Origin of the sequence: Streptomyces sp. NPDC059917 (genome assembly GCF_042730635.1) — a bacterium.
Lineage (GTDB): Bacteria > Actinomycetota > Actinomycetes > Streptomycetales > Streptomycetaceae > Streptomyces.
This window is the reverse complement of sequence record NZ_JBHWLC010000010.1, coordinates 56228-112644: the sequence shown is the minus strand read 5'-3', so window position 1 is coordinate 112644 and position 56417 is coordinate 56228. Positions and strand designations below refer to the sequence as shown.

The 56417-nt window shown below is 72.6% G+C and carries 48 protein-coding genes, 1 tRNA gene and 1 riboswitch (1 of these 50 cut by a window edge); of the genes, 17 read left to right on the top strand and 32 right to left on the bottom strand.

Features of this window, described 5'->3' with window-relative positions; genetic code table 11:
• The first annotated feature begins 25 nt into the window (after positions 1-25).
• Complete coding sequence (locus tag ACFWAR_RS08930) at positions 26-1543, top strand: peptide MFS transporter (RefSeq protein WP_385774599.1); 1518 nt, start codon at positions 26-28, stop codon at positions 1541-1543.
• Between the two features lie 86 nt (positions 1544-1629).
• On the opposite strand, the gene ACFWAR_RS08925 is transcribed toward ACFWAR_RS08930, so the two are convergent.
• From ACFWAR_RS08925 to hutU, 8 genes are all read right to left on the bottom strand, one after another.
• Complete coding sequence (locus ACFWAR_RS08925; RefSeq protein WP_385774697.1) at positions 1630-2949, bottom strand: hypothetical protein; 1320 nt, start codon at positions 2947-2949, stop codon at positions 1630-1632.
• Between the two features lie 14 nt (positions 2950-2963).
• Entirely contained in the window at positions 2964-4160 is a 1197-nt protein-coding gene (locus ACFWAR_RS08920; RefSeq protein WP_385774596.1) for a neocarzinostatin apoprotein domain-containing protein, read from the bottom strand.
• A complete protein-coding gene (locus tag ACFWAR_RS08915; RefSeq protein ID WP_385774594.1) occupies positions 4157-5176 on the bottom strand; it encodes a hypothetical protein in 1020 nt (339 codons plus the stop codon). Before ACFWAR_RS08915 ends, ACFWAR_RS08920 begins: the two co-directional genes overlap by 4 nt.
• A gap of 17 nt (positions 5177-5193) precedes the next feature.
• Positions 5194-5868, bottom strand: a complete 675-nt coding sequence (locus ACFWAR_RS08910) for an LPXTG cell wall anchor domain-containing protein (protein WP_385774592.1) — start codon at positions 5866-5868, stop codon at positions 5194-5196.
• A 125-nt stretch (positions 5869-5993) separates the two neighbouring features.
• Positions 5994-7172 carry an imidazolonepropionase gene (hutI, locus tag ACFWAR_RS08905; RefSeq protein WP_385774590.1) on the bottom strand — a complete coding sequence of 393 codons (1179 nt, stop codon included), beginning with the start codon at positions 7170-7172 and terminating at the stop codon, positions 5994-5996.
• Between the two features lie 41 nt (positions 7173-7213).
• A complete protein-coding gene (locus ACFWAR_RS08900; protein ID WP_385774588.1) occupies positions 7214-8578 on the bottom strand; it encodes a formimidoylglutamate deiminase in 1365 nt (454 codons plus the stop codon).
• Positions 8569-9759 (bottom strand): allantoate amidohydrolase, encoded by a 1191-nt coding sequence (locus ACFWAR_RS08895; protein WP_385774695.1) that lies wholly within the window; start codon positions 9757-9759, stop codon positions 8569-8571. The genes ACFWAR_RS08900 and ACFWAR_RS08895 overlap by 10 nt, the downstream gene beginning before the upstream one ends.
• A gap of 35 nt (positions 9760-9794) precedes the next feature.
• Complete coding sequence (gene hutU, locus ACFWAR_RS08890) at positions 9795-11459, bottom strand: urocanate hydratase (protein WP_385774586.1); 1665 nt, start codon at positions 11457-11459, stop codon at positions 9795-9797.
• A 104-nt stretch (positions 11460-11563) separates the two neighbouring features.
• Here hutU and ACFWAR_RS08885 point away from each other — a divergent pair, with 104 nt between their 5' ends.
• Entirely contained in the window at positions 11564-12907 is a 1344-nt protein-coding gene (locus ACFWAR_RS08885) for a diaminopimelate decarboxylase (RefSeq protein WP_385774585.1), read from the top strand.
• 16 nt (positions 12908-12923) lie between these two features.
• On the opposite strand, the gene ACFWAR_RS08880 is transcribed toward ACFWAR_RS08885, so the two are convergent.
• Positions 12924-13766 carry a MurR/RpiR family transcriptional regulator gene (locus tag ACFWAR_RS08880; protein ID WP_385774583.1) on the bottom strand — a complete coding sequence of 281 codons (843 nt, stop codon included), beginning with the start codon at positions 13764-13766 and terminating at the stop codon, positions 12924-12926.
• 142 nt (positions 13767-13908) lie between these two features.
• Here ACFWAR_RS08880 and ACFWAR_RS08875 point away from each other — a divergent pair, with 142 nt between their 5' ends.
• Positions 13909-14286, top strand: a complete 378-nt coding sequence (locus tag ACFWAR_RS08875) for a hypothetical protein (protein WP_385774581.1) — start codon at positions 13909-13911, stop codon at positions 14284-14286.
• Positions 14287-14832: 546 nt separating this feature from the next.
• On the opposite strand, the gene ACFWAR_RS08870 is transcribed toward ACFWAR_RS08875, so the two are convergent.
• On the bottom strand, positions 14833-16215 hold the full coding sequence (locus tag ACFWAR_RS08870) for a cystathionine beta-synthase (protein ID WP_385774693.1): 1383 nt from the start codon (positions 16213-16215) through the stop codon (positions 14833-14835).
• A gap of 124 nt (positions 16216-16339) precedes the next feature.
• Between ACFWAR_RS08870 and ACFWAR_RS08865 the strand changes: the two genes are divergently transcribed.
• The 3 genes from ACFWAR_RS08865 (at position 16340) to ACFWAR_RS08855 (ending at position 19926) form a co-directional block, all read left to right on the top strand.
• Positions 16340-17374 carry an SGNH/GDSL hydrolase family protein gene (locus tag ACFWAR_RS08865; RefSeq protein ID WP_385774578.1) on the top strand — a complete coding sequence of 345 codons (1035 nt, stop codon included), beginning with the start codon at positions 16340-16342 and terminating at the stop codon, positions 17372-17374.
• 131 nt (positions 17375-17505) lie between these two features.
• Positions 17506-18723, top strand: coding sequence for an acetyl-CoA C-acetyltransferase (locus tag ACFWAR_RS08860; protein WP_385774576.1), 1218 nt, complete (start codon positions 17506-17508; stop codon positions 18721-18723).
• A 393-nt stretch (positions 18724-19116) separates the two neighbouring features.
• Positions 19117-19926 carry a hypothetical protein gene (locus ACFWAR_RS08855; RefSeq protein ID WP_385774691.1) on the top strand — a complete coding sequence of 270 codons (810 nt, stop codon included), beginning with the start codon at positions 19117-19119 and terminating at the stop codon, positions 19924-19926.
• On the opposite strand, the gene ACFWAR_RS08850 is transcribed toward ACFWAR_RS08855, so the two are convergent.
• A complete protein-coding gene (locus ACFWAR_RS08850; protein WP_385774574.1) occupies positions 19910-20260 on the bottom strand; it encodes a hypothetical protein in 351 nt (116 codons plus the stop codon). The genes ACFWAR_RS08855 and ACFWAR_RS08850 overlap by 17 nt on opposite strands.
• A gap of 102 nt (positions 20261-20362) precedes the next feature.
• Here ACFWAR_RS08850 and ACFWAR_RS08845 point away from each other — a divergent pair, with 102 nt between their 5' ends.
• Positions 20363-20593 (top strand): DUF4287 domain-containing protein, encoded by a 231-nt coding sequence (locus tag ACFWAR_RS08845; RefSeq protein WP_354382940.1) that lies wholly within the window; start codon positions 20363-20365, stop codon positions 20591-20593.
• Between the two features lie 138 nt (positions 20594-20731).
• Here the strand turns inward: ACFWAR_RS08845 and ACFWAR_RS08840 are convergent, their stop codons facing one another.
• Positions 20732-21577 (bottom strand): Bax inhibitor-1/YccA family protein, encoded by an 846-nt coding sequence (locus ACFWAR_RS08840; protein ID WP_385774572.1) that lies wholly within the window; start codon positions 21575-21577, stop codon positions 20732-20734.
• Between the two features lie 182 nt (positions 21578-21759).
• Positions 21760-21840: transfer RNA gene (locus ACFWAR_RS08835), tRNA-Leu, on the bottom strand.
• Positions 21841-22372: 532 nt separating this feature from the next.
• Here ACFWAR_RS08835 and ACFWAR_RS08830 point away from each other — a divergent pair.
• A complete protein-coding gene (locus ACFWAR_RS08830) occupies positions 22373-23137 on the top strand; it encodes an ABC transporter ATP-binding protein (RefSeq protein ID WP_385774689.1) in 765 nt (254 codons plus the stop codon).
• 70 nt (positions 23138-23207) lie between these two features.
• Positions 23208-25760, top strand: a complete 2553-nt coding sequence (locus tag ACFWAR_RS08825) for an ABC transporter permease (protein WP_385774570.1) — start codon at positions 23208-23210, stop codon at positions 25758-25760.
• An 83-nt stretch (positions 25761-25843) separates the two neighbouring features.
• On the opposite strand, the gene ACFWAR_RS08820 is transcribed toward ACFWAR_RS08825, so the two are convergent.
• The 9 genes from ACFWAR_RS08820 to ACFWAR_RS08780 form a co-directional block, all read right to left on the bottom strand.
• Positions 25844-27208: a class I SAM-dependent methyltransferase gene (locus tag ACFWAR_RS08820; protein ID WP_385774568.1), complete on the bottom strand. Its 1365-nt coding sequence runs from the start codon at positions 27206-27208 to the stop codon at positions 25844-25846.
• Between the two features lie 172 nt (positions 27209-27380).
• Positions 27381-28769 (bottom strand): NAD(P)/FAD-dependent oxidoreductase, encoded by a 1389-nt coding sequence (locus tag ACFWAR_RS08815; RefSeq protein WP_385774565.1) that lies wholly within the window; start codon positions 28767-28769, stop codon positions 27381-27383.
• Positions 28770-29223: 454 nt separating this feature from the next.
• Complete coding sequence (locus ACFWAR_RS08810) at positions 29224-30177, bottom strand: exopolyphosphatase (protein WP_385774563.1); 954 nt, start codon at positions 30175-30177, stop codon at positions 29224-29226.
• Positions 30174-30707 carry a DUF501 domain-containing protein gene (locus ACFWAR_RS08805; protein ID WP_385774560.1) on the bottom strand — a complete coding sequence of 178 codons (534 nt, stop codon included), beginning with the start codon at positions 30705-30707 and terminating at the stop codon, positions 30174-30176. The genes ACFWAR_RS08810 and ACFWAR_RS08805 overlap by 4 nt, the downstream gene beginning before the upstream one ends.
• Before the next feature lie 42 nt (positions 30708-30749).
• Positions 30750-31232 (bottom strand): septum formation initiator family protein, encoded by a 483-nt coding sequence (locus tag ACFWAR_RS08800; RefSeq protein WP_385774558.1) that lies wholly within the window; start codon positions 31230-31232, stop codon positions 30750-30752.
• 153 nt (positions 31233-31385) lie between these two features.
• Positions 31386-32672, bottom strand: coding sequence for a phosphopyruvate hydratase (gene eno / locus ACFWAR_RS08795; protein WP_354382948.1), 1287 nt, complete (start codon positions 32670-32672; stop codon positions 31386-31388).
• A 310-nt stretch (positions 32673-32982) separates the two neighbouring features.
• The gene (locus ACFWAR_RS08790; RefSeq protein WP_385774556.1) at positions 32983-33699 is read right to left on the bottom strand and encodes a transglycosylase family protein; all 717 of its coding nucleotides are present in this window, start codon (positions 33697-33699) and stop codon (positions 32983-32985) included.
• 2 nt (positions 33700-33701) lie between these two features.
• Positions 33702-33874, bottom strand: a riboswitch (cyclic di-AMP (ydaO/yuaA leader).
• A gap of 273 nt (positions 33875-34147) precedes the next feature.
• Positions 34148-35191 (bottom strand): transglycosylase family protein, encoded by a 1044-nt coding sequence (locus ACFWAR_RS08785; RefSeq protein ID WP_385774555.1) that lies wholly within the window; start codon positions 35189-35191, stop codon positions 34148-34150.
• A 137-nt stretch (positions 35192-35328) separates the two neighbouring features.
• Positions 35329-36651 (bottom strand): cytochrome P450, encoded by a 1323-nt coding sequence (locus ACFWAR_RS08780; RefSeq protein WP_385774554.1) that lies wholly within the window; start codon positions 36649-36651, stop codon positions 35329-35331.
• A 121-nt stretch (positions 36652-36772) separates the two neighbouring features.
• Between ACFWAR_RS08780 and ACFWAR_RS08775 the strand changes: the two genes are divergently transcribed.
• The gene (locus ACFWAR_RS08775; RefSeq protein WP_385774553.1) at positions 36773-37981 is read left to right on the top strand and encodes a globin domain-containing protein; all 1209 of its coding nucleotides are present in this window, start codon (positions 36773-36775) and stop codon (positions 37979-37981) included.
• 4 nt (positions 37982-37985) lie between these two features.
• On the opposite strand, the gene ACFWAR_RS08770 is transcribed toward ACFWAR_RS08775, so the two are convergent.
• From ACFWAR_RS08770 to ACFWAR_RS08760, 3 genes are read right to left on the bottom strand one after another with little or no spacing between them, the layout of a single operon-like run.
• A complete protein-coding gene (locus ACFWAR_RS08770) occupies positions 37986-38771 on the bottom strand; it encodes a hypothetical protein (RefSeq protein WP_385774551.1) in 786 nt (261 codons plus the stop codon).
• A 53-nt stretch (positions 38772-38824) separates the two neighbouring features.
• Positions 38825-39820, bottom strand: a complete 996-nt coding sequence (locus ACFWAR_RS08765) for a nucleoside triphosphate pyrophosphohydrolase (RefSeq protein ID WP_385774549.1) — start codon at positions 39818-39820, stop codon at positions 38825-38827.
• 26 nt (positions 39821-39846) lie between these two features.
• Positions 39847-40473: a SurA N-terminal domain-containing protein gene (locus ACFWAR_RS08760; RefSeq protein ID WP_385774547.1), complete on the bottom strand. Its 627-nt coding sequence runs from the start codon at positions 40471-40473 to the stop codon at positions 39847-39849.
• A 179-nt stretch (positions 40474-40652) separates the two neighbouring features.
• On the opposite strand from ACFWAR_RS08760, the gene ACFWAR_RS08755 reads away from it, so the two are divergent.
• The gene (locus ACFWAR_RS08755) at positions 40653-43022 is read left to right on the top strand and encodes a YfhO family protein (RefSeq protein WP_385774545.1); all 2370 of its coding nucleotides are present in this window, start codon (positions 40653-40655) and stop codon (positions 43020-43022) included.
• An 11-nt stretch (positions 43023-43033) separates the two neighbouring features.
• On the opposite strand, the gene ACFWAR_RS08750 is transcribed toward ACFWAR_RS08755, so the two are convergent.
• From ACFWAR_RS08750 to ACFWAR_RS08740, 3 genes are all read right to left on the bottom strand, one after another.
• Positions 43034-44536, bottom strand: a complete 1503-nt coding sequence (locus ACFWAR_RS08750) for a serine/threonine-protein kinase (protein WP_385774543.1) — start codon at positions 44534-44536, stop codon at positions 43034-43036.
• Complete coding sequence (locus ACFWAR_RS08745) at positions 44533-45135, bottom strand: hypothetical protein (RefSeq protein WP_385774540.1); 603 nt, start codon at positions 45133-45135, stop codon at positions 44533-44535. The genes ACFWAR_RS08750 and ACFWAR_RS08745 overlap by 4 nt, the downstream gene beginning before the upstream one ends.
• A 100-nt stretch (positions 45136-45235) precedes the next feature.
• A complete protein-coding gene (locus ACFWAR_RS08740; protein ID WP_385774538.1) occupies positions 45236-47281 on the bottom strand; it encodes an N-6 DNA methylase in 2046 nt (681 codons plus the stop codon).
• Between the two features lie 163 nt (positions 47282-47444).
• On the opposite strand from ACFWAR_RS08740, the gene ACFWAR_RS08735 reads away from it, so the two are divergent.
• The 3 genes from ACFWAR_RS08735 to ACFWAR_RS08725 all read left to right on the top strand — a co-directional run bounded on the left by ACFWAR_RS08735 (position 47445) and on the right by ACFWAR_RS08725 (position 49226).
• Entirely contained in the window at positions 47445-48152 is a 708-nt protein-coding gene (locus ACFWAR_RS08735; RefSeq protein WP_385774536.1) for a hypothetical protein, read from the top strand.
• Positions 48153-48205: 53 nt separating this feature from the next.
• Entirely contained in the window at positions 48206-48931 is a 726-nt protein-coding gene (locus ACFWAR_RS08730) for a hypothetical protein (RefSeq protein ID WP_385774534.1), read from the top strand.
• Positions 48932-49052: 121 nt separating this feature from the next.
• The gene (locus tag ACFWAR_RS08725) at positions 49053-49226 is read left to right on the top strand and encodes an Rv0909 family putative TA system antitoxin (protein ID WP_354382961.1); all 174 of its coding nucleotides are present in this window, start codon (positions 49053-49055) and stop codon (positions 49224-49226) included.
• Between the two features lie 53 nt (positions 49227-49279).
• Here ACFWAR_RS08725 and ACFWAR_RS08720 read toward each other — a convergent pair whose 3' ends face one another.
• Positions 49280-49525, bottom strand: coding sequence for a DUF397 domain-containing protein (locus tag ACFWAR_RS08720; RefSeq protein WP_385774532.1), 246 nt, complete (start codon positions 49523-49525; stop codon positions 49280-49282).
• Positions 49522-50391 carry a Scr1 family TA system antitoxin-like transcriptional regulator gene (locus ACFWAR_RS08715; RefSeq protein WP_385774530.1) on the bottom strand — a complete coding sequence of 290 codons (870 nt, stop codon included), beginning with the start codon at positions 50389-50391 and terminating at the stop codon, positions 49522-49524. Before ACFWAR_RS08715 ends, ACFWAR_RS08720 begins: the two co-directional genes overlap by 4 nt.
• Before the next feature lie 118 nt (positions 50392-50509).
• Here ACFWAR_RS08715 and ACFWAR_RS08710 point away from each other — a divergent pair, with 118 nt between their 5' ends.
• Entirely contained in the window at positions 50510-50935 is a 426-nt protein-coding gene (locus tag ACFWAR_RS08710) for an ATP-binding protein (RefSeq protein ID WP_385774528.1), read from the top strand.
• A 119-nt stretch (positions 50936-51054) separates the two neighbouring features.
• Positions 51055-51969, top strand: a complete 915-nt coding sequence (locus ACFWAR_RS08705) for a phosphatidylinositol-specific phospholipase C (RefSeq protein WP_385774526.1) — start codon at positions 51055-51057, stop codon at positions 51967-51969.
• Here the strand turns inward: ACFWAR_RS08705 and ACFWAR_RS08700 are convergent.
• Positions 51966-52598 (bottom strand): NAD(P)-dependent oxidoreductase, encoded by a 633-nt coding sequence (locus tag ACFWAR_RS08700; RefSeq protein ID WP_385774524.1) that lies wholly within the window; start codon positions 52596-52598, stop codon positions 51966-51968. The genes ACFWAR_RS08705 and ACFWAR_RS08700 overlap by 4 nt on opposite strands.
• A gap of 59 nt (positions 52599-52657) precedes the next feature.
• Here ACFWAR_RS08700 and ACFWAR_RS08695 point away from each other — a divergent pair, with 59 nt between their 5' ends.
• Positions 52658-53044, top strand: a complete 387-nt coding sequence (locus ACFWAR_RS08695) for a winged helix-turn-helix transcriptional regulator (RefSeq protein ID WP_385774522.1) — start codon at positions 52658-52660, stop codon at positions 53042-53044.
• A 38-nt stretch (positions 53045-53082) separates the two neighbouring features.
• Here the strand turns inward: ACFWAR_RS08695 and mfd are convergent, their stop codons facing one another.
• Positions 53083-56417: the 3' portion of a transcription-repair coupling factor gene (mfd, locus tag ACFWAR_RS08690; RefSeq protein WP_385774520.1), read on the bottom strand. It continues 205 nt past the right edge of the window; only the last 3335 of its 3540 coding nucleotides appear in the window; its start codon lies off the right edge, out of view — the gene reads right to left on this strand; it ends in the stop codon at positions 53083-53085.

The window sequence follows — 56417 nt, the reverse complement described above, 5'->3', positions numbered from 1 at the left end:
CGTCCCGATCAAGCAAGGATCGACCATGGCTTCCAGCCTGACGGAGGGTTCGGCGGACTCGTCCACCGAAAAGACCTTCTTCGGCCACCCCCGTGGCCTGGCCACTCTGTTCATGACCGAGATGTGGGAGCGCTTCTCCTACTACGGCATGCGCGCACTCCTCGTCCTGTACTTGGTCTCGGGAGGGACCGAGGCCGCGACCGGCAGCCAGGGTGGCGGCCTCGCCTTCACGATGGCCACGGCCACGGCGATCTACTCGGTCTACGTGGCGATGGTCTACCTGATGGCCATGCCGGGCGGCTGGTTCGGTGACCGCGTCTGGGGCGCACGCAAGACCGTCGCCATCGCCGGTGGCGTGATCATGGCCGGCCACATCTCGCTGGCCATCCCCGGCCAGGCGATGTTCTTCCTCGGCCTGGTCCTGGTCGCGGCCGGTTCCGGCCTGCTGAAGGCCAACATCTCGACGATGGTCGGTCACCTCTACGACGGTCCGGACGACCCGCGCCGTGACGGTGGCTTCACGATCTTCTACATCGGCATCAACCTCGGTGCCTTCGTCGCGCCCTTCGTCGTCGGCACCGTCGGCGAGAAGGTCAACTGGCACTTCGGCTTCCTGCTCGCCGCCGTCGGCATGGGCCTGGGCCTGGTCCAGTTCCTCCTGGGCACCAAGCACCTGGACGCCCGCAGCAGCATCGTCCCGAACCCGCTGTCCGCGGACGAGCGCAAGAACGTCATCGTCAAGGTCGTCGGCGTGGCCGTCGTGGCCGCCGTGTTCTACGGCGTCGTCGCCGCCCTGGGCATGTACACCCTGAACTGGGCGCTGGTCCCGATCACCCTGGCCGGTCTGGTCATCCCGGTGGCCGTCCTGGTCCGCATCAAGCGCGACAAGGACCTGTCGGGCACCGAGCAGTCGAAGATGACCGCTTACATCTGGTTCTTCGTGGCCGCCGCCGTCTTCTGGATGATCTACGACCAGGGTGGTTCGACCCTGTCGCTGTTCGCCGACGGCAAGACCGCAGACAAGGTCTTCGGGCTCGGCTTCCCGGCCACCTGGTACCAGTCGCTGAACCCGCTGTTCGTGATGGCCCTGGCGCCGGTCTTCGCCTGGCTGTGGCTGTGGCTGGCCCGCAAGAACCAGGAACCGAACACCATCGTGAAGTTCTCGATGGGTCTGGTGCTGGTCGGCGCGTCCTTCTTCGTCTTCATCGTCCCGATGAACATGGCCGGCGACGGCACCAAGGTCTCGCCGATGTGGCTGGTCTCGATCTACATGATCCAGACCATCGGTGAGCTGTGCCTCTCCCCGGTCGGCCTCTCGGTCACCACGAAGATGGCCCCGCAGAAGTACGCCTCCCAGATGATGGGCGTCTGGTTCCTCGCGGTCACCGCGGGTGACTGCACCACCGGTCTGCTCTCCATCGCGGGCGTCGACCTCAACGGAACCTCGGTGATCGCCTTCGAGGCGGCGGCCGCGGTCCTCGCGGGCTTCGCGATCTACTCGTACCGCAAGAAGGTCCAGTCCCTGATGGGCACCGTGCACTGACGCACGCCCCCCCTCGCGCACGGACGCACGCGACGGCCCGGCACACCCCACGGTGTGCCGGGCCGTCGCGCGTGTGCGTGCGGTGCCTACCTCGTGCCGCGCAGCCGGCGCCACGGGGTGAAGGTGAAGACCGCGCCGCCGAGCAGCACGACGGTCCCGGCCACCAGGGCCAGGGCCTTGATGCCGCCGTCGTCGGAGGCGCCGGTCTCGGCCAGGCCGCCCGCGGCCGACGTGCCCGCGTTCGTACCGGCGGTGGTGGTACCGGGGTTACCGGAGCCGCCCGGCTGGGCGGCCGTGTCCAGCTCCAGGGAGACCCCGCTGGTGGTCGCCTTGCAGGGCACCGTGATGGGTGTGGCGCCGGGGGCCAGCGTGACGTCGATGGTCAGCTGGTCGGGGCTGAGCGTCACCTTGCCGGTCTTGCCGGGCGTGTAGGTGCCGCTCATGTCGCTCAGGCTGACCGGGGCCTTGTCCGGGATGGGCTCCGCGTTGGCCGGGCCCGTGACCTTGACCGTGCCGCTGTCGGCCCCGCCGAGCTTGATGTTCATCGAGGGCTTGAGGGCGCCCGCCGGCAGGGCCATCGGGCTGGCCATGGCTCCCTTGGCGGTCTTGACGGTCAGGGCGTAGGCGCCGCCGTTCTTCTTGGCGCTGATCGTGACCGGGGTCTTGATGCCGCCGGGGACCGTCGGTCCGCAGTCGTAGGCGACCTCCACGGCCTTGCCCGGGAAGTCGGTCTGCCCGCCGCTGCCGCCGGTGGTGGCCCCACCCGTGGTCGTGGCCCCGCCCGTGGTGGTGGCCCCACCGGTGGTCGTGGCCCCGCCCGTGGTGGTCGCCCCGCCCGTGGTGGCACCGCCCGTGGTGGCACCGCCGGTCGTCGACCCGCCGCCCTCGACCTTGATGGTCGCCCCGGCCTTCACCGTCTCCTTCGGCGAGCACTTGGTCTCGGTGGTCATGATCTGGTTGACGTTGATCGTGTACTTGTCGGGCGTGAGCGTGATGTCGCCCGCCTTCTCGATCTTGAGCTTGCCCTTCATCTCCGACAGCACCATCTGGCTGTTCTTGGGGATCGGCGGGTTCTGGCGCGGGCCCTGGACCGCCACGGTGCCGCTCTGGGCCCCGCCGACGGTGATGTTGCCGCTGGGCTGGACGACGTCCTTGTTCAGGTCCAGCACGTCCGGGTTCTTCGACGCCGCCTTGACCGTCTTCCAGCTGATGTCGACGGTGTCACCGACCTTGGCGGTCGCCGGCGCGGTGATCGACACCGTCGTCTCGCCCTGGATCGGGGGGAGATTGCTGATGGCGGGCGGGATGCACTCGGTCTTGAAGGTGATCTCGGCGGCCTGGGCGGGGGTCGCCGCCAGCAGGATCCCCGCCCCGCCGAGCATCAGCGCGACCCCGGCCGCGCTCATCCTCCGTTGGGTCTTCACGACTGTCCCTTCGTTGTCGGATGGTCTTCTGACGGTGCGGATGTCTGTACGGGTGGTGCTCCCGGAGCGTCGGCGCCGTCCGGGGTGAACCACGGCAGTACGGCCGTGGCGGTCTGGGGGGACGGCGCCGGGGGGCGCCGCGGGGGGCCGCCCGGGCGCCGTACGGCGCCGGGGACGCGCGGCAGCCGCGCGGTGACGACGTTCGCCGGATCGCGCGGGGCGCCGACGGGCGCGCTGCCGCGGTGGCGGCCGGAGCCGGGGGCGCGGGGGCGGACCTTGTCGACGACGGCCATGCCGACCCGGAAGAGCGCGGCGGGGATCACCAGGCACAGCAGGACCCAGAAGAGGAGGACGCCGTAGGGCCGGTCCACCCCCCAGGGCTGGGTGGCCAGGACCTTCTCGCCGTACTTGAGCGAGAGCGTGTAGTCGCCGTACGCGCCCGCGCCCAGCTCGACGTCGATCGCGACCCGGGCCTTCTGCCCGGGCGGGATCGTGCCCTTCCACCGGTGTTCCTCCCAGGTCGGCGCGAACACCCCGTGGGCGGTGCCGATCTGGAAGACGGGGTCGGTGACCGGGGCCGAGCCGAGGTTGCCGACCGTGACCACGAACCGGCGGCTCGGCGGGGCGCCGAACCAGGTCAGCACGCCGTCGTCGCCCTCCAGTTGGACCCCGGTCAAGAGGGCGAGGCGGGCCGTGCCGGACTCCGCCGGCAGCTCGGCCACCGGATGGTCCGTGATCTTCACCGGGACGGCGACGGTGGACTGGTCCCCGTTGACGGAGGCCACGTTGACCACGCAGGGACAGGGCTTGGGCGGTCCCACCACTGGCAGCCCGGCTGCGAAGTGCCCGGCCTCGTCGACGGCGACGGCGGCGCCGTCCGCGTTGGCGCAGCTGTTGGTGCCGCCGATCATGTTCTGCCCGCAGACCAGCAGCATCACCATGGTCTTGGGCCGCCAGCCGGTTCCGGTGACGGTGACCTCGGTGCCCTTGGCGACCTCCTGGAGGGAGAGCGTCGCGGCGGGTTTGCCGTCGGCGGCCGGAGCGGCCCCGGCGGCGGCCGCCGCCAGCGCGAGGAGGGCGCCCGCCAGCGCGACCACCAGGACCGTCGCCGTCCTGCGGCCCGGTCCGCGCCGACGCGCGGCCGGGCGGGCGCGGCCGGCCGCCGGGAGCGGGGCAACGTAGCGCGTGCTCACCTGGGAGCTCCCGTCAACTCGTGTTCTGGCAGGTGGGGTTCGGCGTCCGCGTCGGGCCCGTCCGGGCGCCCGCCCGCGCCGGCGGGCGACGCCGCACGGGACGCCCGACGGGTGCGTGCGAGCAGGTGCGCGACCAGGGCCACGGCGCCGAGGCCGAGCAGCCCCGCGCAGGTCAGGCCGACCAGGCCCCAGGGCACGAACCACGCGGAGGTGGTGGTCGTGGCCCGCGCGCCGCCCGGGGCGGTGACGGTGAGGGTGAGCCGGACGTCGTCGAAGACCGGCGCCCCGGGCCAGGGCTCGCTCAGCTCGACCCGCTGGCCGGGCAGCAGTTCCACGGGCAGGCCGCGCACGGTGCGGCCCGCCACCTCGCCGAACAGTCCCTCGGCGCGCACCGACAGCTCGGGCGCGAGGGCCACGTTCCCGCGGTTGACCAGGGTGTAGTGCAGGACGGCGGCCGCGCCCTTGCCGCCGACCGAGGCGCGCTCGACGGTGAGGGCGGCCAGGACCGGACCGCTGACGCGCAGGTGGACCCGTACGGCCGCCTCGTGACCGGCTTCGGTCGCGACGACGGCGACGGGGTGGTCGCCCGGCACCGCGGCGGGGGGCACGGTGACGGTGAAGGGGACCACGGCGCGGGTGCGGGGCGGGATCGTGACGGTGCGGGCCGCGCCGAAGCCGATCCAGGACCCGGCCCCGGTGGACCGCGCCGCCGGGCGCACCGCGAGGGCCCCGGCCCCGGTGTTGTAGGCGTCCGCTCCGCGCAGGGTCACGGTGTGTTCCCGGTCCGTGGGGTTGGCCAGCGCGAGCCGGTCCTCCAGCACCGTGCCGGGGGTTCCCTCCAGGTAGAAGTACGGGCGGGCGCCGCCGGGGCGGGCCGTCGACCCGGCGGCCGGCTCGGCGCTCCAGCCGGGGTCGGCCGCGCGCGCCGGGGCGGCGAAGCACAGGGCGATCGCGCAGATCAGCCCGGACAGCCCGGCCGACGCGAGGCGGGTGTGGTGGCGGCGGAGCACGGGCATGGCCGGGTCCGCTCCGTTCAGGACCGGGCCCGTTGGCCGCGCCGGGTCAGCCAGAGCACCCCGGCGGCGCCGGAGAGCAGCACGGTGGCGCCCAGGGTGCCCAGGGCCAGGGCGGAGTCGGCGGGGCCGGTCTGCGGGAGGGTGTCCTCGGAGCCGGAGGAGGCGGACTTCGCCGCCCCGGCGGCCGCCGTCACCTCCATCTCCAGGGACGGCTTGGGGCTGTTGCCGGTCTTGCAGGTGGTCGTGGTGCCCATGGCCTTGATGGTGAGCACGCCCGCGGTGAAGGTGACCTTGCCGCTCTTCTTCGGGGTGTAGGTGCCCGAGAGGTCGGAGATCTTGATGGGCGCGTTGGCGGGCGCGGCGGCCGCGTTGGGCGGGCCCGCGACCGGGACGCTGGCCGTCTCGTCCCCGGCCACCATGATGACGGCGCTGGGCGACATCGCGCCGGGGCCGAGTTCGATGGGGCTGGAGGAGACGCCCTTCTGGAAGGACATCGTGAGCTTGTAGCCGTCGCCCTCCTTGACGGCCTTGATGTCGATGGGCGACACGGCCGACTTCGGGCCGATCGGGGTTTCGCAGTCGTACTTGACGTCGACCACATCGGCCTGCGCGGCCGGGGCGGCCAGCAGGACCGCCGATCCGGCCAGCGCGGTGGCGAGCGCGAGCGCGGTGGAGCGTTTCCGGTTGGACACCTTCGTCTTCCCCTCGGGCCTCGGAACCACGTGTCACTGATGGCAAGTTACTGACGGCACATCAGATTTGGTGGCTCAAAGTACGCCGAGGGGCCTACGGAAGGAAGAGACAGGACACCCCGGTATCAGGAGGCCCGGACACCCCGCTGCCACACGGCCGAAACGAGCGGGACGCCCGGCCGGTAGGCCAGGTGGACGTGGCTCGGGGCGTCCAGCAGGGCCAGGTCCGCCCGCGCACCGGGCGTGAGCGCGCCGATGTCGGTGCGCCGCAGGGCGCGGGCGCCGCCCGCGGTGGCGGACCACAGGGCCTCGTCGGGGGTCATGCCCATGTCCCGGACGGCGAGGGCGATGCAGAAGGGCATCGAACTCGTGTAGGAGGAGCCGGGGTTGCAGTCGGTCGACAGGGCGACGGTGGCGCCTGCGGCGAGCAGCCGACGGGCGTCCGGCCACTGGGCGCGGGTGGAGAACTCCGCGCCGGGCAGCAGGGTGGCCACCGTGGTCGCGGCGGCCTGGCCGAGCGCGTCGACGTCGGCGTCGGTCAGGTGGGTGCAGTGGTCGGCGGAGGCCGCCTCCAGTTCCACGGCGAGCTGGACGCCGGGGCCGTGGGAGAGCTGGTTGGCGTGGATGCGCGGGATCAGGCCCGCGGCCGCGCCCGCGGTGAGGATGGCGCGGGCCTGGTCCCCGTCGAAGGCCCCCTTCTCGCAGAAGACGTCCACCCAGCGGGCGTACGGGGCGCAGGCCGCCAGCATCTCGCCGGTGACCAGGTCCACGTAGGCCGCCGGGTCCGCGGCGAAGTCGGGCGAGACGATGTGCGCGCCGAGGTAGGTGACCTCCTCGGTGTGGGCGGCGGCGATGCGCAGGGCGCGGGCCTCGTCCTCGACGGTCAGGCCGTAGCCGGACTTGGTCTCGAAGGTGGTGGTGCCCTGGCGGCGGGCCTCGTCGAGGTGGCGGACCAGATTGGCCTCCAGCTCGGCGTCGGTGGCGGCGCGGGTGGCGGCGACCGTGGTCCGGATCCCACCGGCGGAGTAGCTGCGGCCCGACATCCGGGCGTTGAACTCGGCGGTGCGGTCGCCCGCGAAGACCAGGTGCGAGTGGGAGTCGACGAAGCCGGGGATCACGGCGCGGCCGTGCGCGTCGAAGGCGTGGTCCGCGGCCGGGGCCCGGTCGGCGGGGCCGACCCAGGCCACGGTCTCGCCGTCCAGGACGACGGCGGCGTCCTGGAGCAGGCCCAGCGGGGAGCCGTCGCCGAGAGCGGGGTCGTTGGTGACGAGGCTGCCGATGTTGTGGATGACGGTGGTGGTCACGGTTTCCTCTCGGAGGCACGGGGCTCCGCCCCGGGAAGGGGTCAGCCGCGGACGGCTGCGATCGCTTCGGCCAGGGCCGACGGGACGTCGGGGACCAGGGTGTGCGCGCCGTCGCGGACGACGTGCCGGCCGCCGACCACGGTGTGCCGGACGTCGGCCGCGGAGGCCGCGAAGACCGCGGTCTCGGCACCCAGCCGCGGCACCGGCCCCGCCGTCCGTACGGAGTCCAGCGCGACCGTGGTGAAGTCCGCGCGCGCACCCGCCTCCAGCCGCCCGGCCCCCTCCCAGCCGAGGGCCGCGTGCCCGTCCTCGGTCGCCGCGGTCAGCAGCGCGTTCGCCGTCCAGTGCCCGCGCGTGCGGCTGCGCAGGCGCTCGTTCAGCTCCATCGCGCGGGCCTCTTCGAGCAGGTCGATGACGGCGTGGCTGTCGCTGCCCAGGGACAGCGGGCTGCCGGCGTGCTGGAGCCGGGTGGCCGGGCCGATGCCGTCGGCGAGGTCGCGTTCGGTGGTGGGGCACATGCAGGTGCCGGTGGACGTGCCGCCCAGGAGGGCGATGTCCGCGTCCGTGAGGTGCGTGTTGTGCACGCCGGTGGTGCGCGGGCCCAGCACCCCGTGATCGGCGAGCAGCTGGGTGGGGGTGCACCCGTGCGCGGCCCGGCAGGCGTCGTTCTCGGCGGTCTGCTCGGACAGGTGCACGTGCAGCGGCGCCCGGCGCTCGGCGGCCCAGGCCGCCACCGTGGCCAGCTGGTCGGCGGGCACGGCGCGCACGGAGTGCACGGCGGCGCCGATCAGGGCGTGCTCGCGCGGCTTCAGCGCGTCGACCCGCTCGGCCCAGGCGTCGGCGGTGCCGTCGGAGAAGCGCAGCTGGTGCGGCTGCGGGGCCTCGCCGAAGCCGGAGGAGAGGTACGCCGTGTCGAGGAGGGTGATGCGGATGCCGGCCGCGGCCGCCGCCTCGATCAGGGCCTCGCCCATGGCGTTGGGGTCGGCGTAGGCCGCGCCGCCGGGGGCGTGGTGGACGTAGTGGAACTCGCCGACGGCGGTGATCCCGGCCAGCGCCATCTCCGCGTAGACCGCGCGGGCGAGCGCGAAGTAGTTCTCGGGGGTGAGGTTCTGGGCGGCCTTGTACATCAGCTCGCGCCAGGTCCAGAAGGTGCCGCTGCCGACCTGGACCGTGCCGCGCAGCGCCCGGTGGAAGGCGTGGCTGTGCGCGTTGGCCAGGCCCGGGAGGGTGAGCCCGCGCAGCACCTCGGCGCCCGGCGGCGGGGCGTCCACGCCGGTGCGCAGCGCCGCGATCCGGCCGTCCTCGACGTCCAGGGCGACGCCCGGCTCGACGTGGGTGCCGAGCCAGGCGTGCTCCAGCCAGTACGTGTGCTGCCGCGCGCTCGGCGCGGGCCCCGTCACCTGCATGCGAGACCTTCCAGTACGTCGGCGAGGGCGAGGACTCCGGCGACGCAGTCGTCCTCGGCGGCGTACTCGGCCGGGGAGTGGGAGACGCCGGTGGGATTGCGTACGAACAGCATCGCGGTCGGGATCGATCCGGAGAGGATTCCGGCGTCGTGTCCCGCGCCGGTTCCGAGCACCGGGAGGGCCCCGCCCAGGATCCGGTTGAGCTCGTCGCGCAGGGCGTCCTCGAACTCGATGACCGGGGTGAAGGACTCCCGGACCACGCTCAGGTCGATGCCCTCGCTCTCGGCGCGTTCCCGGGCGGCCTTCTCGATCGCCGTGACGACGGTGTCGAGGGCGGCCTGGTCGGGTGCGCGGGAGTCGAGCCAGCCGCGGACCAGCGAGGGGATCGCGTTGACCCCGTTGGGCTCGACCGAGATCTTCCCGAAGGTGGCGACGGCCCCGGCGAGGGCCGCCTCGCTGCGGGCGGCCAGCACGGTCTGGGCGTAGGTCAGCATCGGGTCGCGGCGGTCCACCAGCCGGGTGGTGCCGGCGTGGTTGGCCTCGCCGCGGAAGTCGAAGCGCCAGCGGCCGTGCGGCCAGATCGCGGAGGCGAGGCCGACCCGGTCGCCGGAGAGGTCCAGGGCGCGGCCCTGTTCCACGTGCAGCTCGACGAAGGCCCCGATGCGGGCGAGGCGTTCGGGGTCGGCGCCGATGGTGTCCGGGTCGTACCCGGCCTCCTCCATGGCGCGCGGCAGGCTGGTGCCGTCGGCGTCGCGCAGCTCGTACGCCTTCTCCTTCGTCAGCTGTCCGGCGGCGAGCCGGGAGCCGACGCAGGCGAGCCCGAAGCGGGCGCCCTCCTCGTCACCGAAGTTGGTGATGGCCAGCGGCCGGGAGAAGGCGGCGCCCCTGCGGCGGAGCTCGTCGAGGGCGGCGAAGGAGGAGACCACGCCGAGGGGGCCGTCGAAGGCCCCGCCGTCGGGCACGGAGTCCAGGTGGGAGCCGGTGACGACGGCGTCCCCGGCGAGGGGGTCGCCGAGCCAGGCCCACTGGTTGCCGTTGCGGTCGGTCTCGTAGGCGAGCCCGCGCGCCTCGGCCTGCGCCTGGAACCAGGTCCGGCAGTCGGCGTCGGCGCCGGTCCAGGCGTAGCGGCGGTAGCCGCCGCTGTCCCGGTCCCGCCCGATGGGCCGGAGCTCGGCCCACATCTCGTGGAACGAGGCTCCGGCCGTGGCTTCCTGGGTCACGCCTGGTCGCCTTCGCGCATCGGGATGCGCACGTCGCGCTCTTCGGCCACGGTCTCGGCGATGTCGTAGCCCGCGTCGACGTGGCGGATGACGCCCATGCCGGGGTCGTTGGTGAGCACGCGGCGGATCTTCTCGCCCGCGAGCTTGGTGCCGTCGGCGACGCTGACCTGGCCCGCGTGGATGGAGCGGCCCATGCCGACCCCGCCGCCGTGGTGGATGGAGACCCAGGAGGCGCCGGAGGCGACGTTGACCATCGCGTTGAGCAGCGGCCAGTCGGCGATCGCGTCGGAGCCGTCGAGCATGGCCTCGGTCTCGCGGTACGGGGAGGCCACCGAGCCGCAGTCGAGGTGGTCGCGGCCGATGACCAGCGGGGCGGCGAGGGTGCCGTCGGCGACCATCTCGTTGAAGCGCTCACCGGCCTTGTCGCGCTCGCCGTAGCCGAGCCAGCAGATGCGCGCGGGCAGGCCCTGGAAGTGGACGCGCTCGCCGGCCATCTTGATCCAGCGGTGCAGGGACTCGTTCTCCGGGAAGAGTTCGAGCATCGCCTTGTCGGTCTTGTGGATGTCCGAGGCCTCGCCGGACAGGGCCGCCCAGCGGAAGGGGCCCTTGCCCTCGCAGAAGAGGGGGCGGATGTAGGCGGGGACGAAGCCGGGGAAGGCGAAGGCGCGGTCGTAACCGGCCAGCTGGGCCTCGCCGCGGATGGAGTTGCCGTAGTCGAAGACCTCGGAGCCGGCGTCCATGAAGCCGACCATGGCCTCGACGTGCTTGGCCATGGACTCGCGGGCGCGGACGGTGAAGCCGGCCGGGTCCTTGGCGGCGAAGTCGGCCATGTCGTCGAAGTCGACGCCGATCGGGAGGTAGGCGAGCGGGTCGTGGGCGGAGGTCTGGTCCGTCACGATGTCGATCGGGGCGCCTTCCGCGAGCATCTGCGGGAGGAGTTCGGCGGCGTTGCCGAGCAGGCCGATGGAGAGCGGCTTGCGGGCGTCGCGGGCCTCGACGGCGAGCTGCATCGCGTGGCGCAGGTCGTTCGCCTTGACGTCGAGGTAGCGGTGCTCGATGCGGCGGTCGATGGCGCGCGGGTCGACGTCGATGCAGATGGCGACGCCGTCGTTCATCGTCACGGCGAGCGGCTGGGCGCCGCCCATGCCGCCGAGGCCGGCGGTCAGGGTGATCGTCCCGGCGAGGGTCCCGTTGAACTTCTTCGCGGCGACGGCGGCGAAGGTCTCGTAGGTGCCCTGGAGGATGCCCTGGGTGCCGATGTAGATCCACGAACCGGCGGTCATCTGCCCGTACATGGTCAGGCCCAGGTTCTCCAGGCGCCGGAACTCCTCCCAGTTCGCCCAGTCGCCGACCAGGTTGGAGTTGGCGAGCAGGACGCGCGGGGCCCATTCGTGGGTCTGCATGACGCCGACCGGACGCCCGGACTGGACCAGCATGGTCTCGTCCTGCTTGAGGGTCTGCAGCGTGCGGACCATCGCGTCGTACGAGCGCCAGTCGCGCGCGGCCTTGCCGGTGCCGCCGTAGACGACCAGCTTGTCGGGGTGCTCGGCGACCTCGGGGTCGAGGTTGTTCTGCAGCATCCGCAGGGCGGCCTCCTGCTGCCATCCCAGGGTGCTGAGTCCGGTGCCTCGCGCGGCACGTACGGGGCGGGGTCCTGACATGGCGGTGCCTCCTCCGATGTTGGGCAATCTATTCACATACTCACTGTCTGAATAGGTTCAGTCAACAGCTGCGGGCATGTCGCCGTGGTGGTTGGCTGGCGGACATGACTGCGAAGAGCGCCGCCGCGCGCCGGGACCTGGTCGTACGGGCCGCCGTGCGCCAGGGGCTGGTGGGGCCGGACGAGGGGGACGAGCCCCTGGTGTGCCTGCTGGACACGGCCGGGATCCGGGACTCGGCCGCCGCCCTGACGGCCGCCTTCGCCGCCGCGCTGCCGCCGGGCACCCCCGTCCTGCACGCCTTCGCCGTGAAGGCCTGCCCGCTGGTCCCGGTGCTGCGGCTGCTCGCCGCCGCCGGGCTGGGGTGCGAGGTGGCCAGCGCCGGGGAGCTGGCCCTGGCCCGGGCCGCCGGACTGGGCCCCGCCCGCACGGTCCTGGACTCCCCCGCCAAGACCACCGCCGAACTGCGCGAGGCGCTGGCCCTGGGCATCGCGGTCAACGCCGACAACCGCCAGGAGCTGGAGCGCATCGACGCCCTGATCGCGGCGGACCCGGGCCCGGTCCGCTCCCCGATCGGCCTGCGGATCAATGCGCAGACCGGCGCGGGCGCCATCGACGCCCTCTCCACCGCGACCGCCACCTCGAAGTTCGGCTTCGCGCTGCGCGACGAGGGGGCGCGCGAGTGGCTGGTGCGCGCCTGCGCCGAGCGCCCCTGGCTGACCCGGCTGCACACCCACTCCGGATCCCAGGGCGTACCGCTGCCGCTGATCGCGCGGGGGGTGCGCGCCGTGCACGAGCTGGCCGAGGAGGTCAACGCCCGCGTCGGCCGGCGCCGGATCGACACGATCGACATCGGCGGGGGGCTCCCGGTGAACTTCGCCTCGGACGCGCCGACCCCCTCGTACGCCGACTACGTGGCCGCCCTGCGCACCGCCGCCCCGGCCCTCTTCGACGGCTCCTACGGCCTGGTCACCGAGTTCGGCCGGTCCCTGACCGCCAAGCACGGCCTGGTGATCGCCCGGGTCGAGTACGCGAAGACCACCGGCGGCCGCCCCGTCGCGCTCACCCACGCGGGGGTCCAGCTGGCCACCCGCACGGTCTACGCGCCCGCCGTGTGGCCCGTGCGGATCCTCGGCTACGACGGGCGGGGCGTCCCCAAGGAGGGCGCGCCCCTCGCCCAGGACGTCGCGGGGCCCGCCTGTTTCGCGGGCGACCTGCTGGCCGAGGCCCGGGCGCTCCCGCCGCTCGATGCGGGCGACCTGATCGCCGTACCGGACACCGGCGCGTACTTCTTCACGGCCCACTACGGCTACAACAGCCTGCCGCGCCCGGCCGTCCACGGCTTCGCCGTCGAGGGGGACGCGGTGCGCTTCGCCCTCGCGCGGCCCGCGCAGTCGCTCCCCTCGCTGGTGGCGGAGGCGGGCGCGGCGCAGGGCGACGCACTGCTGTAGCCGGGCCCGGTGCCTCCTACTCGACGAAGAGGGAGCGGGCGGTGGCCTTCGCGTCGAAGGCCTCCAGCCGGGCCTGGGCGTCGGGCAGCGCGTCCGCCATCGACTCCAGCAGCACCCGCCCCAGGAGCATCGGCGCGCACGCCGTGTCGAAGGCGAGTCCGGTGCCGACCGGCGCCGGGATCAGCAGGTCCGAGTGGCGGGCCACCGGGGCGAAGGCGGAATCGGCGACCGTGACCACGGTCAGCCCGGCCGTACGGGCGTACTCCAGGGCCGCCAGCACCTCGCGCGGATGCCGGGGCAGCGCGAAGCACAGCAGCGCCGAGGCCCCGGACCCGACCGCGGCGTCGATCCGGTCGGCCAGCATCGAGCCGCCCTCGTCCAGCAGCCGCACGTCGGGGTGGACCTTGCCCGCGAAGTACGCGAACCCGCGCGCCTGCGAGGACGCGGCGCGCAGCCCGAGCACCGGCAGCGGTACCGACGCGGCCAGCGCCCGCCCCGCCTCCTCGACGGGCCCGGGGTCGGCGAGCATCGCCGAGAGGTGGCGCAGGTTGTCGATCTCGGCCTGGACGGCCTGCTGGTAGGAGTTGTACGCGTCGCTGCCGGACCCGCCGGGGCGACCGGCGGGGGCCACCTCGCGCAGGTGCCGGCGCAGGGCCGGGTAGCCGTCGAAGCCGAGCGCCACCGCGAAGCGGGTCACCGAGGGCTGGCTGACCCCGGCCAGCTCGGCCAGCTCGACGCTGGACAGGAACGGCACCTCGGCCGCCCCGCGCACCATGCAGTGGGCGATCCGCCGCTGGGTCGGCGTCAGCCGGTGCCCCTCGAACAGCTTCTGCAGCCGCGCTGCCGGGCTGTCGCTCATCCCGCCCCCTCCTCCGTCCCGTGAACCTATTCAGTCAGCAAGCACTCTGCATGCGGATATGCAGGACGGCAACCCTGGTCCGCCGCGTGATACGGGGGCTAGCCCCAGTGCCGGGCGGCAACGCCCTTCCTAGCCTGGAGGCATGGAACCCCATTCCCACACCGATGCCCACGAGCTGAAGAAGGAATTCGACGCCACCTTGAAGGCCCGCGGGGAGCTGGGGCCCGAGTACGAGGCGGCGCTCGTCGATTCGTTCGTCGAGAAGGTGGACACCCAGGTCAGGCGGCGCCTGGCCGAGCAGCGCCTGCACGAGGCGCGCGGTGGTCCCGTGGCCGCCGGGGGCGGGGCGAACTTCGGCGAACGCTTCGGCTTCGCCATCGTGACGCTGGTCCTGGCGATCCCGCTGTCCGCCATCGGCGCCGTCAACGCCGGTCTGAGCGGCCTGGTCGTCACCTGGGCCGGCATCCTGGGCGTCAACTTCGCCCACGCCGCCAAATCCTGGCACCGCCCCCAGCCCTAACCGGCCCCCCGGATGCCGCCACACCAAGCCCCGCCGGCGTTTGAGGCGCGCACCGGCCCGCGGGCGAAGGGCGGGAACAGCCACACCCAGCCCCGCCGGCGATTGAGGCGCAAACCGGGCCGCAGGCGAGACGCAGGCGCCGCCACATCAAGCCCCGCCGGCGTTTGAGGCGCGCGACGGGCCGCGGGCGAAGGGCGGGAACAGCCACACCCAGCCCCGCCGGCGATTGAGGCGCGGGCGGGAGGTGGCGGGGGGAGCGGTGCGCCGCCCCCCAGGGAAGGTATGGCGGGGGCCGCCGCACCCCCGGTCGCCCGGGGGGCGGGACGACGGCGGCCCCCGCGAAGGACACGGTCCGGGTCAGGGCCGTCCGCGTCCGTGGCGCCCCACGGCCCCGGGAGCCGCTCCGGGACCGCGCAACACCGCTCGTGGCGCCGGAGGAACCGGTCCGGTTCCTTCCGACGACCACCACAGTGCCGCACCCGTGTTAAGCCGGTGCTGCCGCAACGTGTCGGGCCCGTTCCGATCGCGCGAAGCCCCCGCGAGGGGCTACTTCGAGCTGCGCGCCAGGAACGCCAGGAGGTCCTGACGGCTGACCACACCGGTCGGCTTGCCCTCGACGAGGACGATCGCCGCATCCGCCGTACCGAGGACCGTCATCAGCTCGGCGACCGTCTCGCCGGAGCCGACCTGCGGCAGCGGCGGGCTCATGTGCTTCTCCAGCGGGTCGCTGAGCGAGGCGCGCTGCGCGAACAGCGCCGACAGCAGCTCCTTCTCCACCACGGAGCCGATGACCTCGGCGGCCATGACGTCCGGGTGCCCGGCGCCCGGCTTCACGATCGGCATCTGCGAGACGCCGTACTCGCGCAGCACCTCGATGGCCTCCCCGACGGTCTCCTCGGGGTGCATGTGGACGAGCGAGGGGATCCCGCCCTCCTTGTCGGCCAGGACCGCGCCGATGCGGGCCGCGGGGCCCGCCTCCTCCAGGAAGCCGTGTCCGGCCATCCACTCGTCGCTGAAGATCTTGCTGAGGTAGCCGCGGCCGCTGTCCGGCAGCAGGACGACGACCACGTCGTCCGGACCGAGGCTCTCGGCGGCCTTGAGCGCGGCCACGACGGCCATGCCGCAGGAACCGCCGACCAGCAGGCCCTCTTCCTTGGCGAGGCGGCGGGTCATCTGGAAGGAGTCCTTGTCGGACACCGCGATGATCTCGTCCGTCACGTTGCGGTCGTAGGCGGACGGCCAGAAGTCCTCGCCGACGCCCTCGACGAGGTACGGACGGCCCGAACCGCCCGAGTACACGGAGCCCTCGGGGTCGGCGCCGATGACCTTGACGCTGCCACCGCTCACCTCCTTGAGGTAACCGCCGGTGCCGGAGATCGTGCCGCCCGTGCCGACGCCCGCGACGAAGTGCGTGATCTTCCCGTCCGTCTGCTCCCACAGCTCGGGACCGGTGGTCTCGTAGTGCGAGCGCGGGTTGTTCGGGTTGCTGTACTGGTCCGGCTTCCAGGCGCCGGGCTCGCGCGCGAGGCGGTCGGACACGTTGTAGTACGAGTCCGGGTGCTCGGGGTCGACGGCGGTCGGGCAGACCACGACCTCGGCGCCGTACGCGCGCATCACGTTGATCTTGTCCATCGAGACCTTGTCAGGACAGACGAAGATGCACTTGTAGCCCTTCTGCTGGGCCACGATGGCGAGTCCTACACCGGTGTTGCCGCTGGTCGGCTCCACGATGGTGCCACCGGGCTTGAGCGCTCCGCTCTGCTCGGCGGCCTCGATCATGCGCACGGCGATGCGGTCCTTCACGGACCCGCCCGGATTGAAGTACTCGACCTTGGCCAGGACGGTGGCCTGGATGCCGTCGGTCACACGGTTGAGCTTCACCAGCGGGGTGTTGCCGACGAGGCTGATCATCGAGTCGTGGAATTGCACCATGTTCTCCAAGGAGGGGACTCCACGGGTTCTCCGGGAGGTCCCGTCAGACTAAGCGGAAAGGGATTGGAGCAGCGGCACTACGGGGCAGGTAAGCCAGCAGAGGCAAGGAGGGTGACCTGAAGTGTCGAGGGCGAGAACGGCCCGCCGGATCGCGGCGGGTGCGGCGTACGGCGGCGGCGGGCTCGGTCTGCTCGGCGCCGCCGCGGTGGGGCTGGTCGTGGCCGAGGTACAGCTGGCCAAACGGACCGTGGGCATCGGGCTGCCCGACCCGCCGCGCGCGGACGGACTGTACGGGAGCGAGTTCGGCGGCCCCGAGCTGAGTCCCGGCCCGCTGCGCCTCGCCATGCTGGGCGACTCCACGGCCGCCGGTCTCGGCGTGCGGCGGGCCCGGCAGACCCCGGCGGCGCTGCTGGCCTCGGGCCTGGCCGCGGTGGCGGAGCGGCCCGTCCAGCTGCGGAACGTGGCCCTGTCGGGTGCCATGTCCGACGATCTCGACCGTCAGGTGTCGCTGCTGCTCGACCACGGCGAGAAGGCCCCCGACGTGGCCGTCGTGATGATCGGGGCCAATGACGTGACCCGCCGGATGCCGCCCACCCAGTCGGTGCGGCTGCTGACGGCCGCGGTGAAGCGGCTGCGGCTGGCGGGTTCCGAGGTCGTCGTGGGCACCTGCCCCGACCTCGGCACGATCGAGCCGGTCTACCAGCCGCTGCGCTGGGTGGCCCGCCGGGTGTCCCGGCAGCTGGCCGCCGCGCAGACCATCGGGGTGGTGGCCCAGGGCGGCCGTACGGTCTCGATGGGGGACCTGCTGGGGCCGGAGTTCGCCGCGAACCCGCGCGAGATGTTCGGCCCGGACTCCTACCACCCGTCCGCCGAGGGGTACGCGACCGCCGCCATGGCCGTGCTGCCGACCCTGTGCGCGACGCTCGCGCTCTGGCCCGAGTCCGACCGCCTCGACGTCTCCCGCGACGAGGACATGCTCCCGGTGGCCAAGGCCGCCTCGGCCGCCGCGAACCAGGCGGGCACCGAGGTCACGGCGGCCCGCGCGCCCTGGGCCCTGCTCAAGCACCGGCGCCGCCGGCGGCTGCCGGGCAGCGAGGCGGAGGCCGCCTCGCAGCCGGACGGCGAGCACGCGGTCCCGGACGCGCCGGTGTCCTGACCGGCCCCGATGGACGGCCCGGGGCCGCGGTGCGGCGCTCGTCACACGGCGGGGGCGGTGAAATCGACGGTACGGGCCGGTAACTTCACATGCGGTCCCGGCACAACCGCAACCCACCCCTTGGAGTCCCGATGCCCGAAGCCGTCATCGTTTCCACCGCCCGCTCCCCCATCGGCCGGGCCTTCAAGGGCTCCCTCAAGGACCTCCGCCCGGACGACCTGACCGCCACGATCGTCCAGGCCGCCCTGGCGAAGGTCCCGGAGCTGGACCCGCGCGACATCGACGACCTGATGCTGGGCTGCGGCCTGCCGGGCGGCGAGCAGGGCAGCAACCTGGGCCGCATCGTGGCCGTACAGATGGGCATGGACCACCTGCCGGGCCTGACCCTCACCCGTTACTGTTCCTCCTCCCTCCAGACCTCGCGCATGGCCCTGCACGCCATCAAGGCGGGCGAGGGCGACGTCTTCATCTCGGCGGGCGTCGAGATGGTCTCCCGGTCGATCAACGGCTCCTCCGACATCCGCGAGACCCACAACCCGCTCTTCGCCGACGCCGAGGCCCGTACGGCCGAGGTCGCGCAGAGCGAGGGCGCCTCCTGGCACGACCCGCGCGAGGACGGTCTGATCCCGGACGCCTACATCGCGATGGGGCAGACGGCCGAGAACCTGGCCCGCCTCAAGGGCGTGACCCGCCAGGACATGGACGAGTTCGGCGTCCGTTCGCAGAACCTCGCCGAGGCCGCCATCAAGAACGGCTTCTGGGAGCGCGAGATCACCCCGGTGACGACGCCGGACGGCACCGTGGTCTCCACCGACGACGGCCCGCGCGCCGGGGTCACCCTGGAGGGTGTGCAGGGCCTCAAGCCCGTCTTCCGCCCCGACGGCCTCGTCACGGCCGGCAACTGCTGCCCGCTGAACGACGGCGCGGCCGCGCTGGTCATCATGAGCGACACCAAGGCGCGCGAGCTGGGCCTGACCCCGCTGGCCCGGATCGTCTCCACCGGCGTCACCGGCCTCTCCCCCGAGATCATGGGCCTGGGCCCGGTCGAGGCGTCCAAGCAGGCCCTGCGGCGCGCCGGGCTGACCATCGACGACATCGACCTGGTCGAGATCAACGAGGCCTTCGCGGCCCAGGTCATCCCCTCCTACCGCGACCTCGGCGTGGACCTCGACAAGCTGAACGTCAACGGCGGGGCCATCGCCGTCGGTCACCCGTTCGGGATGACCGGCGCGCGCATCACCGGCACGCTGATCAACAGCCTCCAGTTCCACGACAAGCAGTTCGGCCTGGAGACGATGTGCGTGGGCGGCGGCCAGGGCATGGCCATGGTCATCGAGCGCCTGAGCTGAGCCGGAGCGGAGGGTAGGGGTCGCCCGAGGAACGAGGGCGGCGCCTGCCCGCAGCGGTGGCGAAGCTCAGCGCGACCAAAGGAATCGAGCGTCTGAGCTAGATCTTTTTCTTAGGGGCCCAGGCGCCCCTAGGGAAACGCGTTGATCCTTACGTCGTACTGACGCCGGTTCTAATCCCGTCGCCGCCGACCTGTGACCGAATCTCCCCCAGGATGTGACCTATGTCCTGGGGGTTTGGCATTTCCGCAGGTCAGAGCACATATGGCGGAAGGGGCCGGGACCAAAGACCTGTCCAATTCATGACGTAATGCACTGCACCCCATTCCCAGGGCGGGTGAAGCTGATGTAGGAAGTCGGGGGATCGAATACATCAGGAGTTAGTCAGTGAGCGCCATGTCTCTTGCCCTGCTGCTGACCACGGCCGCTGCCACGGCCGTGGGCGCCGCCGCGCTGCACGCAGTCCACGGCCTGCGCAAGCAGGTCGCGGCTCTGCGCAGCGAGCTGGCGGTTCCGGCGCACCCCCGCGCCATGACCGTGCCGCACGCCCGCAGCGCCGTCGCGTCCCCCGCTTCGGAGATACGGGCCGCCGTGGCCGAGGCCCTCGCCGAGGAGCGCGAGCGCGAGCTCGCCGAGGCGCGCGCCTTCTGGGCCGCGCAGGAGGCGCGCGACGCCGCCGACGCTCCGTCGCTGCTGGGCGGCCTGTCCGGGCTCGGCGAGGAGAACCCCGTCTTCCTGCCCCGCCAGGCGGACCTGGTGGGCCTGGAGCCCGTCCTGGGGGACGAGGGCGACGACTACGCCTACCCCGAGGACTCCGCCGAGCTGGCCGCGGCCCGCCGCCGCCACCCCTCGCACCCGGACTTCGTGCCGGTCCAGGCCTCGGCTCCCGGCGCCGACCACGAGCGCACCGTCAACCGGCTGGAAGAGCTGGCGCAGGCCCGTACCGCGCTGGCCGACGTCCGCCCCGGCCCGCTCGGCACGCTCGACGTGTACGTCTTCACCGACGGCACCACGCTGTGCATGACCCCGGGCCACCGGGAGACCGCGGAGCGCCTGTCCGAGGCCCTGCGCTCGGGCACCGCACCGGTCCTGCTGGGCGGTTCGGGCATCTCCGGCGCCTACGCGCTGACCTTCTCCTGCGGCGACGCCGGGGACCCCGACGACAACGTCTACATCCTGGCCGACCGGGTCATCGCATCGCTCTGACTTCCGCCCGCTCCACCAGCCGCACGGCCTCGTCCAGCACCTCGGACGGGGCCGTCGCCGCGTCCGGGGCCCCGTGGGCGGCACGCAGCGCCTCGGCCAGGTCCAGCCCGGCCACGGCCAGCTGGTCGCCGACGACGAAGATCCCGGCGTCCGGCATCTCGCGCGCCCCGGCTCCCTCCGCGAGGCCCTCCAGGCGCTGCGCCCGTACGGACAGCTCGCGGGCGAGGGCCAGCCCCTCGGCGGCGGCGCCGCGCTGGAGGCGGCTCTGCGGGGCGGAGCGCAGTCGGTCGGCGAAGCGGTCCACGACGGCGGTCAGGGGCGACGTATCAAGCACCCGGCCGACCTTACGCGCCGCCCCGGCGCCATTGCCAACGGGCGAACGGTCAGGCACGGTGACGTGAAGAGAACAAGCACGGCGATACCTCCGGAGGCGCCCATGTCCGTAGAGTTCTCCGAGCCCACCCACCGCAACATGATCTCCAGAATCCCCCAGACCACCGGTCGTGATCTCTCCGACTGGCTCCGCACCGTCGACGAGGGCCCCTCCCTCATCCGGTTCGAGGACAAGCTCAGCTGGCTGCTCGGCGCGCACGACCTGTCGTACGGCCAGGCCAAGGCGATCATCCACGAGTACGACCTGCGCAGGGCCGCCAGGAAATTCGGCTGAGCCCGGCCCCGCACCCCCCGTACCCGACTCCCGTCCCCGACCCCTGCCCCCGATTCCTGCAGGCCCCCGACATGCGGGAAGGCCCCGCGAGCCGTGCTCGCGGGGCCTTCCGTACGTGCGTGATCGCGCGGGGCGGTACTAGTCGCCCTTGAGGATCGACAGCAGGCGCAGCATCTCCAGGTAGATCCACACCAGGGTCATGGTGAGGCCGAAGGCCGCCAGCCAGGACTCCTCGCGGGGGGCGCCGTACTGCACGCCGTCCTCGACCTGCTTGAAGTCGAGGGCGAGGAAGCAGGCGCCCAGGATGATGCCGATGACACCGAAGAGGATGCCGAGGCCGCCGGAGCGGAAACCGAGGCCGTCGCCGCCGCCGAAGACGGAGAACAGCAGGTTGACGACCATGAGCAGCATGAAGCCCACCGCGGCGGCCATCACGAAGCCGTAGAAGCGGCGGGTGACGCGGATCCAGCGCATCTTGTAGGCCAGCAGCACGCCGGCGAAGACGCACATGGTGCCGAGCACGGCCTGGATGACCACGCCGGGGCTGATGTACGTGCTCGTGGCCGAGCTGATCACGCCGAGGAAGACGCCCTCGAAGGCCGCGTAGGCCAGGATCAGCGCGGGGACCGGCTTGCGCTTGAACGACTGGACCATCGCGAGGACGAACGCGATGAGAGCGGCGCCCACGGCGATGCCGTACGACTTGTTGACGTTCGCGGGGTCGACCGGGAGGGCGATCCAGGCGAGGACCGCCGTCAGGACGACCGTGCCGAGCGTCATGGCCGTACGGCTCACGACGTCGTCGATGGTCATCGCGTTGCGGTTGGCCGACGCCTGCGGCATGCCGGTCTGCGGGTCGGTCGCATACGGGTTCGTCGCGTACGGGTTCGTCGCGGTCCCGGCCTGCTGCGCGTCAAAGCCCGCGTAGCCGCCGTTGTCGCGGCTGAACCCCCGTCGCGAGAAGACCGGGTTACTGCTCCTCATCTCACTCCTCCATCGGCCACGGTGCGCGGCCTCTTGGACCAGGGTAATGCGTTCGCAAAAAAATCACCCTACTGCTGAAGGAGGATCTTAGAAGAGGGCATGACGAAGCGCACGGGAGAAGATTCGGGCAGGGGTCGACCGGCGCGGAGCGGGCCCGCTGGTGCACGGTGTGGGACCGGTAGTGCCCGGAGCCGGACTCGAACCGGCACGGCCTAAGGCCAGCGAGGTTTAAGCTCGCCGTGTCTGCATTCCACCATCCGGGCTGGTACGCGGTCCCCCGTACGAAGCACCTGAGCGCCGTGGCGAGCGTATCCGGAACGCACCCACCACCAGATGGCCTTCTTTCCGATGTTGTCTGATTTTATTGGCGCTTGAGGGTCCGTCAGACATCAGAAGGCGGGGTCGACGCCCTGCGGGGGACGATCACCACCGCCGTGGGATTGACGGGATTTCGATGGCCCGCGCCACCCCCCGCGCCACCGCGGACGCCACCCCGCACCACCCCGCGCCGAGCGCGCTCCTCCGGCACCGACCGGGCCCTCCCCTTGTCCCGCAAGGGCTCCGCCCCATCCTGCCAAGACCCGCGGCCCCCGGCCGACCACGACGGGCCGCCGCCGGGGCCGGGTCGCAGGCGCCGTCATACCAGAGGAGGAGGAAGGCGCCCCGGCGGTCAGACTCCAGTGGGCCCACGAACAAGCTCGCCGGTTGATCCGGAGCCGGGGGCGGCGCGAAGAAGATGGAGAACGTCCCGCCAGTCCGTCAGATCGCCCCTCGGAGGAGCCCCCCGTGACCACCATGAACTACGCCCCGCACACCACCCAGGCCGTGGCGGCCCGCGCCACGCAGCTCTCGAAGGTGTACGGCCAGGGCGAGACCCAGGTGGTCGCCCTCGACAACGTCTCGGTCGACTTCGGCCAGGGGCAGTTCACCGCGATCATGGGCCCCTCCGGTTCCGGCAAGTCCACGCTGATGCACTGCGTCGCGGGACTGGACACCTTCTCCGGCGGCTCCGTGCGGATCGGCGACACCGAGCTGGGCACCCTCAAGGACAAGCAGCTCACCCAGCTGCGCCGGGACAAGATCGGCTTCATCTTCCAGGCCTTCAACCTGCTGCCGACGCTGACGGCCCTGGAGAACATCACGCTCCCCATGGACATAGCGGGCCGCAAGCCCGACAAGCAGTGGCTCGACGCGGTCATCTCGATGGTCGGCCTCTCCGACCGCCTGGGCCACCGCCCCACCCAGCTCTCCGGCGGCCAGCAGCAGCGCGTGGCCGTGGCCCGCGCCCTGGCCTCCCGCCCCGAGATCATCTTCGGTGACGAGCCGACCGGAAACCTGGACTCCCGCTCGGGCGCCGAGGTCCTCGGCTTCCTGCGCAACTCCGTCCGCGAGCTGGGCCAGACCGTCGTGATGGTCACCCACGACCCGGTCGCCGCCTCCTACGCGGACCGCGTCATCTTCCTCGCCGACGGCCGCATCGTGGACGAGATGATCAGCCCCTCCGCGGACGGCGTGCTGGACCGCATGAAGGCCTTCGACGCCAAGGGCCGTACGAGCTGACCCGGTCGCGGCCCCCCGGCGGGCCCCACGAAGCCACCTCCCAGACTTCCAGCACCAGGACTGACACCCCATGTTCCGTACCGCCCTGCGCAACGTCCTCGCGCACAAGGCCAGGCTGTTGATGACGGTGCTCGCCGTCACCCTCGGCGTCGCGTTCGTCTCCGGCACCCTCGTCTTCACCGACACCCTCAAGAAGTCCCTCAGCAGCCAGTCCGCCAAGAGCTACGACGGCGTCGCCGTCTCGGTCACCTCCTACGGCCAGACCCGCGGCGACGACGGCCAGAAGGAGGGCGAGCCCGGCATCAGCCAGGCCACCCTCGGCAAGGTCTCCCAGGTCGCGGGCGTCGCCTCGGTCACCGGCCGGGCCACCGGCTTCGCCGGCGTCGGTGACGAGAACGGCAAGCTCATCGGCCAGGGCTGGTCGAACAAGGGCTCCAACTTCGCCCCGGGCAAGGACGGCAAGGACCCGCGCACCAGCTTCACCCAGGGCGCGGGCCCGACCCGGGCCGACGAGATCGCCCTCGACAAGGACAGCGCGGCCGCGGGCAACTACAAGGTCGGCGACAAGGTCCGCGTGGCCACCACCGGCCCGGTGAAGGAGTACACCCTCAGCGGTGTCTTCGCCACCGAGGACGGCGCGGTCAAGGCCGGCGGCAGCCTGGTCCTGTTCACCACCCCCGTCGCGCAGGAGCTGTACGTCAAGCCCGGCTTCTACGACGAGCTGACGGTCGCCGCCAAGGCGGGCACCTCCGCCGACGCGCTGCTCACGGACATCAAGCCGCTGCTCGCCAAGAACGCCCACGCCCAGACCGGCGCCGCGCTCGCCGAGAAGCAAGCCAAGGACATCCAGCAGGGCCTGGGCGGCATGAGCAACATGCTGCTCGCCTTCGCCGGCATCTCCCTCTTCGTCGGCGTCTTCCTGATCTACAACACCTTCACCATGCTGGTCAGCCAGCGCACCAAGGAACTGGCCCTGCTGCGCGCCGTCGGCGCCGACCGCGGCCAGGTCATGCGCTCGGTGCTCTCCGAAGCCTTCGTCATCGGCCTCATCTCCGCCACGATCGGCCTGGTCACGGGCATCGGCCTGGCGATCGGCATGCGCTCCGCGATGAACGCCTTCGACGCCAAGCTGCCGGGCGGCGACCTGGTCATCGCCCCCTCCACCTTCGTCTCGGCCCTGGTCATCGGCATCGTCGTCACCGTGGTCGCCGCGCTGCTGCCCGCCTGGCGCACCGGTCGGATCGCCCCGGTCGCCGCGATGGGCAGCGCCCACCTGCCGGCCTCCGCGAAGTCCCTGGTCGTCCGCAACGTCATCGGCTGCGTCATCGGCGCGATCGGCTTCGGCCTCGTCTTCCTCGGCGTCTCCCAGGGCGCCGACGGCCGCTGGACCATCGCCGGCGGCGCGTTCTTCCTGATCATCGGGCTGATCGTGCTGCTCCCGCTGCTGTCCCGGCCGGTCATCGGGGCGCTGCGCCCGCTGCTGGAGAAGGCCTTCGGGGTCCCCGGCAAGCTGGCCGCGCAGAACGCGGTGCGCAACCCGCGCCGCACCGCCGTCACCGCCGCCTCCCTGGCCATCGGCCTGACGCTGGTCACCTCGCTCTCGGTGCTCGGCATCACGATGGGCAAGGCCATCGACCGGATGAGCACGGACAAGATCACCGCCGACTACCGGGTCGCCCTCTCCGACGGTGTGGGCGGCGGCGGACTGAACAAGTCCGTGACCGACACCCTCGCCAAGGCGCCGGGCATCAAGGAGGTCTCGCCGGTCACGGAGAACTCCGTCAAGATCAAGGGCGACTTCCAGCCCGTCTCCGGCGTCAACCCCGCGACCATCGGCAACATGCTGAACGTCGAGGTCACCGCCGGCTCGCTGAGCAGCCTCGGCAAGGGCGAGCTGGCGGTCTCCGACAAGGAGGCCAAGAAGCGGAACCTCTCGGTCGGCTCCAGCCTCGACGTCCAGTACGACGACGGCCAGAAGGCCACCGTGAAGGTGGGCGCGCTCTACAAGGGCGTCGACGACCTGGTCTCGACGTTCCTGGCCGACAACAAGGTCATGGCCTCCCACGCCGACGAGCAGTACACCCGCTGGGTCTACGTCAACACCGAGGGCGGCGCCTCGAAGGCGGCCCAGCAGAAGGTCATCGACGCGCTCGGCAAGAACCCGGCGATCACCGTCGCGACCCAGCAGGACATGCGCGACGAGATGGGCGCGATGATCAACATCGCCCTGAACATCATGTACGGCCTGCTCGGCATGGCGCTGATCATCTCGGTGCTCGGCGTCGTCAACACCCTGGCGATGTCCGTCTTCGAGCGGACCCAGGAGATCGGCATGCTGCGGGCGATCGGTCTCGACCGCAGCCGGGTCAAGAACATGATCCGCCTGGAGGCCGTGGTGATCTCGCTCTTCGGCGCGATCCTCGGCGTGGGCATCGGCGTCTTCCTCGCCTGGGCGATCGGCTCCACCCTCTCGAAGACGATCCCCGAGTACGCCCTGGTCCTGCCCTGGGACCGGATCGGCATCTTCCTCCTGCTCGCCGGTGTGGTCGGCGTCCTGGCCGCCATGTGGCCGGCGCGCAGCGCGGCCCGGCTGAACATGCTGACCGCCATCAAGACCGAGTAGCCCGGCTCCGCCGACACGGGGACCGGCCGAAGGGCCCCGCGACCACCCGGTCGCGGGGCCCTTCGCCGTGGGCGCCGCGCCCGCTACTCCCGCCACTCCCGCGTGCGCCGCGCCAGTCCCGCGCTCCCGTCCGCGGGGGTGCGCACGGCCAGCACCTGGTTCACCCCGAGCCGGTTCTGCTCGAAGCCCAGGGCGGAGGCGGCCATGTACAGCAGCCAGACCCGCGCCCGGCCGGGCGAGGTGAGCCCGACCGCCCGCTCCCAGTTGTCCTCCAGCCGGGCGACCCAGGCCCGCAGGGTCAGCGCGTAGTGCTCGCGCAGCGCCTCGACGTCGCGGACCTCGAAACCGGCCCGCTCCAGCTCGCCCACGGTGACCGCGATCGGGGACAGCTCCCCGTCGGGGAAGACGTACGCGTCGATGAAGGGGTCGATCCGGTACGCCGCCTCCCGGACCGCGTCGGGCTCGGGGCGCCGCGCGATCTGGTGGTTGAGCAGCCGCCCGCCGGGGCGCAGCAGGGCGTACAGGTCGCCCGCGTACTCGCGGTAGCGGGCGGAGCCGACGTGTTCGGCCATCCCGATCGAGGAGATCGCGTCGTACGGCCCGTCCGTGACGTCCCGGTAGTCCTGGACCCGGATCTCGATCCGGTCGGTCAGGCCCTCCTGCGCGATCCGCTTGCGGGCGTAGGCGGCCTGCTCGCGCGAGAGGGTGATGCCGGTGGCCCGCACGCCGTACTCGCGCGCCGCGTGCAGGGCCATCGAGCCCCAGCCGCAGCCCACGTCGAGCAGCCGGTCGCCGGGGCGCAGGGCGAGCTTGCGGCAGACCAGGTCCAGCTTGTCGTGCTGCGCGCCCTCCAGGTCTCCCCCGGGGCTCCAGTAGGCGCAGGAGTAGACCATGGAGGGGCCGAGCACCAGGGCGTAGAAGTCGTTGCCGACGTCGTAGTGGTGGCTGATGGCCCGCCGGTCGCGGCCCCGGGTGTGCCGGGCCCCGCCGCGGCGGGGGACCTCCTCGCCGGGCGGGGCGGGCGGGGGCAGCGGCCCGGCGAGCGCGAGCAGCTCCCGCAGCGCGGTCCGGACGGCCCCGTCGCGTACGGTCCCCAGCGCCCCGGAGGCCGCGGTCAGCGCCCCGCGGACGCGGCCGGTGGGCGGCGGGGCGGCGCCCGGGTCGGGGGCGCGCTGCCAGAGCAGCCCCGAGACCCGGTCGAGCAGGTCGTAGAGATCGCCCTCGACGGTCAGGTCCCCGGAGACCCAGGCCCGGGCCAGGCCCACTTCGCCCGGCTTCCACAGCATCCGGCGCAGGGCGCGCCGGTGGTGCAGGACGAGCACGGGTCCGGATCCGGGGCCGTCGGGCGGACCCGCCTCGCTGCCGTCCCAGGCCCGGATCCGGACGGGCAGGGGGGCACCCAGCAGGGTCTCGGCAAGAGCGGCCAGCCGCGGCGCGGCGTCGGTCATGGCGCACACCTCCAGTAAGGCTCCGACCTTTGCCTCTACCCACCGCGCACGGCGGGTAAGCGGGCCGCGACACGCCGTGGCGCGGGCCGGAAGCACCGAAGGGGCCGCCCGCACCACGGATGGCGGGAGGCCCCTTCGGGGTCGTACTGGGATGTTTCCGGTCAGGCCCGGGTCAGGAAGCCTTGGCCTTCTCGGCGGCGGGAGCCGCCGCGGCGGCCGGAGCCGGGGCCGGCTTGGCGGCCTCGTAGAACTCCTCGCGCGGGGTCTCCAGAGCGCCGAGGGAGACGACTTCGCGCTTGAGGAACATCGCGAGGGTCCAGTCGGCGAAGACGCGGATCTTGCGGTTCCAGGTCGGCATGGCCATGCCGTGGTAGCCACGGTGCATGTACCAGGCGAGCCGGCCCTTGAGCTTGATCTTCATGCCGCCCATGACGATCATCGCGACGCCCTTGTGGAGGCCGAGGCCCGCCACCGCACCCTTGTTGGAGTGCGAGTACTCGCCCTGCGGGAAGCCCCGCATGCCCGAGATGACGTTGTCCGCGAGGACCTTGGACTGGCGCAGCGCGTGCTGGGCGTTCGGCGGGCACCAGGCGTTCTCGACGCCGGCCTTGCGGGACGCCATGTCCGGGACCTGGGCGTTGTCGCCCGCGGCCCAGATGTAGTCGGTGCCGGTGACCTGGAGGTCGGCGCCGGCGTCGACGTGGCCGCGCGGGCCCAGCGGCAGGCCGTAGCGGGCCAGCACCGGGTTGGGCTTGACGCCCGCGGTCCACACGAGGGTGTTGGAGTCGACCTCGAGGCCGTTCTTCAGCACCACGTGGCCGTCCACGCAGGAGTCCATGGACGTGTTCAGGTAGATCTCGATGCCGCGCGACTCGAGGTGCTCCTTGCCCCAGGTGCCGAGCTTGGGCCCGACCTCGGGAAGGATCTTGTCGGCCGCGTCCACCAGGATGAAGCGCATGTCCTCGCGCTTGATCGTGGTGTAGTACTTCGCGGCGTCGCGGGCCATGTCCTCGACCTCGCCTATGGTCTCCGCGCCGGCGAAGCCGCCGCCGACGAAGACGAAGGTGAGGGCCTTGCGGCGGACGTCCTCGTCCGTCGTGGACTCGGCCTTGTCGAGCTGCTCGAGGACGTGGTTGCGCAGGCCGATGCCCTCTTCCACGCCCTTCATGCCGATGCCCTGTTCGGCCAGGCCGGGGATCGGGAAGGTGCGGGAAACGGCGCCGAGCGCGATCACCAGGTAGTCGAAGGGCAGCTCGTACGCCTCGCCGACGAGCGGCGTGACGACGGCGACCTTGCGGTCCTGGTCGATGCTGGTGACCCGGCCGGTGAGAACCTCGGCCTTGGGCAGCACGCGTCGCAGCGGGACGACGACGTGCCGAGGCGAGATGCTGCCTGCGGCCACTTCGGGGAGGAAGGGCTGGTAGGTCATGTACGAGCGCGGGTCGACGACCGTGACGGTCGCCTCGCCGTAGCGCATCTTCTTGAGAATGCGCTTGGCTGCATACAGGCCTACGTACCCACCGCCTACAACGAGGATCCTGGGACGCTCCGTGGTGCTCATGGAACGAGTATCCAGCACCCGAAGGGGGGACGCTCGTGAGCCCCTTCACAAGGTGCTAGGACCCCTCTGTTACACTGCGCGGCCCACGTGACGGAGGTCATGTCGCGAAGGGGGAACCACCGCGCCGCGGGAGTCGTTGTCCACCCGCTCTGAACTGGCACTCCGGCCTATCGACGGGGTAGACCACGCCTCTCGTGGATACCTACGGAGCGCCCCCGCGGCCGTCCTCGATTCAGACGAACACCCTCACGAAACAGGCCCGTCGGCCTCGAAATGCCATCCAAAGGGCCCTCGATGAGCCCATCGGCCTTCTTTTCCTTGTGAAGAACTTCACGAACTTCATGTGGACGACGGGACTTTCACCGCCCGAAGAGGGCCCTACGACCCCCCGACCAGCACGACTGTGCACCCCGCCCGGGCCGGGCCCGGGCGGGTGCGCGGTGAGGGGGGGCGGTTACGCCGTCGCGCGGGCGGCGCTCCAGGCGATGCCGTCGAGGATGTCGTGTTCGGAGACGACGACCTCCTTGGCGCCGGTGCGCTCCATGATCGCGCGCAGCACGAGGGCGCCCGCGCCGATCACGTCGACGCGGCCCGGGTGCATCACGCCGATCGACGCGCGCTCCGCGTGCGTCAGGGTCAGCATGCGCTCGCTGACCTCGCGGACCGCCTCGTAGGAGATCCGGCTGTGGTGGATCGCCGTCGAGTCGTACTCCGCCAGGCCCAGGGCGATGCCCGCGACCGTGGTCACCGAGCCCGCCAGGCCCACCAGGGTGCGCGCCTCGCCCAGCGGCACCGTCTCGGCGGCCAGGTCCAGCGCGGCCTCGATGTCGGCCCGTATGGCGGCGACCTGCGCCCCGGTCGGCGGGTCGGTGACGACCCCGTCGACGACCAGGTGGCGTTCGGTCATCCGGACGCAGCCCACGTCGACGGAGCGCGCGGCGCGCACGTGCTCCTCGCCGACCACGAACTCGGTCGAGCCGCCGCCGATGTCCACGACGAGGTACGGCTTCGCGAGGTCGTCGCGGCCCGTCAGCTCCTTGGTGGCGCCGGTGAAGGAGAACTCCGCCTCCTGGTCACCGCTGATCACCTCGGGCTCCACGCCCAGGATGTCCACGACGCCCCGGACGAACTCGTCCCGGTTCTCCGCGTCGCGCGAGGCCGAGGTGGCCACGAAGCGGATCCGTTCGGCGCCCAGCTCCTCGATCACGGCGGCGTACTCGCGGCAGGCCGCGAAGGTGCGCTCCAGCGCCTCCGGCGCCAGCCGCCCGGTGCGGTCCACGCCCTGGCCGAGCCGGACGACGATCATCCGCCGGTCCAGCTCGATCAGCTCGCCGGTCTCCGGGTCGCAGTCGGCGACCAGCAGCCGGATGGAGTTCGTACCGCAGTCGATGCCCGCGACCCGGATCACGCGTCCGCCTTCTCCGCGCACGGGGTGACGCAGGCGCCCTTCGCCCACCACTCGGGCAGCATCGCCAGGGCCTCGTCGCCGAAGGGGTTCACGCCCGGGCCCGCGGCCAGCGAGTGGCCCACCAGCACGTGCAGGCACTTCACCCGGTCGGGCATGCCGCCCGCGCTCGGGAAGCCCTCCAGCACCTCGATCGCGTCGCGCCGGGTGATGTAGTCCTCGTGCGCGGCCCGGTAGGCGGCGGCCAGCTCCGGGTCGGTGGCGAGCCGGGCCTGCATCTCCTTCATCACGCCGTTGGCCTCCAGCGTGCCGATGGCACCGGCGGCCCGCGGGCAGGTCAAGTAGTACAGCGTGGGGAACGGCGTGCCGTCGGGCAGGCGCGGGGCGGTCTCCACCACGTCGGGCTGCCCGCAGGGACAGCGGTGCGCGATGGCGCGCAGTCCGCGCGGCGGGCGGCCGAGCTGCTGCTCGAACGCGGCGATGTCCGCGTCCGTCGGCTCGGTCCGTGCGGTCTGGGGCGGGGGCGTCTGCATGCCTGGGGTGCGTCTTTCAGTCGAGAGGTCGGTCGGTGAACGTCAGTCGGCGGGCCGGTCGGCCTTGTCGATGCCGTCCCAGACGTTCGAGTACCAGGGCCGGTCGGCCGTCGCCGTACCGGTGCGGCGGTGCTCCGCGGCCTCCGAGTCGACCATGGTGAAGCCGATCTCCCCGGGGCGCACGTAGTGCAGGTGCTTGCGGGCCTGCTGCTCGGCGTACGCGCGGTCCTGCCAGCGGGCCTTCTCGTCGCGCAGCTCGTCCAGCCGCTTGCGCGCCCGGTCGGCGGCCTGCTGCTGGTCCGAGATCTCCGAGCGCTGGGAGACGTACTGGCGCATCGGATAGGCGAGGGCGACGACCAGGGTACAGAGGACGAGCACCAGCAGCGCGGCCCGCCCGGTCAGTCGGCTGCGCCGGACCTGGCGCCGCGACTGCGAGCGGTACACGTGGGCCGCGGTCCGCTCGCCCAGCTGCTTGAGCCTGGTCGCGGTCGAGAAGGTGGAGAACCGATCACGGTTCCCGGCCATTGACTCCGCCTCCCCTGTACCCGCACACAGCAATACGTCCCCGCACACGGTACGGGACCGAGCGCGGGGACGTACGGAGGCTGTCGGGCCCCGCGGGGATGAACCCCGCGAGGACCCGTCCGGCAGCCCCTCCGGAAGGCGATCCGGAGGGGATCAGCCCTTGAAGCGCGGGAAGGCGGAGCGGCCCGCGTACACGGCGGCGTCGTCGAGGATCTCCTCGATGCGCAGCAGCTGGTTGTACTTGGCGACGCGGTCCGAGCGGGCCGGGGCGCCGGTCTTGATCTGACCGCAGTTCACGGCGACCGCGAGGTCGGCGATGGTGACGTCCTCGGTCTCGCCGGAACGGTGCGACATCATGCACTTGAAGCCGTTGCGCTGGGCCATCTCGACGGCGTCCAGGGTCTCGGTCAGCGAACCGATCTGGTTCACCTTCACGAGCAGGGCGTTGGCCGAGCCCTCTTCGATACCGCGGGCGAGGCGCTCCGGGTTGGTGACGAAGAGGTCGTCGCCGACGATCTGGACCTTGGCGCCCAGCTTGTCCGTGAGGACCTTCCAGCCGGCCCAGTCGTCCTCGTACAGCGGGTCCTCGATGGAGACCATCGGGTACGCGGAGACGAGCTCCTCGTAGTACTCGGTCATCTCGGCGGCCGAGCGGGACTGGCCCTCGAACTCGTACTTGCCGTCCTTGTAGAACTCGGACGCGGCGACGTCGAGCGCCAGCGCGATGTCCTTGCCCGGGACGTAGCCGGCCTGCTTGATGGCCTCGACGATGAGGTCGAGCGCGGCGCGGTTGGACTCCAGGTTCGGGGCGAAGCCGCCCTCGTCGCCCAGACCCGTGGAGAGGCCCTTGGTGTGCAGGACCTTCTTGAGGGTGTGGTAGACCTCGGCGCCCCAGCGCAGGGCCTCGGAGAAGGACTCGGCGCCGATCGGCGCGATCATGAACTCCTGGATGTCGACGTTGGAGTCGGCGTGCGACCCACCGTTGAGGATGTTCATCATCGGAACGGGCAGCAGGTGCGCGTTCGGGCCGCCGAGGTAGCGGAAGAGCGGGAGGTCCGAGGCCTCGGACGCGGCGTGGGCCACGGCCAGGGAGACGCCGAGGATCGCGTTGGCGCCCAGGGAGCCCTTGTTGTCGGTGCCGTCCAGGTCGAACATGGCCTGGTCGATCAGGCGCTGCTCGGTGGCGTCGTAGCCGACGAGCTCCGGGCCGATCTGCTCGATCACGGCGAGGACGGCCTTCTCGACGCCCTTGCCGAGGTAGCGGTTGGGGTCACCGTCACGAAGCTCGATGGCCTCGAATGCACCGGTGGAGGCGCCGGACGGAACTGCAGCACGGCCGGTGCTGCCGTCGTCGAGGCCAACCTCGACCTCGACCGTGGGATTGCCTCGGGAGTCCAGGATTTCCCGGGCTACGACGACGTCGATGGACGGCACGAGCATCTCCTTCTGGGATGTGACGCTGGGTGTGCGGTGGCGTGTCAGGCCGTGGGATGGCCTTGCCGCCTAGAGCCTAACCGGCTCCGGGCACTCGGCCAGCCGAGCAACCGCTCCGTGGGACGAAAAAGGGTCTGAATACCCCTCTTACAGGACATACGGAAGGGCCGGCGGACGGCCGAAGGATCGCCCCCGCCTGCACGAACGCCACCGCCCGGCGCGTGGGGGGAGACGCGCCGGGCGATGGCGAATTATGCGTACCGCGAAGTCCGCACGGCAGGGCCGCGCAGCGTCACAGCCGGTGTTACCGCAGGATTCAGCTGAGCTTCAGCTTCTGACCCGGGAAGATCAGGTCGGCGTCCGGCACGGTGTCCTTGTTCAGCTCGTGCAGCTTCTGCCAGCCGCCCTTGACGCCGTTCGCCTGGGCGATGGTGCCGAGGGTGTCACCGGACTTGATCTCGTAGGAGCCGGTGCCCGTCTTGGGGGCGGTCGACGGGGCGCTCTTGGTCGGGGCCGGGGTCTCGGCGCGCTCGGAGCGGGTGACCGGGGCCTCGGGGCGCTTGGTCTCCTGCTTCGACTCGCTCTTCGACTCGGTCTTCTTCTCGACCTTCTTCTCCGGCTTGTTCTGCTTGGGGGTCTCGGCCGAGCCGCCGTTGTAGGCGGAGTTCGACAGGCCCACGCCACAGGACGGCCACGCGCCCTTGCCCTGGCCCTTGAGGACCTTCTCGGCGATGGCTATCTGCTGCGCCTTGGTGGCCTGGTTCGCCTGCGGGGCGTACGCCTTGCCGCCGTACGCGGCCCACGTGGAGGACGAGAACTGCACGCCGCCGTAGTAGCCGTTGCCGGTGTTGATGGACCAGTTGCCGCCGGACTCGCACGCGGCGACGGCGTCCCACTGGGAGGCGGTCGCGGCGCTCGCGGCGCCGGCGGTCATCAGCGGAGCCGCCACGGCGACACCGGCGACACCGACGAGGGTGACGACACGGGTGGCCTTGGAGGCGCGACGGTGCTTGCCCTTGCCGGAAAGCAGCATGGTTTTCTCCTCACCGACGCCTGCGAAGTGAGCTGTCGGGTTCGGGCGGATGAGTTGCCCGGTCGCGCACCGAGGTGCGCGGCTTAACCCCAAGCCGGTTCCGTGACCATCTCTCAATGGCCGGTTCCGGCACTTACCTTGGTTCCCCCGCTCCTGCCTTCGGCGCTTGCGCGACGTGTTCCCTCCGTCCGCCGGCAGGATTCGGCGATGCGGTCGAAGGAGCCCGCGGTGGCGAGCGATTCAGAAGGTAGACAGGTCTCTCCCCGATGTTCAACGAGGGACATCGGGGAGAAACGGGCCCTACTTGCGCTCCCGGGAGGGGTGTTTGCCCAGGTGGGAGCGGGGTTTGGGGCAGTCACCGAGCAGGACACGCCAGTTGGACGGAAGAGATGCATGTCTCATTTGCACGAAAGGGACATACCTGGCGATCTTCGCGCCCGAAGTGCCCCTATTTATGGCTTAGATCGAGATTCTGCCCCGGGGTGATCAGGTCGGCGTCATGCCCGATGACCTGCTGATTGGCCTTGTAAAGGGCATTCCAGCCACCCTCGACCCCTTCGGCCTTCGCAATGTCCGTCAGATTGTCGCCGGCCTTCACCGTGTACGTCGGTTCGGACGCGGCGTCAGAGCCGACCGGCGCCTCCGCGGCGGGCGTTCCGCGGTGCTTTCCACCGGCTCCGGCCGTTTCGCCCTGCGGAACGGCGGCCGATCCGGACGGGGTCGTCGGCGTCGTGGAGGGCGTCGGGGCCGTGGGGAGCGCGGTGTTGGACGGGGACGTCGTCGGACCGGTGGGGACCGCCCCGCCGCCGGGCGCGGTCGGAGCGGGCGTGCCGGTGGACCCCGTCGGGGCGCCGGGGCCGCCGGAAACCGGAGCCGGGTCCGGCATGACGGGCAGTACGGAGGTCAGCGGGGACTGCGGCATCGCCGCGAAGTCACCGGGCGCGGGCGCGCCGGTGGCTCCGGGGATGTGCCCGGTGGAGGTCGGCGTGGCCGCCGGGGCCGGTGCGCCGGCGAGCGAGCCGGGCGCGGGGGACGCGGATCCCTCGGGTCGCACCGGGCTCGGCGCGACGGAACCGGAACGTCCGGGAACACCCGGGTCGACCGTGGCCGCCGGGCCGCCCCGGGTGAGACCGGAGGACTCCCCGCACAGCGGCCAGGCCGTCGGTCCCTGCGCGGCGAGCACCCGCTCGGCGATGGTGATCTGCTGCGAGCGGCTGGCCAGGTCGGGGCGCGCCGCGAACTCCAACCCGCCCGCGTTCTTCCACTGGTCCAGGGTCAGCTGGAGTCCGCCGTAGGACCCGCTGCCGAAGTCGGCGCTCCAGGTGCCGCCGCTCTCGCACTCGGCCACCGAGTCCCACGTGGTGGTCTCGGCCGCGCTCGCGCCGGAGGCGGCGAACAGCGGTAGGGCGAGTGCGGAGCCTGCGACTCCGGCGGTGACGACGAGTGCGGGGACCTGACGGGGGCGTCTGTGGCGGCCGTTCCCGGAACGCATGAGGGTGGACCTTTCGCGTGGCGGCGGGGGGCGACGCGAACCTAGCCCGGTTCGAACGCTTGTCACAAGTCGATGATGCGCAGATCACGTCAAGGTCACAGAGTTGACTGTGGGTCAGTTGTGGCGCCCGGGACGGGTCATTCCGCTTCCGGAACGTTTGGGGTTGTGAACCTGACGGGAAGCGTGCGCAGGCCACGCATGATCAGTCCGCCGCGCCAGCGCAGCTCCTCGGGGGGAACGGCCAGTTCCAGATCCGGCAGACGCGTCAGCAAAGTCGCGAGGGCCGTCTGACCCTCCAACCGGGCCAGCGGAGCGCCGATGCAGTAATGGATGCCGTGTCCGTATCCGAGGTGCTGGTTGTCGCTCCGCGAGAGGTCCAGGGCGTCCGGATCGTCGAACCGCGCGGGGTCGCGGTCGGCCGCCGCGAGCACGACGAGCACCGGATCCCCCGCCGGGATGTCCTGGCCGCCCAGGGTCAGCGGCCGGGTCGCGTAGCGCCACGTCGCCAGCTCCACGGGACCGTCGTAGCGCAGCAGCTCCTCGATCCCGGTCTCCAGCAGGGCGCGGTCCCCGGCGGCGAGGGATTCCTGGAGGAGCGCGCGCTGATCGGGGTTGCGGAACAGCGCGTAGGTGCCGTTGCCGATCAGGTTGATGGTGGTCTCGAACCCCGCGAAGAGCAGCACGAAGCACATGGCGGTGGCCTCGGCCTCGGTCAGGTGGTCCCCGTGGTCGCTCGCCCGGATCAGGTCCGAGATGAGGTCGTCGCCCAGATCGTCCCGCTTGCGGTGGATCAGCTCCCCGAGGTAGGCGCGGATCTTCTTCACGGAACGGGCGACCCCGCCGCGCGGCCCGCCGCCGTGCCGGATCATCATCCCGGCCCAGTCGCGGAAGTCGTCCTGGTCCTCGCGCGGTACGCCGAGCAGCTCGCAGATGGCGTAGATGGGGAGCGGGAAGGCGAACTCGTGGATGAGGTCGGCCTCCCCCTTCCGCGCGAAGGCGTCGATCAGGTGGTCGGTCAACTCCTGCACCCTGGGGGCGAACTCGGCGACCCTGCGCGGGGTGAACGCCTTCGACACCAGGCGGCGCAGCCGGGTGTGGTCCGGCGGGTCGATGTTCAGCAGGTGGGTCATCAGGCCCGCGCTGCGCTCTCCCGGGATGCCCGTCTTGCCGGGCTCGGCGTGGTGCACCGGGTTCTTGCTCAGCCGCTGGTCGGCGAGGGCCTGGCGGGCGTCCGCGTACCGGGTGACCAACCAGGCCTCGACCCCGCTGGGGAGCGTGGTGCGGTGCACGGGCGCGTGCTCGCGCAGCCAGGCGTAGGCCGGGTAGGGGTCGGTCGCGAACTCCCAGGTGAAGAGTTCGGGGCCGCCGACGGGGCAACCGCCCTCGGGGGCTGCGGCGGAGGGCTCGGCGGACGGCTCGGCGGGGGTCCGCGGGGGCTGCGCGGGGGTCTGCTGGTGCACCAGGCGACCGTACCCCGCCCCTCGCCGGTCATCCCATATGACTGGTTTTCCGCGGCTGGCCGTAGATCACCCTTCCCTTGACCCCGCCTTCGCGGCCACTCCTACTGTCGCTCTTGTGGATGTGAAGATCTTGAAGAGCAGCTTCGCCGTGGTGGAACGACGGGCCGAACACGCGGTCAAGTACTTCTACACCCACCTGTTCTGGCACAACCCCGACATCCGCGCGCTCTTCCCGACCGAGCCCCGGGACATGGAGCGCCAGCGCGACCGGCTCTTCGCCGCGCTCACCCACGTCATCTCGCACATCGACGACGAGGACCTCGTCCCCTATCTCCGCGACCTCGGCCGCGACCACCGCAAGTTCCTCGCGGGCCCCGAGCACTACGACGCCGTCGGCGCCAGCCTGCTCGCCGCGCTCGCCGAGGCCGGCGGCTCCGCCTGGACCCCGGTCGTCGAGAAGGCGTGGAGCGAGGCCTACCGGGCGATCGCCGACGTGATGCTCGCGGGCGCGGCCGCGAGCCAGGACCCGCCGTGGTGGGACGCCGAGGTGGTGCGGCACCTGCGCTACGGCGCGGACATCGGCGTGCTGACGCTGCGCCCGCACCTGCCGCTCCCCTATCTACCGGGCCAGTACGTCAGCGTGAGCAGCGCCCGGGTGCCGACGACCTGGCGCACCTACTCCCTCGGCAACGCGCCCCGCGCCGACCACACCCTCGACCTGCACGTCAGCCGGATCGAGGGCGGCCGCCTGAGCACCGCGCTGGTCCGCGACGTCGCGCCCGGCGAGGTGGTGCGGCTCGGCGCCGCGGGCGGCCGGGTCACCCTGCGCGCGGCGGAGCGGCCCGCCACCTTCATCGCGGCCGGGACCGGCTGGGCTCCCGTGCGCGCCATGCTGGAGGAGCTGATGGCGCGGGCCCGGCCGCCCGAGCACGACGTGCGGCTCTTCGTGGTCGCGCGCGACGGGGCGCACCTCTACGACCGGCCGCTGATCGACGCCCACGCCGCGCGGCACCGCTGGCTCGCCGTCACCTACATCACCCCGGCGCCGGGGCGCCCCCGCGTCGAGGCCACCGCGCGGCTCGCGACCGCGCTGGGCAACCGCGGGCTCTGGCCCGACCAGGACGTCTACCTGAGCGGGCCGCCGCGGTTCGTCACGGAGACCGCCGCGCTGCTGGCGGACCTCGGCGCGGCTCCGGGCCGGATCCTGCACGACGCGGTGCCGGCCGTCTCGGGCCCGGGCCACGAGCGGCCGATCGGTTTCGGCGAGTGGTTCCTGAACCGGCCCGACCCGCACTGGCACGATCCCGGCGGCCGGGCCCCGCTGCGCTGAGCGCTCAGCGCCCGGCGGCCGCGCGGTAGGCCGCCGCGGCGGGCACCAGGATCGCGTCCACCCCGGCGGGCGGCTTCTGCGCGCCGATCTTCTGGACCATGAGGATCACGTCGCCCTGGCGGACGAAGCCCGTCTCGCCGAGGTAGGGGTCGCCCGCGTCGGCCATCGTGGTCCTCGTCCGCACCACCAGGCCCTCGTCCCCGGATGCGGCCGTCGTCGCCGAGGACACCGTCGTCTCCCCCGAGCTGCCGTCGACGAACGTGTCCTTATAAGAAGGACAGCGCGCCACCGCGTCGCGCAGGGCGCTCATGACGGCCGCCGCCCCGCCGGGCGCGTACCGGTCGATCGACTCCTGCCCGAACCAGCCCTCCTCGATGGTGTCGGAGGTGCCGTCGACGGCGGGCACCTGCTCCATCGCGACCGCCACGTCCTCCAGCGGCGGGGCGTGCCGGGTCATGAAGGAATCGACCCCGATCTCGGAGCAGGGCATCGAGGCGAGCGGCACGGTGGAGGCGGGGGCGTGGGGCGCCCCGGTCGTCGTCGACTCGATCTTCGCCGTGTTCAGGTTGAAGCCCTGCGGCAGCTGGGCCTGCGTCAACAGGCCGTCGCGCAGCCGCCCGTGCAGCGGCCCGGCGGCCGCCGGGCCGCCCGACGCGGCGGGCCCGGACGCCACCGGGGAAGCGGCCGGGGAAGCGGCCGCGGCCGCGCCCCCCGACGGTCCCGGCGAACACGCCGCCGTACCGAGAATCACCGCGATGACCACCGCATTCGCGGCATGACGAGCACGCACCGGTCCGTCCCCTCAGATTTGTGGTGGCTCACCCTCGCACACGCCCTCCCCTGCTACAGGGGCCGGACCCCCTCGGCCGCGCGGATCGCGTCCCGGTAGGCCCGGGCCGCCGCGCGCAGCGCGGTCTCGGGGTCGGTGCCCGCCGCCTCGGCGCGCGCGGCCAGCGCCAGCAGTTCGTAGCCGATGCCCTCGCCGCCCGGCAGCGGCACCTCCAGCCCGCCCGCGCGGACCCGCCCGGCGAGCTTCGCCGCGAGCGCCAGCCCGGGCTGGCCCACCGGAACCCCGTCGGTCACCGATTCCCGCTGCTTCTCGACGGCCTTGGTGCGCTGCCAGATCTCCTGGACCTCGTCGGGGGTGCGCGCCACCTCGTCGCCGAAGACGTGCGGGTGCCGGTGGACCAGCTTCTCGACCAGGCTGCCGGCCACGTCGTCGATGGAGAAGGGCTCGTCGTCCTCCCCTTCTCCCCCTTCTTCCGCGATGCGCGCGTGGAAGACGACCTGGAGGAGTACGTCGCCCAGCTCTTCCCGCAGCGCGTCGCGGTCGCCGTCCTCGATGGCCTCGACGAGTTCGTACGCCTCCTCGATGCCGTACTTCGCCAGGCCCTCGTGCGTCTGGCGGGAGGTCCAGGGGCAGGCGCGGCGCACCTGGTCCATGACCTGGACCAGGTCGAGCAGCCGGGCGCCGGGCAGGTCGTAGGAGCCGGGCAGCAGTTCCAGGTCGGGCATGGCGACCCGGCCCGACCCGGCGAGGCGGGCCAGTCCGTCGGTGAGCCGCTGGTCGCCCTCGCCGCCGGGCAGGACCACCACGGTGCGGCCCCCGGCGCACGCCTCGACCAGCGCGTGGGCGTCGGGCACCGCCGTCTCGACCTCGACGCCCGCCTCGCGCAGGTACGGCAGCTGCGGGTGCCCGGGGTCGGCGCACAGCACCCGGTCCGCGGCGTGCAGGGTCTGCCAGGCGGACCAGGACAGCAGGCCGGGCGCGACCCGGTGGCTGGCGGTCAGCAGGACGATGCGGCCGGTGGGGGCGGCGGGAGCGTGGTCGTCGTTCACGCTCCGAACCTACCCCCGGTGGCGGCTCAGGCTCCTGCGGGGGCCTGCTCGGGCCGGGTCTTCTGCTGGACCCACGGGGTCAGGGCGTCCCCGATCGCGATCTGCTTGACGTCCCAGGCCCCGTAGCGCGGGTTCACCTCGATGTGCAGCTCCTTGGCGGCGGCGGCGAGCGGGACGAGCACCTTGTCCTCGCCGAAGCGGTCGCTGAGCTTGCCGAGGAGCAGCTGGAAGCGGAACTCGCCGTCGATCTGGTCGGGCGCGAGCGGGACCCGGGCCTGCAGGGCCGCCTGCTCCAGCTGGGCCGTGCCCTTGGCCTGGGCGACCTGCGCCTTGCGGACGTCCTCGACGTCCTTGGCGCTGACCGACAGCCCGGCGTCGGCCGCGGCCTTCTCCAGGACGCGCAGTTGGATCATCTTGCCGAGCTTGACCCGCTCCAGGCCGGCGCTGGCCTCGATCAGCTGCGCCGACTGCTCGGCGCGGCCCTGGGCCGCACGCACGTCCTTGACCTGCGCCTGGAGCGCTGCGGTGGTGATCCGTTCGCCGCCGACCACGGCCGCCGTGCCGGGGCGGACCTCGGCGGAGGAGCAGGCGGACAGGAGGGGGGCCGCCACGAGCAGGGCGGCGGATACGGAGAGCGCTGTGCGACGGTGCAAAGGAGCCTCCCGGGCCGGGCTGGATTGTGCTTTGGTGCACAAGGGCCTTGCGGTGATCGATAGTATGCAGTCCGGGGCGTCCCAGCTACCGCTTCGACCAACGATTCCAAGGGTGTTGGGGTGCACGTTCACTCCTCGGCCACCCCGCGGTCTTCCGTCGCTGCGAAGGTCGGCCCACCATGCCGACACCACGCTCCCCGCGCTCCCGCAGCCTGGCCGGTGCGGCCCTGGCGGGACTGCTCGCCACCGCGGCCGTCTGTGCGGGGGACGCCGTCGCCCGCGTCTTCCCCTACGGTCCGCGCCACCGCAGCGTCAATGACCTGGGCAACCAGTTCGTCCCCTTCCACGCGCGGCTGTGGGACCTGTTGCACGGGCGGGCGGCCGGGGACCTGCTCCTCAACTGGGGCTCCGGCTTCGGCACCTCCTTCCTGCCCGACTACGGGACCTACCTGAGCAGCCCCTTCGCACCGCTGGTGGCCCTCTTCCCGCGCGCGGACATCGACCTCGCCGTCTACGTCGTCACGGTGCTCAAGACGGCGGTCGCCGCGGCGGCCATGGCCTGGCTGCTGCGCACGCGGCGGCGCGGCCCGTGGTGGGCGGCGGGCCTGCTGGGGGCCTCGTACGCGCTGTGCGGCTGGTCGGTCATCGAGGCCTCCTACAACACCATGTGGTTGGACGGCCTGATCGCCTTTCCGCTCCTGTGTCTGACGGGTGAATGGGCGCTGCGCGGGCGCCGCCCGGTCGCCGCCCCGCTGGTCGTCGCCGTGTGCTGGACGGCGAACTTCTACACCGCCTACATGGCCACCCTCGGCGCGGCCCTGGTGCTGCTGGTGCTGCTGGCGCTGACCCGCGAGGGCGTACGGGCCCGCGCGCGCGTGGCGGCGCGCGCGGCCGGGAGCACCGCCCTGGGGCTCGCGCTGGCCCTGCCGGTGCTGCTCCCCCTCTTCCTCAGCTCCCGGCAGGCCTACCCGGGGTGGACCAAGGAGTTCGCGCCCGCGCCCTGGACGGACGTCTTCGCCCGGCTGCTGCCCGCGACCTACAGCTTCTCCTCGCCCGCCCTCTTCGTGAGCGGCGCGACGCTGCTCCTGGCCGCCGCTCTGCCGCTGCACCGGGGGGTGCCGGTGCGGGAGCGCTGCTGGTGGAGCGCCCTGGTGGTCGGGGTGCTGCTCTCCTTCCAGTGGACGCCGACCCATCTGGCCTGGCACGTCTTCGCCACCCCCAACGGCAGCCCGTACCGGCAGACCTTCGTGCTGGCCGGGATCCTGGTGCTGGCCGCCTGGACGGCGCTGGCCGCGGGGCGCCCGGGCCCGCGCGCGCTGTGCGGCGGCGCCGGGGTGCTGCTGGCGCTGCTGCTCGTCGCGGCCGGCAGTGCGCTCGCCCCGGCGGTGTCCCTCGGGCTCGGCGCGGCCGGGATCGCGGCGGCGGCCGTCGCCTGGTGGCTCGACGGCGTCCGGCCGCGCCGGTACGGGCCGCTGCCGGGCGCGCTGCTCGTCCTCACCCTGCTGGTGCAGGCGGCGGCGACCACGGCGTGGGGGCACAAGGGCACCCTCGGCGGCCTCGACGACTACCCGCCCTGGGGCGCCGCGCACACCGCGCGCGCCCGGGCGCTCGCCGCCGCCGACGGCTGGCCGGAGTACCGCACGGACCCGGGGCGGCCCGCGCTGACCGGCAACGACCCGCTGCTGCTCGGCGGGGAGGGCGGCTCCTACTACAGCAGCCACACCCCGGACGTCCTCACCCGCACGATGGCGGCGCTCGGCGCCGGTTGGACCTCGCGGGGGCGCAGCGTGCAGAGCCTCGACAGTCCGGTGACGGACGTCGTCTTCGCGGTGGGCGCCCGGCTGCGGCCGGGCGGCGCGGTGGCGCGCGCGGCCGTGGTGCCCCCGCTGGTGACGCTCCGACCGGCCGGGGCGCCGCCCGCCTTCGGGCCCTCGCCCTTCCGCAACCAGGAACTCCTGCTCGGGGCCCGGGTGTACGAGGATCCGGTGGCGCCCGGGGTCTGCCGGGCGGGCACCGACGCCTTCCTGTGGGCGCCCGCCTACAACGCCACGGCCCGCCTCGCCGACGGCGCCCCCTTCCGGCTGAACGGGAACGCCCCGCGCAACCGGGCCGCCGTGCAGCCGCTCGGCACCTCCCGGGGCGCCTCCTCGGCGCTGGTCTTCGACGCGGGCGCGCCCGCCGCCTGGACGCTGGCCTGCCTGGACCGCCCGCTGCTGGACGCGGCGGCCCGGGCCCTGCGGGACACGGGGGCCCGCTCGGTGACGGTGGGCGCCCACGCGGTACGGGCCGTCCTGCCCGCCGGCAGCTCGGGCACCGCGGTGCTGTCGGTCCCGGCGATCGCGGGCTGGAGCTGCGACGGGGCTCCGGCGGGGTCCCGCCTCGGCCTGGTCGCGGTCCCGGTGACCCCGGAGCGCGCCACCGTGGACTGCGTCTTCCGGCCCCCGGGGCTCACGGCCGGGCTGGCGCTCGCCGCCCCGGCGGCGCTGGTGCTGCTGGCGCTGGCGGTCGGGCCGACGCTCGCGCGGCGTCGGCGGCGGGCCGGGAGCTGATCCCGATCCACTCAGCGGACCTGGCCCAGCCACTGGAGGGTGCGGCGCACCTCCGTGGGGAAGGGGTGGGCCGGGCCGTGCAGCTGTTCCGCGTCGAAGAGCAGCCGGGCCAGGGTCTCGTGGGCGGCGGCCCGGTCGCCGAGGGAGAGCAGCAGGTGCCCCATCCGGCGGCGCACCTCCAGCGGCAGGCCCGGATCCGGGTTGGCGTAGTGGTTCTCGAAGAAGGGGAGCAGCGCCCGGTACTCGGCCAGGGCCGCGGCCGCCTCGCCGAGCTGTTCCAGGCACTGGGCGGCGTCGTAGCGGAAGCGCAGCGACTGCGGATCGCCCGCCGGGAACTCCTCGGCCAGTCGTCGCAGTTCGGGCAGGGCCCGGCGGTACTGGCCGTCGTCCATCAGCGTGGCCGCGTACTGCTTGCGCAGCGAGCGGACCACCGGCGAGTGCTCCCCGTGCTGCGCGACGGCGGCCGGCAGGATCTCGCCGAGGATGTCCACGGCCTGGGTGAGCCTGCCCTCGTCCAGCAGCGCCCGGACCTCGTCGACGGCCGCCGGGATGTCCCGGCGCGGCGCCACGGCGGGCGGCGCCTCGGGCCGGGGCGGGGCGCTGACCCGGTCGGGCCAGGGGGCCATCGGGCGCAGGAAGGGGCGGGTGGGGTCCAGGGGGCCGACGGGCGCGCCGTGCGCGGGCAGCAGCGGGACCAGCGCCTCGTACACCTCCTGCGCGGAGCCGGGCCGGTCCTGCGGGTCCTTGGCCAGCAGGTGCAGCAGCACCGCTTCGAGCGCCGGCGGGACCTCGGGGCGCAGCTGGCGCACCGGGAGCGGGGGCTCGTAGAGGTGCCGGTGGAGCACGCCGAGGGCGGTGGTCCCGACGAAGGGCACGTTCCCGCTGAGGAGTTCGTAGAGCAGCACGCCGAGGGCGTAGAGGTCGGTGTACGGGCCGACGGCCCCGCCCATCGCCTGTTCGGGGGCCATGTAGGCGGGGCTGCCGATGGGCGAGCCGGTGTGGGTGAGGCGGGTGGTGTCGGTGTCCATGACGGAGGCGACGCCGAGGTCGAGGACGGTGATCGTGCCGTCGGGGCGGACCATCACGTTGCGCGGCTTCAGGTCGCGGTGCACGATCGGCACCGCGTGCACGGCGGACAGCACCGAGCACAGCTGCGCGACCACCGAGACCGCCCACGGCCAGGGGTACGGATCGTGCTCGGCCAGGTGGTCGGCGAGGTCGGCGCCCTCGACGTACTGCATGACCAGGTACAGCTCGTCGCCGTCGCTGCCCGCGTCGTGGACGGTGACCAGGCCCGGGTGGTCGACCTGGGCCGTGACCCGGCATTCGCGCACGAAGCGGCGGCGCAGCTCCTCGGCGACGGTGCCGGGGCCCGCGACCTTGTCGGGGCGCAGCAGCTTGACGGCCACGCGGCGGTCGAGGCGCCGGTCGTACGCCGTCCAGACCTGGCCCATGCCGCCCTGGCCCAGGACGGTGGCGAGCTGGTAGCGCTCGCCGATGGTGCGCTCGGTCACCGGCCGTGCCCCCGGCCGTCGGCGCCGCCGTCGCCGTTGCTGTCGCCGTGCTTGCGCAGCAGCTCGCTCAGCTCGTCGAGTTCGGCCCGGACCTGGCCGATCCGCGGGGGCGGCGGGCTCTGCGGGGGCTGCTCGGGCTGTTCGGGCCGCGGCAGGTACTGGGTCTGCTGCGGCGGCGGATAGCCGTACCCGTACGGCTGGGGCTGCGCCTGCGGGGGCATCGGCGGCGGGTACCAGGCGGCGACCGGGGGCCGCTGCTGGCGGCGCAGGTCGGCGTAGAGGAAGTAGGCCAGGGTGGCCACGCCGGTCGCGAGCGACAGCACCATCCCGATGTTGGTCCGGGCGCCCTTGGCGTCGGGCACCGGGTCGGAACCGACCAGCCAGATCCCGAGGAGGCCGCAGAGCGCGGAGAGCACGAAGAGCGCCCAGTCCTTGCCGGACCGGGTGACGATCGCGAGCCGCAGCATGCTCGCCCAGGCGAAGAACCCGCAGCTGAGCACCGGTACCAGCACGAAGATCACGCGCAGGGTGACCACGTAGCTCTGGCTGCGCTGAGGTGCGTACTGCTCACGCGGCGGCGGGAGGCCGGGGCCGTGCATCGCTGCTCCTGACGGCGGAAGTTCGGATGTGCTCGGGTGCGAGCGTATACACCGGCCCGCCCGACCGGTCAGGGGATGTGCACAACCGTTGCGGTCCCGTTCACCGCGCGCGGACCGTGCCGTCCGCGAGACCGTCGTAGAGCCCCTGCACCAGCTGCTCCCCGAGCCGCCCCGCGAGCCGCAGCGCGTCCTCGAACTCGGCGAGCGCGCGGAAGCGTTCGCCGTAGCGGCGCTGGTCCTCCAGCGGCAGCCGGGGCAGCTGGAGGCGGCGCACGTCGAGCCGGGTGGCGGTGGAGGCGTAGCTGGACGCCTGCCGGTTGTTGGCGGTGCCGCGCAGGAAACCGGCCAGGAACCAGGGGTCGATGGCGGCCGGGTCGGGGCGCAGCAGCTGGAGGTTGCGGCCGAGGGCCGCGCCCGCGTCGGCGGGGCCGACGACCCGGGCGACGGCGGCGGCGCCGACGACGGGGACGACGATGTCGCCGGCCTCGACCAGCACGGGCTCGTCGGCGGAGTCGAGCAGGGTGCCGGAGGGCGCGGTGCCCGCGTACACGTCGTGTTCGGTCAGGACGGGGGCGTTCCCCGCGCCGCTGCCGGTGCCGCCGCGCAGCAGCAGGGCGCCCGCGCGGGCGAGTTCGCCGATGGTGGTGCTGGGCAGCCGGGCGGGCCCGTCGGCCGCTTCGGCCGGGGGCGGGGTGAGCCGGGCGGCGCGCTGGAGGGTCTCGTCGAGGCGCGCGCGTACGGCGCCCAGCTCGGCCGCGCCGCCGCCCGCGGTGGCGGGGGGCAGGTGCCGGGCGGGGGTGAGGTCCACGTCGTCGTCGAGGAGTTCGATGACGGGCACGCAGCGGCTCAGGCCCGGCGCGTCGGGGACCTCGTCCGCCGCGGCGGCGCCGTCGAACGCCGTCCAGGCGGCCAGCACCGCGTCGTGCACGGCGGGCCAGGCGGCCCGTTCGCGCCCCTCGCCGCCGCCGAGTTCGGCGGTGTCGACGAGCAGCAGCCCGGGCGGGGCCGGGGCGTGCGCGGCGGGCTTGCGCAGCACCCACAGGTGCAGGGGGATCCCGTACGGGGGCGCGGCCCCGGCCGGGAGCGCGACGACGGCCCGCAGCGCGCCCCGGCGCAGCAGGTCGGCGCGGATGCGGCGGCCGGAGCGGCGGCCGGCGACGGCCGGGGGCATCAGCAGGACGGCGGTGCCGCCCTCGCGCAGGTGCGCCAGGGCGTGCTGGACCCAGGCGAGTTCGGATTCGGTGCGCGCGGGGAAGCCGTACTCCCAGCGCGGGTCGTAGGCCAGCTCCTCGTGGCCCCAGTTGCGCTCGTTGAAGGGCGGGTGGCAGAGCACGGCATCGACGGCGGGCCGGGGGAAGGCGTCGGCGCGCAGGCTGTCGGCGGCGGCGGTGCGCACCTCGGCGACGCCGTGCAGGGCGAGCCGCAGCGCGGTCAGGGCGGCGAGTTCGGGCGCGCCGTCCTGGCCGTACAGGGCGGTCGGCGCGGTGACGGCGCGCAGCAGGCTGCCGGTCCCGCAGGCGGGGTCGAGGACGCTGCGCGCGCCGGACCCGGCCAGCGCGGCCATCAGCTCGGCGGGGCCGGACGGGGTCAGCGTGTACTGCCGCGGGTTCGCGTCGAGGTGGCGGCCCAGCAGGAACTCGAAGGCGTTGCGGGCGCCGAGGCCCGCGGCGAGCTCGGCGGCGGCGCGCAGCAGCGGCATCGACGCGGGTGCGGCCGCCGCGGCCGTCGCGTCGGTCAGGGCGTGGCCGGGGCCGAGCCGGGCGGTGAGCACCTGGGCGAGGACGGGCCGCAGCAGCGCGGCCATCCGCTCGTCGGAGACGGCGCTCAGCTCCAGCCAGTCGGTGGGCCGGTCGTGGACGACGAGCAGGGCGCAGCCCGCCTCGACGAGCCCGGCGACGGCGCCGGCGGGGTGGGCGGTGATCTGCTGCCAGACGCGCTCGCGCGGGGGGACCTCGGCGAGCTTGCCCTGGGCGCGCAGCCAGTCCTCGACCTCGGGCAGGGCGAAGGAGGGGCTGGTCTCGCTCCCGCCGACGGGCCTCGGGAAGTCGGCGTGGCGGCGCCGCCAGTTGCTCACCGCCGCGCGGCCGACCCCGGCGAGGCGGGCGATCTCGGCTGCGGTCACCTCAGTGGGGGGGTTCTCCGACATGCGCCGAGCATACCGGTACACACGCGAGAGACCCCTTCACAATGTGAACGAGATCGTTTCCTTGTTTCGTGTTGACTCGGTTCACAGTCTCTGTTGTGATTACTCCCGTCGCACCAACCGGGCCGGTTCCGGCCGCACAGCGAGAGACGAGAGAGGCATTCCCATGTCGCACCACGCCCCGCGCACCAGCTGGACCGCCGCCCGCCGCCAGGTGCTCGCGGGAGGCGGAGCCGTGCTCGCCCTCGCCCTGGCCACCGCCTGCGGCCCGGTCGAGGAGGCCGGGCAGAAGTCGCCCTCGGCGCCCGCGGCCCAGCAGGGCGCGAAGTCCGACGCACCGAAGAAGGACGAGCCGAAGAAGGACGAGGCCAAGAAGGTCGCCATCAAGGGCGACGGCACCGTCCAGGTCGGCAAGGACGCCCAGCCCGGCACCTACCGCACGACCGGCAACGCCGCCTCCCGCTGCTACTGGGAGCGGCTCAAGGACACCAAGGGCGAGATGGACTCGATCATCGCCAACGACAACGTGACGGGCTCCAGTTACGTGACCCTCGCGGCCGGCGAGTACTTCAAGTCCTCCGGCTGCAAGGGCTGGGAGGCCGTCCCGAAGGACGCGACGGGCACCCCGAAGGCGGAGATCGCCGGCGACGGTGGCATGCTCCGCGTCGGCTCGGACATCGCGCCCGGCACCTACAAGTCCGAGGGCCGCGCCAAGGGCAGCTCCAACTGCTACTGGGAGCGCACCAAGGACGCCGAGCACGGCCTCGACTCGATCGCCGCCAACGACAACCCGACGGGCTCGGCGATCGTGACGATCGACGCCGACGACGCGTACTTCAAGTCCTCGGGCTGCGCCGACTGGAAGAAGTCCTGACCCGCCGCACCACCCGCCCCACCCCCGCCCCTCCCCCGTAAAGAGAGTCCCCCGTGCGCCCTGCCCGCCTCACCGCCGCCGCGATCGTCGCGACCACCGCCCTGTTCACCCTCACCGGCTGCTTCCCCTTCTCCGGCGGCGACGCCGAGAGCGGCCCCTTCCCCGGCGAGTCCGGGTCGAAGGTGGCGAACAAGTCGCTCGACGCCCTGCGCGGCGCGGACTCGCTGACCATCACCGGCAGCGTCCGGGACAAGGGCAAGCCGATGAAGATCGACATGGCGATCAGCAAGTCCGGCGACTGCAAGGGGTCGATGGCGGTCGAGGGCGAGGGCTCCTTCGAGCTGATCCGCAACTCCCAGTTCGTCTTCCTCAAGGCCGACGCCGCCTTCTACCGCACCCAGCTCAAGGACCTCCCGAAGGAGCAGGCCGACGCCGCGCTCGCACAGTTGGCCGGGCACTGGGTCAAGACGAAGGCCTCGTCGCCGGACTCCAAGGAACTCTCGGCGCTGTGCGACCTGGACGACCTGCTCAAGGAGTTCGACAAGAGCTCGGGGGCGAAGAAGGACGGGGTGGTGCAGGTGAACGGCGAGTACGCGCAGAAGGTGACCACCCGGACCACCGACGGGACCGAGGACCTCTACGTCGCCACCAAGGGCGAGCCCTTCCTCCTCAAGGCCGTGGAAACCGGCAAGGACCCTTCCGACGTCTCCTTCTCCGGTTTCAACCTGCCGGTCGACGCCGCGTCGCCGACCAAGGACGTCGTCGAGACCGACGGCTGAGCCGGACCGGCGGACGCCCGGGAGCCGCCCCGCGAGGGGAGGGCGGCTCCCGGGCCCTTCGTCGAGCGGACTCGATCAAAGGGGCGTACCGTCACAAACGGGATGACGGAAGGAGCCCCGCATGGGGATTTTCGACAAGTTCCGGGACCAGGCCAAGGCCAAGGGCAAGGACATCTCGGACAACCTCGAACAAGAGATCAACGAGAAGACCGGCAACAAGTACGCAGACCAGGTCGACAAGGCCCAGCAGCAGATGGAACAGCGCACGGGCATCGACGACGACCCGAACAAGTAGCACCGCACCGGCCGCGGCGGGCGGACCCCAGGTCCCCCACCGCGGCCGTAGCGCTATGCCGGGACGACTCCGCCGAGGAACGCGGCCCAGGCGGCGGGGGCGAGCGCCAGCCGGGGTCCTGCCGGAACCTTCGAGTCCCGGACGTGGACGGCGTCGGCGCACCCGGCGACCTCGACGCAGTTACCGCCTTCGCCGTCGCTGTAGCTGGACTTGCGCCAGTCGAAGGCGACTTCGAGGCACTGGCCGCCTTCGCCACCGCTGTAGCTGCTCTTGAACCAGGCCAGGCCCTTGGTGGTCATCGCTCTCCCAGCGTCTTCTCGATCAAAGTCAGGGACTCGTCCGGCGTGAGCGCCTGTGCCCGGATGATCCCATAGCGCTCGGCGTAGATCCGTACCTGTTCTGAGTCGGTGACGAGGTTCGGGCGGTTATAGGTCTCGCTGTAGGCGATCTGCTGCCGACCTTTGGGGTTGATGAGGCTGAACGAGCCTTCCATCGCGGTGTGTTCGCCCCTGCTGAACGGCATCACTTGGAGCTCCACGGTGCGCAACTGGCCGATCTCCAGGAATCGCCGCAACTGCCCCCGATGCACCTCTTCGCCGCCCACCGGGCGCAGCAGCAGGGCCTGATCGAGGACGAAGCTGAACGTCGGCGACGGCCACCGCTCGAAGATCTGCTGGCGGGCCATGCGGTCCGCCACCCGCTTCTCGATCGTCGCCTCGTCGAGAAGCGGTCGGCGTCTCGTGAAGATCGCGCGTGCGTGGCCCTCCGTCTGGAGAAGCCCCATCACACCCTGGTGGCTGTAGTCGTGGATCGCATTGGCGCTGGCCTCCGCCTGGGCATAGTCCCGGAACCAATCGGGGTGACGGGTCCGGGCCCGCTTGAGGGCGTCCTTCACGTCCGGGATCGCCGCCAGCAGCACCCCGCGGGCCCCGAGCGCCCGGTCCGCGTTCTCCAGGAAGTCCGGCTGCGGCGTCCGCACGCCCCGCTCGATGGCGGAGACCAGGTCCTCCCCCACGTGCACGAGGGCGGCCAGTTCCTTCTGCTGGAGCCCCGCCCGCTCCCGCAGCACCTTGATGATCTTGCCGAGCGCCTTGAAGAGGTACGCCGTGCCGTCGACCTCCACCGGCCGCTCCGGCTCCTCCTCGCGTTCCGCCAGGTCGTTCATACGCTGATCCGCCCTCGCCCGTACCGCACGTACACGCAACCGCGGCCGGCCCTACGGGAGTCGCCCGTAGCGCCGCCGTCCCTGGAAAGCGTACGGCGGTCCGGCCACGCTCGGTGAGGTGACGACCGAAAAGAGTGACATGGCACCGGAGTTCCGGCAGCTCCTCTCCGCCACCCCCCGCGGCGCCCGGCTCGCCCGGTACCTCGCCGGGGCGCAGCTCGCCGCCTGGGGCGTTCCGCCGGGCTGCGGGCTGGCCGAGGACGTGGAGCTGGTGGTCGGGGAGCTGGCCGCCAACGCCGTGCTGCACGGGCGGGTGCCGGGGCGGGACTTCGAGGTCCGGCTCGGTTTCGACGGCCTGCGCGTCCGGGTCGAGGTGAGCGACGCCCGGGGCGACGCGGCCCCGCCGGAGGTGCTCCCCGAGACGGACCCCTGCTGGGCGGAGGACGGGCGCGGGCTGGCGCTCGTACAGGCCGTGTCCCGGGAGTGGGGCGTGCGCCCGCGCGGCACGGGCGCCCCCGGCAAGACGGTGTGGGCGCGGCTGTGAGCGCGGCGTCAGCGGCGTCAGCGCAGCGGCAGCGGAACGTCAGCGGCCGTATCTAGCGTCGGCGCACACGGCGGCTCGACCACCGCCGCACGCAGTCCGCGATGTTGAGGAGAACAGCCATGAGCGCCACCCGTCGTGACGTCTTGAAGTGGGGGGTCGGCGCCGGGGGCGCCGCCGCCCTCGGACTCGCCCTACCGGGCACCGCGCAGGCCGCCGGCTACTACGCACCCGACTGGATGGGCAAACTGTCCGACCACACGCCCCTCATCCGCATGACGATCCCCGGAACGCACGACTCGTGGTGCACCGACCCCGCCAACGGCACCAAATGGGCCCAGACCCAGAACTGGGGCGTTCCCGAGCAGTTGGAGCGCGGGATCCGCTTCCTCGACATCCGGCTGAACGGCCTCCAGGGCGCGCCGAACGAATTCGGCCTCTACCACGGCTCCGCCTACCAGGGACACCGCTTCCAGGACGTCCTGGAGGCCTGCCGCAAACACTTCAAGAAGTACCCGGGTGAAACCGTCATCATGCGGGTGAAGAACGAGAACTCGGGCGGGCAGGCCCTCTCGGACGAAGAGTTCCGGCGCCGCTTCAACTACTACCTGGACGTCATGGGCTACCGGAGTCTGGTGTGGACCGCGCCGTTCTGGCCCTCGCTGGGCGAGGTGCGCGGCAAGGTCATCATCGCGGCGGACTTCGCGAACGACTGGGGCATCCTCACCTGGGACAGCAACAAGGCCTTCAACATCCAGGACGACTGGAACACCACCAACTTCACGAAGTCCGCCACCATCGTCAAGCAGTTCGACAACGCCTGGTGGCACCAGGAGTCCTCCCAGATGTTCGTGAACTTCACGAGCTACTCCGGCGGGAACTGGCCCCAGCAGAACGCGCAGCTGACGCTGCCGGACGTGCTCAAGTACCTGGACGCCCGGAAGACCGAGAAGATCCACCTCGGCATCGTGCCGATGGACTTCCCGGACTTCTACCCGGACATCGTGTACCTCCTGATCCGGAAGAACTTCCTCTAGACCGCCCCCTCCGGGATCGTCGGGAGCGGCTCGGCCACCCCCTCGTGGGTCCGGTGCAGGGTCGCGACCTCGACCTCGTCCAGCAGCGCGCGGGCGAAGTCCGCGGTCGTGATCCGGCTCTCGGCGGCGGCGGGGACGAGCGCGTAGGCACCCGAGGGCTCGCCCTCGTGGTCGAAGTCCCCGGCCGGGCTGAGCACCACCCAGTCCAGCGAAGCCGGGGCGGCCGTGCGCAGCGCCTCGGTCCCGGCGCCGTGACCGAGGTAGAACTCCCGCCATTCCTGCGGGTATCCGGGGGTGTCCATCAACAGGTCCCCGGTCGCGGTGGGCAGTACGGACGCCAGCCCGACGGACACCAGCCGCGTCACCCCGGCGGCCGGGAGCCCTTGGGCGAGGGCGCGGGCGGCCGCGGGGAAGAACGTCCCGGGGCTCGTCGCGGGGTCGTGCACGGCGACGATCGCCGCGTCGTGCCCGGCGGCGAGTCGGGCCACGTCCGCCGGGTCCGTCACCTGGCCGTCGGCCCGGCCGACCGCCGTGACCTGGTGGCCCCGCCGCCGGGCCTCCGCCTCGGCCGCCCGGCCGACCCGGCCGCCGGCCCCGAAGATGATGATCCTGCTGCTGTTCGTCTCCATGGACGGGAGCGTAGGTCGAGAGGTGGTTTCCGATCGGATACCGGCCTACGGTGTGGATCATGACGAAGCCGCAGGCCGACCGGACGCCCCTGGACCCCGAGGCGTTCGACCCCGTCTGCCCGTCCCCCCTGGTGCCGTTCCGCGTGGGCGACAAGTGGGGCACGCTGCTCCTGCGGTGCCTGCAGGACGGCCCGCGCCGGTTCTCGGAGCTCAAGGCGGTGCTGGGCGGCATCACGGCCAAATCGCTGACGCAGTCCCTGCGCAGGCTGGAGCGGGACGGTTTCGTCGCGCGGGCGGAGCACGAGGGCCCGGAGCGCCGCGTCGAGTACGCCCTGACCCCGCTCGGGCTGGGCCTCCTGGGCCCGCTGGACGCGGCCTGCGAGTGGACGCGGGACCACTGGGACGAGCTGATCGACGCGCAGGAGGCCGCCGCCGAGTCGCGGTAGGCGAGAGCCCGGCGACGGCGACGGCGACCGCGGCGGGGTCAGGACCCCAGGATCGTGGTGAGGAACTCCCCCGTCCAGGCCAGGAGTTCCCGCCCGACCAGCGGCTTGCCGCCGACCCGGGCGGTCTTCGGGCGCGGTACCAGCACCTGCGAGGCGGCCGGCTTGAGGACCGTCCCCGGGTAGAGCCGCTTGAGCCGCAGCTCCTGCGACTCGCGCAGCTCCACCGGGCCGAAGCGGATGTTGGTGCCCGCCAGGGTGATGTCGCCGACCCCGCAGGCGCGCGCCAGCATCCGCAGGCCCGCCACGAGGAGCAGGTTCTCCACCGGCTCGGGCAGCTTGCCGTAGCGGTCGGTCAGTTCCTCGCGGACGGCCTTGACGTCCGCTTCCGAGGAGGCGGCCGCGATCGAGCGGTAGGCCTGCAGGCGCAGGCCCTCGCCCGGCGCGTAGTCGTGCGGGACGTGCGCGTCGACCGGCAGCTCGATCTTCACGTCCAGCGGCGCCTCCTCCTGCTCGCCGCCCTCGACGGCGGAGCGGAAGTCGGCGACGGCCTCGCCGACCATCCGGATGTAGAGGTCGAAGCCGACGCCCGCGATGTGACCGGACTGCTCGCCGCCGAGCAGGTTGCCCGCGCCGCGGATCTCCAGGTCCTTCATGGCCACGTACATGCCCGCGCCCATCTCGGTGTGCTGGGCGATCGTCGCGAGCCGCTCGTGCGCGGTCTCGGTCAGCGGCTTCTCCGGCGGGTAGAGGAAGTAGGCGTAACCGCGCTCGCGGCCGCGGCCCACGCGGCCGCGCAGCTGGTGCAGCTGCGAGAGGCCGAAGTTGTCGCCGCGCTCGACGATCAGGGTGTTGGCGTTGGAGATGTCGATGCCGGACTCGACGATCGTCGTGGAGACCAGGACGTCGAACTTCTTCTCCCAGAAGTCGACGACGACCTGCTCCAGCTGGCTCTCGCCCATCTGCCCGTGCGCGGTCGCGATCCGCGCCTCGGGCACGATCTCCCGCAGCTTCGCGGCCGCCCGGTCGATGGACTCGACCCGGTTGTGGATGTAGAAGACCTGGCCCTCGCGCAGCAGTTCGCGCCGGATCGCCGCGCCGATCTGCTTCTCCTCGTACGGCCCCACGAAGGTCAGCACCGGGTGGCGCTCCTCCGGCGGGGTGGTGATCGTCGACATCTCGCGGATGCCGGTGACCGCCATCTCCAGGGTGCGCGGGATCGGGGTCGCGGACATCGTCAGGACGTCGACGTTGGCGCGGAGCTTCTTGAGCTGCTCCTTGTGCTCGACGCCGAAGCGCTGCTCCTCGTCGACGATGACCAGGCCCAGGTCCTTGAACTTCGTCTCCTGCGAGAAGAGGCGGTGGGTACCGATGACGATGTCCACCGAGCCCTCTTTCAGGCCCTCCAGGGTGGCCTTCGCCTCGGTGTCCGTCTGGAAGCGGGACAGCGCCCGCACCTTGACGGGGAACTGCGCGTAGCGCTCGGAGAAGGTGCCGAAGTGCTGCTGGACGAGGAGCGTGGTCGGGACGAGGACGGCGACCTGCTTGCCGTCCTGGACCGCCTTGAAGGCGGCGCGCACGGCGATCTCGGTCTTGCCGTAGCCGACGTCGCCGCAGATCAGCCGGTCCATCGGGACCGACTTCTCCATGTCCTCCTTGACCTCGGCGATCGTGGTCAGCTGGTCGGGCGTCTCGGCGTACGGGAAGGCGTCCTCCAGCTCCCGCTGCCAGGGGGTGTCCGGGCCGAAGGTGTGGCCGGGGGCCGCCATCCGGGCGCTGTAGAGCTTGATGAGGTCGGCGGCGATCTCCTTGACCGCCTTCTTCGCCTTCGCCTTGGTCTTGGTCCAGTCGGCGCCGCCGAGCCGGTGCAGGGTCGGGGCCTCGCCGCCGACGTACTTGGTGACCTGCTCCAGCTGGTCGGTGGGGATGTAGAGGCGGTCGCCGGGCTGGCCGCGCTTGGCGGGGGCGTACTCGACGAGCAGGTACTCGCGGGTGGCGCCCTGGACCGTGCGCTGGACCATCTCGACGTAGCGGCCGACGCCGTGCTGCTCGTGCACGATGTAGTCGCCGGCCTGGAGGGTCAGCGGGTCGATGGTCTTGCGGCGCCGGGTCGGCATCCGGCCGAGGTCCTTGGTGGCGGTGCGCTGCCCGGTCAGGTCGGTCTCGGTGAGGACGGCGATCTTGAGGTGCGGGTCGACGAAGCCGTTGTCCAGGGAGCCGCAGGCGACGTGGACCAGGGAGGGCTGGAGGGCCGCGAGGTCGGCCTCCAGACGGGCCGCGATGCCCTCGCCGCCGAGCACCTCGACGGTGCGGGCGGCCGGGCCGTGGCCCTCGGTGACGTAGACGGTGTGCCAGCCGTCGGCGATCCAGCCCTTGGTGTCGGCCAGGGCGCGGGCGGTGTCGCCGCGGTAGGCCTCGGGGGCGTGCATGCCGAGGGTGAGCGTGTCCTCGCCGAGGTCCGCGTCGGCCGCGAAGGGCGAGACGGACCACCACATGGTGCCGAGCTCCCGGGCCCGGTCGCGGACGTCCGCGATCCCCCACAGGGAGGCCGCGTCCAGGTCGATCGGGGCCTCGCCGCCACCGGCGGTGGCCGCCCAGGACGCCTGGAGGAACTCCTGGCTGGTGGCGACCAGGTCGGCGGCCCGGGTGCGGACCCGCTCGGGGTCGCAGACCACGGCCATCGCCCCGGCCGGCAGCACGTCCAGCAGCAGTTCCATGTCGTCGACCAGGACCGGGGCGAGGGACTCCATGCCCTCGACGGCGATCCCCTCGGCGATCTTGTGCAGCAGCTCGCCCAGCTCGGGGTGCTCCACCGCCAGCGCGGCGGCGCGCTCGCGCACCTCGTCGGTCAGCAGCAGCTCGCGGCACGGCGGGGCCCACAGCCCGTGCTCGGCGATCTCCAGGGACCGCTGGTCGGCGACCTTGAAGTAACGGATCTCCTCGACCTCGTCGCCCCAGAACTCCACCCGCAGGGGGTGCTCCTCGGTGGGCGGGAAGACGTCGAGGATGCCGCCGCGGACGGCGAACTCGCCGCGCTTCTCCACCAGCTCCACCCGGGCGTACGCCGCCGCGGCGAGCGCCTCGGTGATCTCGCCGAGGTCGGCGCTCTCGCCGCCGCGCAGGGCCACGGGAATCAGGTCGCCCAGGCCCTTGACCTGCGGCTGGAGCACGGAACGGATCGGCGCGACGACGATGGAGACCGGGCCCGCGGCCGGGTCGTCCTTGCTCGGGTGGGCGAGTCGGCGCAGCACCGCGAGGCGGCGGCCGACGGTGTCGCTGCGGGGCGAGAGGCGCTCGTGCGGCAGGGTCTCCCAGGACGGGAAGTCCACGACCGCGGCGGCCTGCTCCGGCGGCATCAGCGAGCGCAGCGCGGCCG

Bases quoted from the DNA above. Each gene is read 5' to 3' on its own strand.
- ACFWAR_RS08930 (WP_385774599.1), top strand. From the start codon at position 26: ATGGCTTCCAGCCTGACGGAGGGTTCGGCGGACTCGTCCACCGAAAAG.
- ACFWAR_RS08925 (WP_385774697.1), bottom strand. From the start codon at position 2,949: ATGAGCGCGGCCGGGGTCGCGCTGATGCTCGGCGGGGCGGGGATCCTG.
- ACFWAR_RS08915 (WP_385774594.1), bottom strand. From the start codon at position 5,176: ATGCCCGTGCTCCGCCGCCACCACACCCGCCTCGCGTCGGCCGGGCTG.
- ACFWAR_RS08900 (WP_385774588.1), bottom strand. From the start codon at position 8,578: ATGCAGGTGACGGGGCCCGCGCCGAGCGCGCGGCAGCACACGTACTGG.
- ACFWAR_RS08895 (WP_385774695.1), bottom strand. From the start codon at position 9,759: ATGTGGGCCGAGCTCCGGCCCATCGGGCGGGACCGGGACAGCGGCGGC.
- hutU (WP_385774586.1), bottom strand. From the start codon at position 11,459: ATGTCAGGACCCCGCCCCGTACGTGCCGCGCGAGGCACCGGACTCAGC.
- ACFWAR_RS08885 (WP_385774585.1), top strand. From the start codon at position 11,564: ATGACTGCGAAGAGCGCCGCCGCGCGCCGGGACCTGGTCGTACGGGCC.
- ACFWAR_RS08880 (WP_385774583.1), bottom strand. From the start codon at position 13,766: ATGAGCGACAGCCCGGCAGCGCGGCTGCAGAAGCTGTTCGAGGGGCAC.
- ACFWAR_RS08875 (WP_385774581.1), top strand. From the start codon at position 13,909: ATGGAACCCCATTCCCACACCGATGCCCACGAGCTGAAGAAGGAATTC.
- ACFWAR_RS08860 (WP_385774576.1), top strand. From the start codon at position 17,506: ATGCCCGAAGCCGTCATCGTTTCCACCGCCCGCTCCCCCATCGGCCGG.
- ACFWAR_RS08855 (WP_385774691.1), top strand. From the start codon at position 19,117: ATGTCTCTTGCCCTGCTGCTGACCACGGCCGCTGCCACGGCCGTGGGC.
- ACFWAR_RS08845 (WP_354382940.1), top strand. From the start codon at position 20,363: ATGTCCGTAGAGTTCTCCGAGCCCACCCACCGCAACATGATCTCCAGA.
- ACFWAR_RS08840 (WP_385774572.1), bottom strand. From the start codon at position 21,577: ATGAGGAGCAGTAACCCGGTCTTCTCGCGACGGGGGTTCAGCCGCGAC.
- ACFWAR_RS08830 (WP_385774689.1), top strand. From the start codon at position 22,373: ATGAACTACGCCCCGCACACCACCCAGGCCGTGGCGGCCCGCGCCACG.
- ACFWAR_RS08825 (WP_385774570.1), top strand. From the start codon at position 23,208: ATGTTCCGTACCGCCCTGCGCAACGTCCTCGCGCACAAGGCCAGGCTG.
- ACFWAR_RS08820 (WP_385774568.1), bottom strand. From the start codon at position 27,208: ATGACCGACGCCGCGCCGCGGCTGGCCGCTCTTGCCGAGACCCTGCTG.
- ACFWAR_RS08815 (WP_385774565.1), bottom strand. From the start codon at position 28,769: ATGAGCACCACGGAGCGTCCCAGGATCCTCGTTGTAGGCGGTGGGTAC.
- ACFWAR_RS08805 (WP_385774560.1), bottom strand. From the start codon at position 30,707: ATGCAGACGCCCCCGCCCCAGACCGCACGGACCGAGCCGACGGACGCG.
- ACFWAR_RS08800 (WP_385774558.1), bottom strand. From the start codon at position 31,232: ATGGCCGGGAACCGTGATCGGTTCTCCACCTTCTCGACCGCGACCAGG.
- eno (WP_354382948.1), bottom strand. From the start codon at position 32,672: ATGCTCGTGCCGTCCATCGACGTCGTCGTAGCCCGGGAAATCCTGGAC.
- ACFWAR_RS08790 (WP_385774556.1), bottom strand. From the start codon at position 33,699: ATGCTGCTTTCCGGCAAGGGCAAGCACCGTCGCGCCTCCAAGGCCACC.
- ACFWAR_RS08785 (WP_385774555.1), bottom strand. From the start codon at position 35,191: ATGCGTTCCGGGAACGGCCGCCACAGACGCCCCCGTCAGGTCCCCGCA.
- ACFWAR_RS08755 (WP_385774545.1), top strand. From the start codon at position 40,653: ATGCCGACACCACGCTCCCCGCGCTCCCGCAGCCTGGCCGGTGCGGCC.
- ACFWAR_RS08745 (WP_385774540.1), bottom strand. From the start codon at position 45,135: ATGCACGGCCCCGGCCTCCCGCCGCCGCGTGAGCAGTACGCACCTCAG.
- ACFWAR_RS08740 (WP_385774538.1), bottom strand. From the start codon at position 47,281: ATGTCGGAGAACCCCCCCACTGAGGTGACCGCAGCCGAGATCGCCCGC.
- ACFWAR_RS08735 (WP_385774536.1), top strand. From the start codon at position 47,445: ATGTCGCACCACGCCCCGCGCACCAGCTGGACCGCCGCCCGCCGCCAG.
- ACFWAR_RS08725 (WP_354382961.1), top strand. From the start codon at position 49,053: ATGGGGATTTTCGACAAGTTCCGGGACCAGGCCAAGGCCAAGGGCAAG.
- ACFWAR_RS08720 (WP_385774532.1), bottom strand. From the start codon at position 49,525: ATGACCACCAAGGGCCTGGCCTGGTTCAAGAGCAGCTACAGCGGTGGC.
- ACFWAR_RS08715 (WP_385774530.1), bottom strand. From the start codon at position 50,391: ATGAACGACCTGGCGGAACGCGAGGAGGAGCCGGAGCGGCCGGTGGAG.
- ACFWAR_RS08705 (WP_385774526.1), top strand. From the start codon at position 51,055: ATGAGCGCCACCCGTCGTGACGTCTTGAAGTGGGGGGTCGGCGCCGGG.
- ACFWAR_RS08700 (WP_385774524.1), bottom strand. From the start codon at position 52,598: ATGGAGACGAACAGCAGCAGGATCATCATCTTCGGGGCCGGCGGCCGG.
- ACFWAR_RS08695 (WP_385774522.1), top strand. From the start codon at position 52,658: ATGACGAAGCCGCAGGCCGACCGGACGCCCCTGGACCCCGAGGCGTTC.